Origin of the sequence: Mycobacterium sp. 852014-52144_SCH5372336 (genome assembly GCF_001665615.1) — a bacterium.
Classification (GTDB): Bacteria; Actinomycetota; Actinomycetes; order Mycobacteriales; family Mycobacteriaceae; genus Mycobacterium; species Mycobacterium neumannii_A.
Genome location: NZ_LZSW01000055.1, coordinates 115,343 through 172,426, shown reverse-complemented (window position 1 = coordinate 172,426; position 57,084 = coordinate 115,343). Strand labels below are relative to the sequence as shown.

The 57,084-nt window shown below is 66.9% G+C and carries 58 protein-coding genes (2 of these 58 only partly in view); 27 read left to right on the top strand and 31 right to left on the bottom strand.

All coding sequences use genetic code 11. From position 1 onward, the window contains the following. Positions 1–462, top strand: the 3' portion of a protein-coding gene (locus A5759_RS26585; protein WP_064425597.1) for a polyprenol monophosphomannose synthase. 315 nt of this gene lie to the left of the window's left edge; 462 of the gene's 777 nt are visible here — the last part of the coding sequence; the start codon falls outside the window, past its left edge; the stop codon is at positions 460–462. A 124-nt stretch (positions 463–586) separates the two neighbouring features. Here A5759_RS26585 and A5759_RS17835 read toward each other — a convergent pair whose 3' ends face one another. Continuing rightward, entirely contained in the window at positions 587–922 is a 336-nt protein-coding gene (locus A5759_RS17835; protein ID WP_064350208.1) for an RNA polymerase-binding protein RbpA, read from the bottom strand. A 125-nt stretch (positions 923–1,047) separates the two neighbouring features. Here A5759_RS17835 and A5759_RS17830 point away from each other — a divergent pair, with 125 nt between their 5' ends. From A5759_RS17830 to A5759_RS17805, 6 genes are all read left to right on the top strand, one after another. After that, a complete protein-coding gene (locus tag A5759_RS17830) occupies positions 1,048–1,389 on the top strand; it encodes a hypothetical protein (RefSeq protein WP_066808658.1) in 342 nt (113 codons plus the stop codon). Positions 1,390–1,487: 98 nt separating this feature from the next. Beyond that, a complete protein-coding gene (locus tag A5759_RS17825; protein WP_068199947.1) occupies positions 1,488–2,174 on the top strand; it encodes a hypothetical protein in 687 nt (228 codons plus the stop codon). 213 nt (positions 2,175–2,387) lie between these two features. Further along, positions 2,388–3,110, top strand: a complete 723-nt coding sequence (locus A5759_RS17820; protein ID WP_231984692.1) for an ABC transporter permease — start codon at positions 2,388–2,390, stop codon at positions 3,108–3,110. Then, positions 3,107–3,829, top strand: a complete 723-nt coding sequence (locus A5759_RS17815; protein ID WP_064393901.1) for an ABC transporter ATP-binding protein — start codon at positions 3,107–3,109, stop codon at positions 3,827–3,829. The genes A5759_RS17820 and A5759_RS17815 overlap by 4 nt, the downstream gene beginning before the upstream one ends. A 27-nt stretch (positions 3,830–3,856) precedes the next feature. Then, positions 3,857–4,870 (top strand): ABC transporter substrate-binding protein, encoded by a 1,014-nt coding sequence (locus tag A5759_RS17810; RefSeq protein ID WP_068199941.1) that lies wholly within the window; start codon positions 3,857–3,859, stop codon positions 4,868–4,870. A gap of 7 nt (positions 4,871–4,877) precedes the next feature. After that, a complete protein-coding gene (locus A5759_RS17805) occupies positions 4,878–5,972 on the top strand; it encodes an LLM class flavin-dependent oxidoreductase (RefSeq protein ID WP_068199940.1) in 1,095 nt (364 codons plus the stop codon). Positions 5,973–5,981: 9 nt separating this feature from the next. Here A5759_RS17805 and A5759_RS17800 read toward each other — a convergent pair whose 3' ends face one another. Further along, entirely contained in the window at positions 5,982–6,656 is a 675-nt protein-coding gene (locus A5759_RS17800; protein WP_064393898.1) for a hypothetical protein, read from the bottom strand. An 86-nt stretch (positions 6,657–6,742) separates the two neighbouring features. Here A5759_RS17800 and A5759_RS17795 point away from each other — a divergent pair, with 86 nt between their 5' ends. After that, positions 6,743–8,251: a carboxylesterase/lipase family protein gene (locus A5759_RS17795; RefSeq protein ID WP_068199939.1), complete on the top strand. Its 1,509-nt coding sequence runs from the start codon at positions 6,743–6,745 to the stop codon at positions 8,249–8,251. Positions 8,252–8,291: 40 nt separating this feature from the next. Beyond that, positions 8,292–10,247, top strand: a complete 1,956-nt coding sequence (locus A5759_RS17790; RefSeq protein WP_068199938.1) for a phosphotransferase — start codon at positions 8,292–8,294, stop codon at positions 10,245–10,247. A 94-nt stretch (positions 10,248–10,341) separates the two neighbouring features. On the opposite strand, the gene A5759_RS17785 is transcribed toward A5759_RS17790, so the two are convergent. The 3 genes from A5759_RS17785 to A5759_RS17775 all read right to left on the bottom strand — a co-directional run bounded on the left by A5759_RS17785 (position 10,342) and on the right by A5759_RS17775 (position 12,411). Continuing rightward, a complete protein-coding gene (locus tag A5759_RS17785; RefSeq protein ID WP_064393895.1) occupies positions 10,342–10,668 on the bottom strand; it encodes a YnfA family protein in 327 nt (108 codons plus the stop codon). Positions 10,669–10,757: 89 nt separating this feature from the next. Beyond that, entirely contained in the window at positions 10,758–11,642 is an 885-nt protein-coding gene (locus A5759_RS17780; protein WP_064393894.1) for a hypothetical protein, read from the bottom strand. 46 nt (positions 11,643–11,688) lie between these two features. After that, positions 11,689–12,411 carry a FadR/GntR family transcriptional regulator gene (locus tag A5759_RS17775; protein WP_068199931.1) on the bottom strand — a complete coding sequence of 241 codons (723 nt, stop codon included), beginning with the start codon at positions 12,409–12,411 and terminating at the stop codon, positions 11,689–11,691. A 124-nt stretch (positions 12,412–12,535) separates the two neighbouring features. Between A5759_RS17775 and A5759_RS17770 the strand changes: the two genes are divergently transcribed. Both A5759_RS17770 and A5759_RS17765 read left to right on the top strand, forming a co-directional pair. Beyond that, positions 12,536–13,039 (top strand): gluconokinase, encoded by a 504-nt coding sequence (locus A5759_RS17770; RefSeq protein WP_068199929.1) that lies wholly within the window; start codon positions 12,536–12,538, stop codon positions 13,037–13,039. A gap of 105 nt (positions 13,040–13,144) precedes the next feature. Continuing rightward, on the top strand, positions 13,145–14,590 hold the full coding sequence (locus A5759_RS17765; RefSeq protein ID WP_068199927.1) for a GntP family permease: 1,446 nt from the start codon (positions 13,145–13,147) through the stop codon (positions 14,588–14,590). 44 nt (positions 14,591–14,634) lie between these two features. On the opposite strand, the gene A5759_RS17760 is transcribed toward A5759_RS17765, so the two are convergent. The 3 genes from A5759_RS17760 to A5759_RS17750 form a co-directional block, all read right to left on the bottom strand. Beyond that, positions 14,635–15,117, bottom strand: coding sequence for an RDD family protein (locus tag A5759_RS17760; protein WP_068199925.1), 483 nt, complete (start codon positions 15,115–15,117; stop codon positions 14,635–14,637). A 62-nt stretch (positions 15,118–15,179) separates the two neighbouring features. Further along, complete coding sequence (locus A5759_RS17755) at positions 15,180–16,121, bottom strand: DoxX family protein (protein WP_068199923.1); 942 nt, start codon at positions 16,119–16,121, stop codon at positions 15,180–15,182. 39 nt (positions 16,122–16,160) lie between these two features. Further along, a complete protein-coding gene (locus tag A5759_RS17750; RefSeq protein ID WP_068199922.1) occupies positions 16,161–16,664 on the bottom strand; it encodes a DUF6328 family protein in 504 nt (167 codons plus the stop codon). Between the two features lie 93 nt (positions 16,665–16,757). Between A5759_RS17750 and A5759_RS17745 the strand changes: the two genes are divergently transcribed. Together A5759_RS17745 and A5759_RS17740 are read left to right on the top strand one after the other, a co-directional pair. Then, positions 16,758–18,155 carry a xylulokinase gene (locus tag A5759_RS17745; protein ID WP_068199920.1) on the top strand — a complete coding sequence of 466 codons (1,398 nt, stop codon included), beginning with the start codon at positions 16,758–16,760 and terminating at the stop codon, positions 18,153–18,155. Further along, positions 18,152–18,850, top strand: a complete 699-nt coding sequence (locus A5759_RS17740; protein WP_068199918.1) for an MBL fold metallo-hydrolase — start codon at positions 18,152–18,154, stop codon at positions 18,848–18,850. Before A5759_RS17745 ends, A5759_RS17740 begins: the two co-directional genes overlap by 4 nt. A gap of 29 nt (positions 18,851–18,879) precedes the next feature. Here A5759_RS17740 and A5759_RS17735 read toward each other — a convergent pair whose 3' ends face one another. Next, positions 18,880–19,476 carry a PaaI family thioesterase gene (locus A5759_RS17735; protein ID WP_068199916.1) on the bottom strand — a complete coding sequence of 199 codons (597 nt, stop codon included), beginning with the start codon at positions 19,474–19,476 and terminating at the stop codon, positions 18,880–18,882. Positions 19,477–19,575: 99 nt separating this feature from the next. Between A5759_RS17735 and A5759_RS17730 the strand changes: the two genes are divergently transcribed. Beyond that, positions 19,576–20,244, top strand: coding sequence for a PadR family transcriptional regulator (locus A5759_RS17730; RefSeq protein WP_064418233.1), 669 nt, complete (start codon positions 19,576–19,578; stop codon positions 20,242–20,244). Between the two features lie 4 nt (positions 20,245–20,248). On the opposite strand, the gene A5759_RS17725 is transcribed toward A5759_RS17730, so the two are convergent. Further along, a complete protein-coding gene (locus A5759_RS17725) occupies positions 20,249–21,952 on the bottom strand; it encodes a 3-ketosteroid-delta-1-dehydrogenase (protein WP_068199915.1) in 1,704 nt (567 codons plus the stop codon). 101 nt (positions 21,953–22,053) lie between these two features. On the opposite strand from A5759_RS17725, the gene A5759_RS17720 reads away from it, so the two are divergent. Next, entirely contained in the window at positions 22,054–23,193 is a 1,140-nt protein-coding gene (locus A5759_RS17720; protein WP_068199913.1) for a Rieske 2Fe-2S domain-containing protein, read from the top strand. After that, positions 23,190–23,465: a ferredoxin gene (locus A5759_RS17715; protein WP_068199911.1), complete on the top strand. Its 276-nt coding sequence runs from the start codon at positions 23,190–23,192 to the stop codon at positions 23,463–23,465. Before A5759_RS17720 ends, A5759_RS17715 begins: the two co-directional genes overlap by 4 nt. A 51-nt stretch (positions 23,466–23,516) precedes the next feature. Here the strand turns inward: A5759_RS17715 and A5759_RS17710 are convergent, their stop codons facing one another. From A5759_RS17710 to A5759_RS17660, 11 genes are all read right to left on the bottom strand, one after another. Beyond that, positions 23,517–24,593: a hypothetical protein gene (locus A5759_RS17710; RefSeq protein ID WP_068199909.1), complete on the bottom strand. Its 1,077-nt coding sequence runs from the start codon at positions 24,591–24,593 to the stop codon at positions 23,517–23,519. A gap of 64 nt (positions 24,594–24,657) precedes the next feature. Further along, positions 24,658–25,653, bottom strand: a complete 996-nt coding sequence (locus tag A5759_RS17705; protein ID WP_068199907.1) for an alpha/beta hydrolase — start codon at positions 25,651–25,653, stop codon at positions 24,658–24,660. After that, on the bottom strand, positions 25,650–27,269 hold the full coding sequence (locus tag A5759_RS17700) for an FAD-binding protein (protein WP_068200136.1): 1,620 nt from the start codon (positions 27,267–27,269) through the stop codon (positions 25,650–25,652). Before A5759_RS17700 ends, A5759_RS17705 begins: the two co-directional genes overlap by 4 nt. Before the next feature lie 8 nt (positions 27,270–27,277). After that, on the bottom strand, positions 27,278–28,069 hold the full coding sequence (locus tag A5759_RS17695) for an SDR family oxidoreductase (RefSeq protein ID WP_068199905.1): 792 nt from the start codon (positions 28,067–28,069) through the stop codon (positions 27,278–27,280). A 26-nt stretch (positions 28,070–28,095) separates the two neighbouring features. After that, complete coding sequence (locus A5759_RS17690; RefSeq protein WP_068199904.1) at positions 28,096–28,947, bottom strand: SDR family oxidoreductase; 852 nt, start codon at positions 28,945–28,947, stop codon at positions 28,096–28,098. A gap of 3 nt (positions 28,948–28,950) precedes the next feature. Then, entirely contained in the window at positions 28,951–29,442 is a 492-nt protein-coding gene (locus tag A5759_RS17685) for a nuclear transport factor 2 family protein (RefSeq protein ID WP_068199903.1), read from the bottom strand. A gap of 80 nt (positions 29,443–29,522) precedes the next feature. Continuing rightward, positions 29,523–30,554: an acyl-CoA dehydrogenase family protein gene (locus A5759_RS17680; protein WP_068199902.1), complete on the bottom strand. Its 1,032-nt coding sequence runs from the start codon at positions 30,552–30,554 to the stop codon at positions 29,523–29,525. Next, positions 30,551–31,696, bottom strand: a complete 1,146-nt coding sequence (locus tag A5759_RS17675) for an acyl-CoA dehydrogenase family protein (RefSeq protein WP_068199900.1) — start codon at positions 31,694–31,696, stop codon at positions 30,551–30,553. Before A5759_RS17675 ends, A5759_RS17680 begins: the two co-directional genes overlap by 4 nt. Beyond that, positions 31,693–32,472 (bottom strand): crotonase/enoyl-CoA hydratase family protein, encoded by a 780-nt coding sequence (locus A5759_RS17670; protein ID WP_068199899.1) that lies wholly within the window; start codon positions 32,470–32,472, stop codon positions 31,693–31,695. Before A5759_RS17670 ends, A5759_RS17675 begins: the two co-directional genes overlap by 4 nt. Before the next feature lie 58 nt (positions 32,473–32,530). Beyond that, on the bottom strand, positions 32,531–33,637 hold the full coding sequence (locus A5759_RS17665; RefSeq protein WP_068199893.1) for a zinc-binding dehydrogenase: 1,107 nt from the start codon (positions 33,635–33,637) through the stop codon (positions 32,531–32,533). Positions 33,638–33,658: 21 nt separating this feature from the next. Further along, the gene (locus A5759_RS17660; protein WP_068200134.1) at positions 33,659–35,236 is read right to left on the bottom strand and encodes an acyl-CoA synthetase; all 1,578 of its coding nucleotides are present in this window, start codon (positions 35,234–35,236) and stop codon (positions 33,659–33,661) included. Between the two features lie 102 nt (positions 35,237–35,338). On the opposite strand from A5759_RS17660, the gene A5759_RS17655 reads away from it, so the two are divergent. Together A5759_RS17655 and A5759_RS17650 are read left to right on the top strand one after the other, a co-directional pair. Further along, complete coding sequence (locus tag A5759_RS17655) at positions 35,339–37,267, top strand: NAD(P)/FAD-dependent oxidoreductase (protein WP_197506099.1); 1,929 nt, start codon at positions 35,339–35,341, stop codon at positions 37,265–37,267. Further along, the gene (locus A5759_RS17650; RefSeq protein ID WP_068199889.1) at positions 37,264–38,151 is read left to right on the top strand and encodes an SDR family NAD(P)-dependent oxidoreductase; all 888 of its coding nucleotides are present in this window, start codon (positions 37,264–37,266) and stop codon (positions 38,149–38,151) included. Before A5759_RS17655 ends, A5759_RS17650 begins: the two co-directional genes overlap by 4 nt. Before the next feature lie 76 nt (positions 38,152–38,227). On the opposite strand, the gene A5759_RS17645 is transcribed toward A5759_RS17650, so the two are convergent. Together A5759_RS17645 and A5759_RS17640 are read right to left on the bottom strand one after the other, a co-directional pair. Next, positions 38,228–38,842, bottom strand: a complete 615-nt coding sequence (locus A5759_RS17645; RefSeq protein ID WP_068199887.1) for a Dabb family protein — start codon at positions 38,840–38,842, stop codon at positions 38,228–38,230. Next, positions 38,835–39,182 carry a hypothetical protein gene (locus A5759_RS17640; RefSeq protein ID WP_068199885.1) on the bottom strand — a complete coding sequence of 116 codons (348 nt, stop codon included), beginning with the start codon at positions 39,180–39,182 and terminating at the stop codon, positions 38,835–38,837. The genes A5759_RS17645 and A5759_RS17640 overlap by 8 nt, the downstream gene beginning before the upstream one ends. Positions 39,183–39,282: 100 nt before the next feature. On the opposite strand from A5759_RS17640, the gene A5759_RS17635 reads away from it, so the two are divergent. Continuing rightward, the gene (locus A5759_RS17635) at positions 39,283–40,488 is read left to right on the top strand and encodes an NADH:flavin oxidoreductase (RefSeq protein ID WP_068200132.1); all 1,206 of its coding nucleotides are present in this window, start codon (positions 39,283–39,285) and stop codon (positions 40,486–40,488) included. A gap of 10 nt (positions 40,489–40,498) precedes the next feature. Here the strand turns inward: A5759_RS17635 and A5759_RS17630 are convergent, their stop codons facing one another. From A5759_RS17630 to A5759_RS17600, 7 genes are all read right to left on the bottom strand, one after another. Then, positions 40,499–41,416, bottom strand: coding sequence for an alpha/beta hydrolase (locus tag A5759_RS17630; RefSeq protein ID WP_068199881.1), 918 nt, complete (start codon positions 41,414–41,416; stop codon positions 40,499–40,501). Further along, on the bottom strand, positions 41,413–42,255 hold the full coding sequence (locus A5759_RS17625; RefSeq protein WP_068199880.1) for an IclR family transcriptional regulator: 843 nt from the start codon (positions 42,253–42,255) through the stop codon (positions 41,413–41,415). Before A5759_RS17625 ends, A5759_RS17630 begins: the two co-directional genes overlap by 4 nt. A 207-nt stretch (positions 42,256–42,462) precedes the next feature. Then, positions 42,463–43,620: a zinc-binding dehydrogenase gene (locus tag A5759_RS17620; RefSeq protein WP_068200130.1), complete on the bottom strand. Its 1,158-nt coding sequence runs from the start codon at positions 43,618–43,620 to the stop codon at positions 42,463–42,465. A gap of 54 nt (positions 43,621–43,674) precedes the next feature. Then, positions 43,675–45,135: an FAD-dependent oxidoreductase gene (locus A5759_RS17615; RefSeq protein WP_068199878.1), complete on the bottom strand. Its 1,461-nt coding sequence runs from the start codon at positions 45,133–45,135 to the stop codon at positions 43,675–43,677. Beyond that, positions 45,132–46,040 carry a biphenyl-2,3-diol 1,2-dioxygenase gene (gene bphC / locus A5759_RS17610; protein WP_068199876.1) on the bottom strand — a complete coding sequence of 303 codons (909 nt, stop codon included), beginning with the start codon at positions 46,038–46,040 and terminating at the stop codon, positions 45,132–45,134. Before bphC ends, A5759_RS17615 begins: the two co-directional genes overlap by 4 nt. After that, positions 46,040–47,221 (bottom strand): acyl-CoA dehydrogenase family protein, encoded by a 1,182-nt coding sequence (locus A5759_RS17605; protein ID WP_068200128.1) that lies wholly within the window; start codon positions 47,219–47,221, stop codon positions 46,040–46,042. The genes bphC and A5759_RS17605 overlap by 1 nt, the downstream gene beginning before the upstream one ends. Positions 47,222–47,314: 93 nt before the next feature. Beyond that, entirely contained in the window at positions 47,315–47,608 is a 294-nt protein-coding gene (locus A5759_RS17600; RefSeq protein WP_068199875.1) for a 2Fe-2S iron-sulfur cluster binding domain-containing protein, read from the bottom strand. A gap of 130 nt (positions 47,609–47,738) precedes the next feature. Here A5759_RS17600 and A5759_RS17595 point away from each other — a divergent pair, with 130 nt between their 5' ends. Continuing rightward, the gene (locus A5759_RS17595) at positions 47,739–49,355 is read left to right on the top strand and encodes an NAD(P)/FAD-dependent oxidoreductase (RefSeq protein WP_068199873.1); all 1,617 of its coding nucleotides are present in this window, start codon (positions 47,739–47,741) and stop codon (positions 49,353–49,355) included. On the opposite strand, the gene A5759_RS17590 is transcribed toward A5759_RS17595, so the two are convergent. Continuing rightward, the gene (locus tag A5759_RS17590; protein WP_231984685.1) at positions 49,352–50,227 is read right to left on the bottom strand and encodes an alpha/beta fold hydrolase; all 876 of its coding nucleotides are present in this window, start codon (positions 50,225–50,227) and stop codon (positions 49,352–49,354) included. The genes A5759_RS17595 and A5759_RS17590 overlap by 4 nt on opposite strands. A gap of 225 nt (positions 50,228–50,452) precedes the next feature. Between A5759_RS17590 and A5759_RS17585 the strand changes: the two genes are divergently transcribed. The 7 genes in view from A5759_RS17585 to A5759_RS17555 are tightly spaced (at most 7 nt apart) and all read left to right on the top strand, a layout consistent with a single transcriptional unit that may run on beyond the window. Then, the gene (locus A5759_RS17585; RefSeq protein WP_068199870.1) at positions 50,453–51,262 is read left to right on the top strand and encodes an ABC transporter permease; all 810 of its coding nucleotides are present in this window, start codon (positions 50,453–50,455) and stop codon (positions 51,260–51,262) included. A gap of 3 nt (positions 51,263–51,265) precedes the next feature. Continuing rightward, positions 51,266–52,123 (top strand): ABC transporter permease, encoded by an 858-nt coding sequence (locus tag A5759_RS17580; RefSeq protein ID WP_068199868.1) that lies wholly within the window; start codon positions 51,266–51,268, stop codon positions 52,121–52,123. 7 nt (positions 52,124–52,130) lie between these two features. Then, the gene (locus tag A5759_RS17575; protein WP_066840402.1) at positions 52,131–53,351 is read left to right on the top strand and encodes an MCE family protein; all 1,221 of its coding nucleotides are present in this window, start codon (positions 52,131–52,133) and stop codon (positions 53,349–53,351) included. Beyond that, the gene (locus A5759_RS17570; protein ID WP_068199866.1) at positions 53,348–54,370 is read left to right on the top strand and encodes an MCE family protein; all 1,023 of its coding nucleotides are present in this window, start codon (positions 53,348–53,350) and stop codon (positions 54,368–54,370) included. Before A5759_RS17575 ends, A5759_RS17570 begins: the two co-directional genes overlap by 4 nt. After that, positions 54,370–55,452: an MCE family protein gene (locus A5759_RS17565; RefSeq protein ID WP_068200123.1), complete on the top strand. Its 1,083-nt coding sequence runs from the start codon at positions 54,370–54,372 to the stop codon at positions 55,450–55,452. Before A5759_RS17570 ends, A5759_RS17565 begins: the two co-directional genes overlap by 1 nt. Further along, on the top strand, positions 55,449–56,897 hold the full coding sequence (locus A5759_RS17560) for an MCE family protein (protein WP_066840405.1): 1,449 nt from the start codon (positions 55,449–55,451) through the stop codon (positions 56,895–56,897). The genes A5759_RS17565 and A5759_RS17560 overlap by 4 nt, the downstream gene beginning before the upstream one ends. Beyond that, positions 56,894–57,084 carry the beginning of an MCE family protein gene (locus A5759_RS17555; protein ID WP_068199863.1) on the top strand. 1,048 nt of this gene lie beyond the right edge of the window, so only the first 191 of its 1,239 coding nucleotides appear in the window; its start codon is at positions 56,894–56,896; its stop codon lies off the right edge, out of view. Before A5759_RS17560 ends, A5759_RS17555 begins: the two co-directional genes overlap by 4 nt.

Below are 57,084 nucleotides of genomic sequence, written 5' to 3'. Positions count from 1 at the left end.
GACGGCAGTCACCCGCCCGAGCAGCTGTACCGGTTGCTCGACGCCATCGACGGAGGCGCCGACCTGGTCATCGGCTCGCGCTACGTGCCCGGAGGGGAGGTCCGCAACTGGCCCCGGCGGCGCCTGCTGCTGTCGCGTACCGCCAACGGTTACTCGCGCATCCTGCTCGGCGTCGACATCCACGACATCACCGCCGGCTACCGCGCCTACCGCCGCGAAGCGCTGGAGAAGATCGACCTGAGCGCGGTCGACTCGAAGGGTTACTGCTTCCAGATCGACCTGACCTGGCGCACGATCAACAACGGGTTCGTCGTCGTGGAGGTGCCGATCACCTTCACCGAACGCGAGTTCGGTCAGTCCAAGATGAGTGGATCCAACATCCGCGAGGCCCTGTTCAAGGTCGCGGAGTGGGGTCTGCGCGGCCGCATCGATCGCGGCCGTGGCGCCCGAGTCACGCGCTAACCCTCACCACCCGCGCTACCCCTCACATTCCGCGAGCGACCGCTCACATTCCGCGAGCGACCGCGTTTGCACCGCGACACGCCGTGCTTTCGTGGCACGGAGCGGTCGCTCGTCGAGGGCAGGGTCAGCCGCGGCGGCGGGCCTTGATGATGTCGAGGCGCTCCTTGAGCAGCTCTTCGAGCTCTTCGATCGACCGGCGCTCGAGCAGCATGTCCCAGTGCGTGCGCGGCGGCTTGGTCTTCTTCGGCTCGGGGGCGTCACCCTCGATCAGGGTGCCTTCCATGCCGTTGCGGCACAGCCAGGTGTGCGGGATCTCGGCGTCGTCGGCGAAGGGAACGTCGAACTCTTCACCGTTGTCGGTGCGGTACCGCGCGACCTGACGCGGCGCCAAGTCGTGGTTGCGGTCGGTCTCGTAGCTCACGGCTCCGAGGCGACTTCCCCTCAAGACGCGATCAGCCATCGTCAAACACTCCTCGATCAGCGCGTAATTGTCCGAATCATCAACGCCGCAGCATGCTGTGAAGTTCCCGACTCGACCCACCATGATACCGGGAAACCGATGACCGTCGGTTTACAGTCTGGCCTGTGACTTCCGGGATCAAAAGGCGCCTCCGCCCTGCGGCCTGCCGCTGGTGCGGTCGTGAGGTCGGCGACGCGGGGCTGGGCAGACGGCGACAGTACTGCAGGCAGTCGTGCCGCCAGCGCGCGTACGAGCAGCGCAGCGTGATCAAGGGCACGTCGCTGGCTCCCGACGCCGTCGTCCTCACCCCGGACGAGGCCGCCGAGCTGTCCGACCGCATCTACCAGGTCAGATGCGCGGCCGAGGACGTCGCCACCGCGGTCGAGGAAGGCGCCGACACCGTCGAACTGCGCCAACTGTGCGACGCGCTGATGACGGCGGCCAAGGCCGCCGACGGCTGGCGCTGACGCGCCCGGGCTTTCCGGTATTTCGCTGCGTCGTTGAACCAGAAGGGGTGCTGACTCGTCGTCTCGATGACCAGTCAGTTCCGCCCGATAGGACCACCATGACCAGGAAGAGATGGACCCGCGTTCTGTTCGTGGGTATCAGCGCGACGCTCGCGTTCGCCACCCTGACCGCATGCTCGGGCGGCTCGTCTTCGGAGTCGACGACCACGGCGCGGGCCCAGCCGTTTCCGCAGTCGGCGCGCTACGTCGCGGACATGAAATCGCCGGACGGCAAGCCGATGACCATCGGTATCTCCGTTGACGGCGGCGAGCTCGCCGCGTACGCCTGCAACGGCAGCGATGACGAAGCCTGGTTCTTCGGCAACCACGCCGACGGCAAGATCGATCTCACGTCGAGGTTCCGCGACACGCTGACCGCGCAGTTCGACGGCGCGGACGTCGAAGGAGACCTGACCATGAACGGGGTCACCTACGAATTCACCGCGGCACCGGTGTCCGGTGAGGCCGGCGTCTATACAGCCGACCTCGACGGCGTACGAGCGGCCTGGGTGGTCCGCGAGGACGGCTCGGCCGTCGGCGTGCAGCTCAACGGGTTCAGCGGCACGCTCGACCAAGCCGATATCCAACAGCTCAACGACGCCCAGTTCCGCGCCGAGGTCCGCAACAAACGCCAGCTGCAGCAGGCCCAGCAGATCACCCGCCTGTCGAACAGGGCGATGAGCTCCAGGATCAACGGCGCGGACGTGACCCCGACCCCCGTCACGGGTGCGTTCCGGTTGAGCTGACAACACGATTCCACGGCCCGTCGGTGTGCCCGATCACGCGGCGGTCTCGTGTATTTCGTTCACCCAGAATCAAAGCCTTCAGGCCCGGCTCTGCCGTCCGTAGCGTCAGACCACGTGACCGCCCCACCCGATCTCACCGCGCCCAACGCGCCGAGCACGGCCGTACCGGCCGCGAATCGCACTCGGCGCCAACACAAGTGGGCGGCTTTTCGGTTGGCGTCGCCGGCGGTCCTGCTGGTGCTGTGGCAGCTTCTCAGCGCGGTCGGCGTGATTTCCCAGGACGTGCTGCCCGCCCCGTCGCTGATCCTCGAGGCGGGCGTGGAGCTGGTCCGTAACGGCCAACTCGCCGACGCGCTGAGCGTTTCGGGAATCCGGGTGGTCGAGGGCCTGGTCCTCGGCGGCGTTCTCGGTGTCGCGGCCGGCACGGCCGTCGGCCTGTCGCGGTGGGTGGAGGCCGGTATTGATCCGCCCATGCAGATGGTCAGGGCGCTGCCCCATCTCGGCCTGATCCCGTTGTTCATCCTGTGGTTCGGCATCGGCGAACTGCCCAAGGTGCTGCTGGTCGCGTTGGGTGTCAGTTTTCCGCTGTACCTGAATACGTTCTCGGCTATCCGCCAGGTCGACCCGAAACTTTTCGAAACCGCTCAGGTGCTGGGCTTTTCATTCTGGCAACGGTTCTGGCGCATCATCGTGCCGAGCGCGGCGCCCCAGGTGCTCGTCGGGTTCCGGCAGTCGTTGGCGATCGCATGGCTGACGTTGATCGTCGCCGAGCAGATCAACGCCGACAGCGGGATCGGCTTCCTGATCAACAACGCGCGCGATTTCCTGCGCATCGACATCATCATCTTCGGCCTGATCGTGTACGCGTTGCTCGGTATCGGTACCGACGCGATCGTCCGCGGTCTCGAACGACGCGCATTGAGGTACCGCTCATGACATTGGCCACCGCACGGGAACTCCGCACCGCGGCCGAGCTGCGGCACGTCGACAAGTGGTACGGCGAGCACCACGTGCTCGTCGACGTGTCGATGAGGATCGGCAGCGGCGAGATCGTCGCGCTGATCGGCCGCAGCGGATCCGGTAAGTCGACCGTGCTGCGGGTGCTCGCCGGCCTGTCGACCGAACACAGCGGGCAGCGTGTCGTGTCTGGCCCGCCCGCACTGGCCTTTCAGGAGCCGCGGCTGTTTCCGTGGCGGGACGTGCGCACGAATGTCGAGTACGGGCTCACTCGCAGCGGGTTGCGCAAGGATCAGGCCCGGTTACGCGCCGAGCGGGCGCTTGCCGACGTCGGGCTCGCCGACCGTGCCGACGCATGGCCGCTGACGCTCTCCGGCGGTCAGGCACAGCGGGTTTCGCTCGCTCGTGCACTGGTGGCCGAACCCGATTTGCTACTGCTCGACGAGCCGTTCGGCGCGTTGGACGCGTTGACGCGGCTGAGCATGCGTGAACTGCTGCTCGACCTCTGGCGCGAGCACGGGTTCGGCGTGCTGTTGGTCACGCACGACGTCGACGAGGCCGTCGCGCTCGCCGATCGCGTGCTCGTGCTCGACGACGGCCGCGTCACCCACACGCTCGATATCGCCGACCCACGCACCTCGATCGGCGCGGAGAACCACCGTGCCGAACTGCTCGCCCAGCTCGGCGTACACAGCTGAAACCGTAAGCAACCGAAGGGATTCGTCATGTCCAGGGTCATCGCCGTACTCGCGCTCATCGGCCTGTTGGTGAGCGGATGCGTGTCACGGCAGGACAGCCCGAGCGCACAGGAGGCACCGGCCACCGTGGCGTTGTCCGACCTCGCCGGACTCACGCTCAACGTGGGCGACCAGAAGGGCGGCACCGAGGCGCTGCTGCGCGCATCGGGCGGCCTTGACGGCCTGCCGTACAAGATCAGCTTCTCCACGTTCACATCCGGTCCGCCCCAGATCGAGGCCGCCACCGCCGGAAAGATCGATTTCGCGATCACCGGCAACACACCGCCGATCTTCGGTGCCGCTTCCAACGCGAAGGTCAAGGTGGTGTCGGCATACGACGGCGGCGGATACGGGGATCAGATCCTGGTGCACGCCGACGCATCCATCCAACGCGTGGCGGATCTGCGGGCCAAGAGCATCGCGGTTGCCAAAGGCAGTTCGGCACATGGTCATACGCTGGTTCAACTCGACCGCGCCGGATTGAGCGTGGCCGACGTGAAACTGGTGTTCCTGCAACCCGCCGACGCGCTGTCGGCGTTCACCCAGCGTCGCGTCGACGTGTGGGCCGTATGGGATCCCTACACCGCGCAGGCCGAGACCGATCTCGCGGTGCGCAGCATCGCCACCGCGACCGGTGTCACCAACGGCGCAGGCTTCGGTGTTGCTTCCGACGCCGCACTGGCCGACCCGAAACGCAATACCGCACTGAGTGATCTGCTGCAGCGCTACGCCAACGCCGTCCGGTGGGCCGACGACAACCGCGAGCGGTGGGCGAAACGCTACGGCGAGGAAGTCGGTCTCGATCCCGCGGTCGCCGCACTCGCCCAGGGGCGCAGCCTGCGGTTGCCCACCGACCTGTCCGAAGAACTGATCGCGTCCGAGCAGGAGATGGCCGACCTGTTCGCCGAGTGCGAACAGATCGCGGCGGCACCGGATTTCGCGCGCTGGGTCGACCGCCGCTATACCGACGTGCTCAAACCTCTCTACCTCACTCGCGATTAGGAGCGACATGTCCACGGGAAGGTTCTTCTGGTTCCTGCCCACGAGCGGTGACGGCCGCTCCATCGTCGGTTCCTCGCACGCGTCGTCACAGCAGACCGTGCCCGCCAATTACCGTCCGCCGACGCGGCGCTACCTCGCCGAGGTGGCCCGCGCCGCCGACCGCCTGGGCTACGAAGGGGTGCTCACCCCGACCGGAACCTGGTGTGAGGACGCGTGGTTGAGCGCATCCGCCCTGTTGGCGGAGACCGAGCGGCTGAAGTTCCTCGTCGCGTTCCGGCCGGGGCTGACGCCGCCCACACTCGCCGCGCAGCAGGCCGCGACGCTGCAGCGGTTCTCCGAGGGGCGTGTGCTGCTCAACATCGTCAGTGGGGGTGACGATGTCGAACAGCGCCGGTTCGGGGATTGGCTCGACCACGACCAGCGCTACGCGCGGACGGGGGAGTTCCTCCACATCGTCGACGCCATCTGGCGTCAGGAATCGCTTGACTTCGAGGGCGATTACTACAAGGTCGCCGACGCCCGGGTGTCGGAGCCGCCGGATCCGCTGCCGCAGATCTACTTCGGCGGATCGTCACCGGCCGCGCTGCCGATCGCCGCGAAGTACGTCGACGTCTACCTAACGTGGGGCGAGCCCCCGCAGGACGCCGCCACGAAGATCGCGCGAGTCCGTGAACTCGCTGAACAACGCGGCCGCACCGTGCGGTTCGGCATCCGGCTGCACACCATCAGCCGCGACACCTCGGCGGCCGCCTGGGCGGTCGCGAACGACATGCTGTCAGGACTGCGCACCGACCAGATCGCCAAAGCCACTGCGCTGCACACTCGGTCGCAATCCGAAGGGCAGCGGCGGATGACCGCACTGCACGGCGGTCGGACCGACCAGCTCGAGATCTACCCGAACCTGTGGGCCGGTGTCGGCTTGGTGCGAGGCGGCGCGGGCACGGCGCTCGTCGGCAGCCATGAGGAGGTCGCCAATCTGATCTGTGAGTATTACTCACTCGGCTTCGACGAGTTCATCCTGTCGGGCTACCCGCACCTGGAAGAGGCCTACTGGTTCGCCGAAGGCGTGTTGCCGCTGCTGAAGCGCAAGGGCGTCGCCTAGCGCGGGTGGTCAGCAGCTGAACTTCTCGCCGGTTTGCGGGGGCGCGGCGACCGACTGCAGGCAGCCGAAGGGTTCGATGCCTGCATCGCTGAACTTGACCGCGGATTGGTAGGCGTGGTTGACACAGAAGAGTCCGACGGTGTCGGTGCGGCAGCGGTAGTCCCCGAACGACAGCACCAGGCCGTACGGAAGCTCGGGCCCCTCGCCGGCGGTGAACCGGCCGGGGTCTCCGTGCACGGAGCCGACGGTCACGCTGTTGCCGTCGTAGTCGACCCAGCCGCCCTTCCACTCGCCGTAGGCGTCATCCGGCCGCGGCGGCGGGTCGACCAGGTCCACCAGGCAGGCCAACGCACCGTCGGCGTACTGGCTGTCGGTCATACAGCTGGTCTTGCCCGACGGCGTGGTGAACGCGACGTCCTCCCCGAGGTCGGTCGTCTGGCCCTCACGCGTGGCCACGTGGTACTGGCCGGCGTCAGCGGGTTCACCGGCTTCGACCCAGGCGACCACGTCGCCGATCGGCGCGCCGGGGGCCGGTGGAGCGGTCGGCTTCGGTTTGGTCGTGGTCGTGGTGGGCGAACTCGCCGACGGCGCCGGCGGGATCGGTTCGATCCGTTCAGCCTGTCCGCCCGTCGTCGTCGAACACCCCGCTACCAGCACAGACGCGATCAGCACAGCCATTCGCATACCGGCCAGGCTAGCGGGCCGACACGCAATCCCTGGCCAGGCGCGGCGGGAGGCCCTGCTTGAAAGGTCATTGCTAACGTCGGGTGATGCACGAACACACCGTCCGCGCGACCATCGCCTCCGGCACCATCGAGGGGTTCACCCGCGACGGTGTGCACCGTTGGCGTGGCATCCCCTACGCGCGCCCGCCGGTGGGTCCGCTGCGCCTGCGCGCGCCCCAGCCGGTGCAGCCGTGGCGCGGCGTGCGCTATTGCCACGGATACGGCAACTGCGCCCCGCAGCAACGCATGTACACGATGCTGGCGCCGGGCAAGTACCAACCGATGAGCGAAGACTGCCTGACCCTGAACGTGGTGAGCCCGAAGAAGCAGTCGGACTCCGCGCTGCCGGTCATGGTCTTCATCCACGGCGGCGGCTACTTCATGGGGACGTCGGCCACGCCGATCTATGACGGTGCGGCGCTGGCCCGCAAGGGATGTGTGTACGTATCGGTCAACTACCGCCTGGGCGCGCTGGGGTGTCTGGACCTCTCGTCGCTGTCGAACCAGGACATCACGATCGACGACAACCTGTATCTGCGCGACCTGGTGATGGCCCTGCGCTGGGTACGCGAGAACATCGCGGTGTTCGGCGGCGATCCCGACAATGTGACGATCTTCGGTGAGAGCGCCGGAGCGCACGCCGTGGCCACGCTGCTCGCAGTGCCCGCGGCGAAAGGCCTTTTCGCCAAGGCGATCTCGGAGAGCCCGGCGGCAGGCATGGTGCGCACCCCGGAGGTGGCCGCACAGTACGCGACGCGGTTCGCCGCGATGCTGGGCGCGGGGGAGGACGACGGCGCCGACGCGGTGATGGCGGCGCGGCCGGCCGAACTGGTGGACGCGTTCGAAGAGCTGATCAAACAAGGCCAGCGCGAGATGCTCGGCGCCTTCGCGGCCGGTCCCACGAGCGGAACCGGTTACCTGCCAGAGGATCCGGTGGAGGCGATGCGCAGCGGTAAGGGACACCGGCTTCCGCTCATCGTCGGAACCAATGCCGAAGAGGCCAACCTCTTCGGTCGCTTCCTCAAGCTGCTGCCCATGTCCGAGCCGATGATCGAGCGGCTGCTCGCCGAGGCCGAACCCGAAGAGCGCGAACGCATCACCGCCGCGTACCCCGGCTATCCGAACCAGAAGGCATGCGTCCAATTCGGCAGCGATTTCGCCTTCGGTTCGGCCGCCTGGCAGATCGCCGAGGCTCACAGCCGCCATGCGCCGACCTACCTCTACCGCTACGATTACGCTCCGCGGCCGCTGCGCTGGTCGGGACTCGGCGCCACGCACGCCACCGAACTGTTGGCGGTGTTTGACGTCTACCGCACCGGGTTCGGTCGTCTGCTGACCGCCGTCGGTGACCGCCGAACAGCCTTGCGAGTCAGCGACGACGTCCAACGCCGCTGGCACGAGTTCGCCCGCACCGGCGTTCCCGGCCCCGACTGGCCCACCTACACCGGCGCGGACCGCGCCGTGCAAGTGTTCGATCAGCGCTCGCGCATCGAGTTCGACCCGCACGCCGCCCGCAGGGAGGCATGGGCGAACTTCTCGCTAGTCTCGCGTTAACGGCGGCCCCTAGCCGCCAGTGTTCACACAGAGGAGAAAAGTGCCCACCATCGATGTCGTCGAGCGCCCCGCGGAACTGAACGCCGAGTGGCTGACGTCGGCGATCGGTTCACCTGTTGCGGACTTTTCCTACGAGCGCATCGGGACCGGCCAGATGAGCGAGTGTTACCGCGTCGCGTTGACGTATGCGGGTGAGGACACCGGCCCCGCGACCGTGGTGCTCAAGGTGGCCGCGACCGACTCGGTCAGCAGGCAGACCGGTTTGGCGCTGGGCCTGTATGAACGCGAGGTGCGGTTCTACACCGACATCGCGCCGCGGATCGGGGGACCGGTGGCGCCGTGCTTCTCTTCGGCGTTCAACGCCGAAACCGGCGCCTTCCATCTGCTGCTCGGCGACGCGGGACCCGCGACCGTCGGCGACGAGATCCGCGGCGCCTCAGCTGAGCAGGCCATGCTGGCGCTGTCCGAGCTCGGCCGGTTGCACGGACCGCTGCTCTGCGATCCCGCCGTCGCGAGCGCCGAGTGGCTCAACCGAGAGGCGCCGGTCAACCAGGCGCTGATCGCCGGCTTGTACGCGGGCTTCGCCGAGCGGTACGCCGACCAGATCGCGCCCGCGCACCGCGACGTGTGCGAGCGACTGATCGCGAGCTTCGACGAGTATCTGGCCGCCGAATCCGCGCCCGATCGGGTCATGGGGCTCGTGCACGGCGACTACCGCCTCGACAACATGCTGTTCGGGCAGCCGGGCGCGGATCGTCCTTTGACGGTGGTGGATTGGCAGACGGTCACGTGGGGACCGGCGATGACGGACGTCGCGTACTTCATGGGCTGTGCGCTTCCTGTCGAGGTGCGCCGCGAGCACTACGACGCGCTGCTTTCCGCATACCACTCCGCGCTCGGTCCGAATCCTCCGATCACCCTCCACGACGTGCGCGACGGGGTGCGTAGGCAGACTTTCTTCGGCGTGATGATGGCGATCATTTCGTCGATGCTCGTCGAGCGGACCGAGCGCGGCGACTCGATGTTCATGACGATGCTGGCTCGCCATTGCGAGCATGTGCTCGACGTCGACGCGCTGAGTGCGCTGCCAGAACCGACTGCGCCAGAACCGCTTGCGCCCACCGCCGAGGATGATGGCGAACACCCGCCCGGTGACGAGCCGCTGTGGAATGAGAGCTGGTACTTCGACTTCGTCGACCCGCAGCAGGAGATCGGCGGGTGGGTGCGTCTCGGGCTGTACCCGAACATCGAGACGTCCTGGATCAACGGCCTGGTGTGTGGTCCGGACATCCCGACCTACGCGCTGCTCGACTTCGAGGGCACCGATGCGATCGAACTGACGCTGACCCCGACCGAACCGCTCAAGACCTTCCGCGTCACGATGCGTGGCCGCGGCCAGGCGTACGACGATCCGGCCGCACTGTTACGCAACGAATCCGGCCGCCCGGTCGACGTGTCGATGGAACTCGAGTGGACCACCACCGGCACTCCGTATCTGTACCGGGTGACACCGCGATACGAGATTCCGTGCTCGGTGTCGGGCACGGTGTCCGTCGACGGTCGCGAGTTCACGTTCACTGACGTGCCGGGCCAGCGCGACCACTCCTGGGGTGTGCGTGACTGGTGGGCGATGGACTGGGTGTGGAGCGCACTGCACCTCGACGACGGCACCCACCTGCACGGTGTCGACATCCGTATCCCCGGCGCCCCGCCGCTCGGAATCGGTTATGTGCAACCACCCGGCGAACCGCTCATCGAACTGCAGACCGTTTCGGCGCGAGAGACGTTCGCCGACAACGCGTTACCGGTGGAGACGACGCTGACCCTCGCGCCCGGCGACGTCACAGTCACAGCAAAGGTGCGCGCCCATGCTCCCGTGCTGCTGACCTCCCCCGACGGCCGGATCAGCCACTTCCCGCGCGCATGGGCGACGATCACGACCGCCGACGGCCGCAAGGGCGTTGGCTGGCTGGAGTGGAACCGCAACCAGCCGTAGCAACTCGCCTCTGTTGTGCGAGCGTGCGGGTCTGCACACGACACGCCGCGAAAATTCAGCGTGTCGTGCACGCTCGCACCGCAGCGAGCGTGCGCTACCGCGGGGCGTACATGATCAGGCCGACCCCGGCCAGACAGATCAGCGCACCCGTGACATCCCACCGGTCGGGACGGAAACCGTCGGCGACCATGCCCCACGCGAGTGAACCGGCGATGAAGACCCCGCCGTACGCCGCCAGAACCCGACCGAAATGGGCGTCGGGCTGAAACGCTGCGACGAAGCCGTAAGCGCCGAGCGCCATCACCCCCGCCCCGATCCACCACCAACCGCGATGCTCACGCACGCCCTGCCACACCAGCCACGCGCCGCCGATCTCCAGCAGCGCGGCGAGGACGAACAGCATCACCGATTTGAGCACCATCACGACACTCAGCGTGCCGTGAGCGTGCGCAAAATGCTGACGCACCGCGGCGTGTCGTGTGCAGACTCGCACGCTCGCGGCACAAGCGGCTAGGGGAGGTGGGCGCTGTCGTCGTCGAGGTCGTCGCGGTTCAGGCCCATCGGCGTCGCGGCGGGGAGGTCACCGCCTGCGACGACCTTGCGGGTGATCGGGGTCAGCGTGCGGAACAACATCTCGATCTCGTCGTCACTCAATGCGTCGAGCACCGGCAACGCCAACCGGTCGGTGCCGTCCTCGATCTGCTGCTTGAGATCGCGGCCGGCGTCGGTGAGCTCGTCACCGTCGATCAGCCCCCGCTCGGCGAGCCGGTCCCGGTACAGGGCCCACTGTTCGTCGTCGTAGTCACGGCTGCGCATGATCATCTCCTTGGGCACGCGCCCTGCAACGGCGTGCAGGATGTTGCTCTCGCGACCGGAGATCCCGTGACTGATGAGCAACGCGATGTGACCATCGCCGCGTTGTTCGCGCAGCAACGTGGCGGCGTGCCAGAGCTTGGCCAGCGGTTCGTCCGGCCACGGCAGGGCCGCGTTGGCGGCGAACAGGCATCGACCGTCGAGCGCGGCGTTGCGGGCGGCCTTGGCCAGCAAGTCGGCCGCTGTCGCCGCGTCGTCACCCTGTCCGACGCCGTAGCGCTCGAGCGCCTCCACCGCGGACTCCTGTCGCACGCGCAGCGCGTCGGCCGGGGCAGCGACTTCCCATGCCGCCGGAAGGGCCTTGGCCACCCGTTGCGGCGCGAAGTTGTAGAACGCCGCGGTCACCACCTCGGGCGCCACCACGCCCAGCGGTGCCGATCTGGCCGCGAAGTAGCCCATCCAGAATCCCTTGTAGCCAAGGCCGTCGAGGGCGGCACGAGCTTCCGGGGCGAAGTAGGTGACGGCGTGCACGGGTTCGAGTCGATCGAAGAATCGGCGCGCCAACGATGGTTGCCTGTCCACGTCGGCAGTTAACCACTGACCTCGATCCCGGCTGGCCGCGGCCCGATCAAGACGGGTCAATGCCCCGAGTCGTCCCGGCCACCGCCGAACTGGTCTCGTCGATGATCGCCCGCATGGCGTGTTCGGCTGCCGCCTCGTCGCGCATCCTGATCGCGCGCGCCACCTCGTCGTGCAGGTTGATCGCGGCCGGGTTCGGTGTCGAGGGCATCATCCCGTGGTGCGTCCGCCCGGCGAGCACCTCGGCGACCACGCCGTCGAGCGCGCGGAACATCTCGTTGCCGCTGGCTTCCAACATGGTCCGGTGGAACAGTTTGTCGGCCTCCAGATAAGCCTCGAGGTCACCCGCGCGGCCGTGTACGACCATGTCCGAAACGGCCGCCGCCATGATGCGGCACTGGTCCGGGTCGGCTCGACGCGCTGCGAGCGCCGCCGCCGCCGGCTCGAAACCGCGGCGTAGCTCGGAAAGCGAGAGGAGTTGGGCGGCGCGGTCGCCAGCATCCAGGCGCCAGCGAATCAGCCTGGGGTCGAAGACGTTCCACTTCTCTGCGGGCTGAACCGTGATGCCCACCCGTCGTCGCGACTCCACCATGCCCATCGATTCGAGCACCCGGATCGCCTCGCGCGCCACGCTGCGCGATACCCCGTGACGCGCGCTGACCCCGTCGAGGGTCAACACCTGCCCGGGGGGATACTCACCGGAGACGATCGCGGTGCCCAGCGCCTTGAGAAGATTGCCATGCAGTGCGCCGACGATTGATTGAGACGCCACGCATACATCTTTTCATAGGATCACCAAACCCACTTAAAGACATATCAATATGTGACGCTATTGCAATCGTATGCCTATTACGGCATGCTGTGTGATGCCAAACACAACTGGGTAGGTGGAGGGAATGACATCTCCGATCGTTGTCATGGGCGTCTCGGGCTCGGGCAAGTCGACGGTGGGTGCCGCGCTTGCGCAGCGTCTGCGCGTACCGTTCGCCGACGCGGACGACTTTCATCCGCCTGCCAATATCGCGAAGATGACGGCCGGTGAGGCGCTCAACGACGACGACCGCTATCCGTGGCTCGAAGCGATCGGGGAGTGGTTGGCCGAACGGTGCGAAACGGGCGGGGTGATGAGCTGCTCTGCGCTCAAGCGCAAGTACCGCGATCAATTGCGGCTTCACTGCCCTGAGATGGCACTGCTGCATCTGGTCGGAACCCCCGAGGTCATCGGCAGGCGGCAGGCCAGCCGTCCCGGTCACTTCATGCCGGCATCGCTGCTGGTTTCGCAATTCGAGACTCTCGAACCGCTGGGATCCGATGAGCACGGTGTTGACATCGACGTCGACCAGAGCATCGATGCCATCATCGACAGCTACGTTTCGACAACGGGTTCGACCGACCGGTAAGCGCGTGACCGACATCCCGGATGAGCCAAAGACGATGCCAGAAGGGCACTTTGAGCATCCACCGATCGGCCTGAAATCGCACGGCATCGACAGTTCGGAGGCCTGATGGAAGCAATCGATCCCGCCTACGGAGCCACGACGCTCCTGCTGATCGCTGCGGGCGCGGTGGCGCTACTGCTGTTCCTGATCATGAAGGTCAAGCTGCACGCCTTCGTGGCGCTGGTGCTCGTCAGCGTGCTCACGGCGTTGGCCGCGGGCATTCCGGTCGGCGACGTTCCCGACGCCATCAGCTACGGATTCTCCGACACCCTGGGCTCGGTGGCTCTGCTCGTCGGCTTCGGCGTGATGCTCGGTCGGTTGCTCGAAGTCACCGGCGGCGCCCAGGTTCTGGCCGATACGCTCATCGCCCGGTTCGGCGAGAAACGGGCGCCCTTCGCGCTCGGCGTCGCCGCGCTGCTGTTCGGATTCCCGATCTTCTTCGACGCCGGTCTCGTCGTGTTCCTCCCCATCATCATGACCGTCGCCCGGCGCTTCGGTGGCTCGCTGCTGCTCTACGGTCTGCCCGCCGCGGGTGCGTTCGCCGCCATGCACGCCCTGGTGCCGCCCCATCCGGGGCCGGTGGCAGCGGCCGAGGCGCTCGGCGCCAGTATCGGAGTGACGCTTCTGGTCGGCGCTCCGGTCGCCATTCTGTCCTGGTACATCGGCGTGCTGCTGGTGTCGCGGGTGATCGGGCGCCGGGTACACGTCGACATCCCGACGACGTTGTTCGGCGAGATAAACGGCGGGACAACGAATCCCGACCCCAACGGTGCCGACGACGCCCCCGACGGGGCCGGCGCCGGAGGAGTGGCAACCGCGGCCCGGACCGCTCCGTCCTTCGCCGCGGTGCTCGGCGTTCTGCTTCTGCCGTTCGTGTTGATCTCGTTCAACACCGTTCTCGACACTCTGGTGACCGCCAGGATTCTGGACGACGACACGTGGGTGCGCTACCTCATGCTGCTCGGCGACACCAGCGTCGCGCTGCTGATCACGGTGATCGTCGCGGCGGTGGTGTTGGGTCTGCGGCGGGGTCGGTCGATGGACGACGTCAGCGCCCTCTACGACAAGGCCCTCGGACCCATCTGCTCGGTCATCTTGATCACTGGGGCCGGCGGCATGTTCGGCGGGGTACTGCGATTGAGCGGCATCGGCAGCGCGCTGAGCGACTCCCTGTCGGGTCTGGGGATATCGCTGATCGTTCAGGCCTTCATCATCGCGACGCTGCTGCGGGTGGCCCAGGGATCGGCAACGGTCGCGCTGACGACGACGGCCGGTCTGATCAGCGCCGCAGCGGCCGAGGCGAGCCTGAGCAGTCTCCACCTCACCCTGCTGGTCATCGCGATCGCCGCGGGAGCCACCGTGCTCTCACACGTCAACGACTCGGGCTTCTGGTTGGTCAGCCGCTTCTTCGGGATGGACGTGAAGACCACGCTGAAGACGTGGACGGTCATGGAGACCACGCTCGGTCTCACCGCATTCGGCTTCAGCCTCGTTGTGTGGCTGGTGATCTGACCCCCGGACCAAGTCGGGGTCAACGGCGTCGACCGGTCCGGCGGTCAGCCCTTGACGACCTGCGTTCCGCCCGCGAGTTCGTCGTGCTTGCCCTGCTTGGTCGGGCTGCCGCTGATGGTCACGGCGATGACGATGATCGCGATGACGCCGAGCAGTCCGCCGACGAACGGGATGATCGGGAGCAGCGTCCACGAGTTGCGAATGGCCGCCTGCGCGGCGGTCGGCTTGGCTGCCCCGCCGGGGCCGCGAACCGTCAGGCCGAGCAACTTCTTGCCCGGAGTCGAGCCCGTACCCGCTTCGAAGGCGAGGAAGTAGACGAACATCAGGCCGCCGGTAAAGAAACCGGTGACCATGATGTTGGAGGCGGAATCGGTGGCGAAGGCCAACAGCCAACTCACGACTCCGACGAGGATGCCGTCGATGAACCGCGCGAGCCAACGCAGAAGCAGGCCGCCCGGCTGACCGCCGCCCGCGGGATAGCCGCCGCCGTACTGTCCAGGCTGGGGTCCGAGATTTCCGCTAGTCATCCGAGTCAATGTACCGGCGACCCCGACCGATCAGGGGCGCTTTCCGATCGCTCGGTGGAACCTCAGCGAAGCTTGCGCTGCTGGCGCTTGGCCTCTTTGCGTGCCTGTTTGCGGGCCGTCTCGGCCTGTTTGCGTGCCGTGTCGGCTTGCTTGCGGGCCGTCTCGGCCAACTCCGTCGCACGTTCGCGCGCCGTCTCGGCCAGTTCGGGCGCGCGGTCGCGGGCGACGTCGGCCCACTCCGAGCTGCGTTCCCGCGCGACGTCGGCGAGTACCGATCCGCGCTTGCGCGCCACCTCAGCGAGTTCGGGCGCGCGGTCGCGAGCGACGTCGGCCAGTTCGGCACCCCGTTTGCGGGCCCGTTCGGCGAGTTCGGGCGCGCGTTCGCGGGCGACGTCGGCCAGTTCGGCGCCGCGCTCGCGGGCGACGTGGGCGAACTCGCGGCCGCGTTCGGCGCCGACCTGCAGGCCGTGACCGACCTTGTCGGCCAACGCGCTGTCGGCGAGAGTGCCACCGGCCGCCGCCCCGACGGGCAGCGCCGTGCTGACCGCTTCGGACACCTTGTGGGCCGCCCGTCGACCGCGCCAACCGATCGAGGGTTTGCCCTCGGTGTCGACCGCGGCGATGATCAGCCCACCGATCAGGCTCACGTCGGTGATGAACGCACGCCGTTCTTCGGCCTTGCGCTCGGGGTCTGTCTCACTCCAGAACGTATGTCCGCCAAGGCTGCCCGGCACCACGCTCAGTGCGAGCGCGGCAGAGGCGAGCCGGGGGAGTTTGCCGGTGGCCAGCAGCAGGCCACCGCCGATCTGGACGGCGGCCGTGGCGCGGGCGACGGTCTCGGCGTTGGTCGGAACGTTGGTGCCGACCGGGTCCGGCAGTTTGCTCAGACCCTCCAGCGTCGGGCGTGCGGCATCGGCCGCGGGTTTCGGGCTGCGTAGGGCCTCGACGCCTCTGGCGATGAAGGCTGCTGACAGCATCGGGCGCGCGATACGTCGAATCAACATGCGCGAGGTGTTCCCAGGCGAACGGGGACGCAAACGTCGTTACGAGGCATCGTGGGGAGTGCGGTGTCGCAGCGGCACGAGATACCAGAACACGATGAGCGCGACCAGCACGCCGCCCCCGGCAATCCATGCCGCCACCCGGTCGGCGACGGCGTCGAAGATGATCGTCGCCACGCCGGCGAGCGCGACGCCGAGGAGCAGCGTGCCGGTGATGGCAAAGGAGTGCGCCGTCGACACCAACGTGCGCATGCGGTGCCGACGGAACAACAGCCGGTGCATGCTCACCGGAGCGATCAGCAGGACCGTCGCCCCGATCGAGCAGGCCACCGTCACCAGATAGACGGTCCGCATGACACCGTCGAGATCGGAGAAGTGGTCGGTGAACGGCAAGATCAGCAGGAACCCCGTGAGCAGCTGGACACCCGTCTGAGCCACCCGTAGCTCCTGCAGCAAGCTGGACCAATTGCGGTCCAGCCGTTGGGCTTCCGTCTCGTCGCGGTGGTAGCCGTCAGGCCCTGCCGGGTCGGGGCGCTCCGAGTTCACACCTGATTCTGGCAGGCGGCGCCGCGGCTGGTCGACCGATCCGCGGTTGTGGGCGGCACAAACGGGGCGCGACGCCGGAGTAGGTTGGCGAACGTGGCGCTCGTCGCGGGAATAGATTCATCCACTCAGTCCTGCAAGGTGATCGTCTGTGATGCCGACACCGGGTCGGTGCTCCGGTCGGGTTCGGCCCCGCACCCCGACGGCACCGAGGTCGACCCCCAGTCGTGGTGGTCGGCTCTGCAGGCCGCCGTCTCGGCGGCGGGCGGATTGGACGACGTGGCGGCGGTCTCGGTGGGGGCCCAGCAGCACGGAATGGTATGCCTGGACGACGGCGGGCGGGTCGTGCGAGATGCGCTGCTGTGGAACGACGTTCGGTCGAGCGCGGCCGCCGTCGACCTGATCGACGAGCTGGGCGGCCCGCAGGAGTGGGCCACCCGCGTGGGCGTGGTGCCGGTCGCGGCGATCACCGCGACGAAGTTGCGCTGGCTTGCCGATGACGAACCCGCACGCGCCGATGCGACCGCGGCGGTGTGTCTCCCACACGACTGGCTGACTTGGCGCCTCAGCGGGTCTTCCGACCTCGGCGACCTCCGCACGGACCGCAGCGACGCCAGCGGGACGGGGTACTTCTCGTCGGCGACCGGCCACTACGACATCGACTTACTCGAGATGGCCATGCGCGGGAGGAGACCCCTCGTTCCGCCGGTGATCGGACCGTCCGCACCCGCCGGGCACTCGACGACGGGCGCGTTGTTGGGCCCTGGCGCGGGCGACAACGCGGCAGCGGCGCTCGGGCTGAGCGCCGGGCAGGGTGATTGCGTGGTGTCGTTGGGAACTTCGGGGGTGGTCAGCGCCGTCGGAACGGTTGCACCTCGGGACCCGGAAGGCATCGTCGCCGGTTTCGCGGACGCGACCGGGAACCAGTTGCCGTTGGTGTGCACCCTCAACGGCGCTCCCGTGCTCGCGGCCGTTGCCAGGATGTTGGCCGTGGAGTTCGACGAACTGGACCGCCTGGCGCTGTCGGCGCGGCCCGGCGCAGAAGGGCTCACGCTGGTGCCGTACCTGGAGGGGGAGCGGTCGCCGAACCTGCCCGCCGCCGCCGGCGCCCTACACGGCGTGACCACGCGAAACCTCCTGCCCACCAATGTCGCCCGGGCGGCTGTCGAGGGCTTGTTGTGCTCGATGGCGTACTGCATCGACAAGATCAGGGCGCACGGTGTTCAAGTGCAGCGCATCATGTTGACCGGCGGAGGGGCGCGTTCGGAGGCGGTGCGACAGATCGCGCCCGCGATTCTCGGGACGGCCGTGCAGGTGCCCGTACCCGCGGAGTACGTGGCGCTGGGTGCGGCCAGGCAGGCCGCATGGACCTTGTCGCAGGCGGACGCAGCGCCGATGTGGAGGCTCGGTGGCACCGCGACCTACCGCGCGGATCCCACACCGTCGGTGCTCGACCAGTATCGAACCGCGCAGCCGCTTACGTTGGGGCAGTGAACTTTCGATGGGACCGGCTGGCTGACGGGGTGTTTCGCACCCGGCTGCCGTTCCTCGATGTCACCGTCGGGTTGGTCGTCGGGCGCGGCGGCACCATGCTGATCGATACGGGCAGCACCCTGACCGAGGCGCGTGCCCTCAGCGCCGACGTCGCCGAACTCGCCGAACATCAGGTGCGGCACGTACTGCTGACGCACAACCACTTCGACCACGTCCTCGGATCTGGCGTGTTCGTCGGAGCGCAGGTGTACTGCGCACCGCCGGTGGCCGACACCATGACGACCGGCAAAGACCATCTGCGTGCCGACGCGTTACGGCACGGCGCCGACGGTGACGAGGTGAACGCGGCGCTCGGCGCCCTGCGCGAGCCCGATCGACAGGTATGGGAGGCCGTCGTCGACCTCGGCGGACCGACGGTGTCGATCAGCTACCCCGGCCGCGGGCACACCGGCCACGACCTGGTCGCGGCGGTAACGGGTCTGAGCAGGCTGGTGGTGTTCTGCGGCGACCTCGTCGAGGAGTCCGGTGACCCGTGTGTCGGCGAGGATTCCGACCTCGACGCCTGGCCGGCGACGCTCGACCGGTTACTGAGGATCGGAGGCGAGGACGCGGTCTACGTCCCCGGTCACGGCGCCGTCGTCGACGCGTGTTTCCTCCGTCGACAACGCGAGTGGCTGGCCGATAGAAACCGGTGACGGCTCGAATGCCTGACTCAGGCGAGGTGTCACGGAACTCGCGGATGGATGAAGACACCCTCGGCTTCGACGGTCACGCCGTCGGCGTCGACGATATGCCCGACGGCGAACGTCTTCACGCCCTCAATCCGTTCGACCCAGGCCTGCGCGCGCAGCGGGTGCCCGAGCCGGGTACCGCGCCGGTAGCGCATGGTCAGCGTGCCCGTCACCGCCGGCTTGCCCGGTTTGTGCGCGGTGGCGCCGAGCACGTGGTCGAGCAACATCGCGCAGACTCCACCGTGGACATGTCCCGGGGGACCCTCGAATGCGGCGCCGAGCGTGAATTCGGCCCAGACTCGGCCGTCGGTGTCGTGATGGACGACCAGCGGCGGGGCGGCCGGGTTGCGCACCCCGATCACGACATTGCCCCAGACCATCGCCTCGCCGTCGCGGGTGTGTTGCACACCGAATGAGTCGCCAAGCAGCGATGCGCTGAGTTCGTCACTAGCGCAGTCGATCCGGTTCGTCACCGCTTCGACGGTCGCTGCATCCGCGCAGGTGCGGATCGTGACGTCGACGAGTCGGCGCACCGCTTGCGCCAAGGGTTCGTACACGGCGCGCAGATCGTCGAGTTCGGAGCCGGCCATGGGTTCAGGGTGCGTAAACCCCGCCGCCGCCGCAAGGCGCCGTCCCGGCCAGTGGTGCGTTAGACGAGCGGTTCGAGCTGTCGTTGTTAGGCTGACCGAATGGCGAAAAGCACGTCCGACGCGAAGCCGAATCTGGCTGCGACCAGTTGGGCGTTGCTGGGCATGCTGTCGTACGAACACGAATTGTCGGGCTATGACATCCGCAAGTGGATCGAATGGAGCATGCGGTTCTTCTACGGGAGTCCCGCCTACAGCCAGATCTACTCAGAGCTGAAAAAGCTGGAGCGGCTGGGACTGCTGTCATCGCGCGTCGAGAGCACCGGTGGCACCCGCAACCGTCGGCTGTACAGGATCACCCCGGCCGGTCTGGAGGCGGTGCGGAAGTGGGCCAACGAATCTCCGGTCGATCCGCCAGTGCTCAAGCACAACCCGTTGCTGCGCGTGACGTTCGGACATCTCACCGATCCGGCACGGCTCAAGGAGATTCTGCAGGAGCACGTCGCCTACGCCGATGACATGCAGCGCAAGGCCGCCAAGGACGCCAAGTGGGCAGGCGTGGAGCCGTCGTGGGCGTACGCGAAGGTCGCCTTGCAATGGGCCGAGAGGTACTACGCCGCCGAACGCGAACTCGCGTTGAAGATGCTCAAAGAACTGGACGAGGCCGAAGCCGCCTTCGCCGACGCCGGCATCGAACCCGGTACCCAGATTCCCTGGCCCGCAACCGAATACTGGTACGAGATCGAAAAGAAGGCCGAGGCTGACGACTGATCGGTCACCGGTCGGCGGCGTCCGCGGCGGCGATGTAGCCGTACACCAGACCCTGCGCGATCGTCGCGCCCGCTCCGGGATAGGTGGCACCGAACGCGTTGGCGGCGGTGTTACCGATCGCATACAACCCGTCGATCGTGCCGCCGTCCTCTCGTAGCACCCGGGCGCGGTCGTCGACGCGCAAGCCGCCACACGTGCCGAGATCGCTCAGCACCATCTTGACGGCGTAGAAGGGTCCGCGATCCAGTGGGCGCAAGTTGGGGTTCGGCGTGACCGTCGGGTCGCCGTAGTAGCGGTCGTAGGCGCTGGCCCCACGCAGGAAGTCCGGGTCGACACCCGCGCCTGCGTGTTCGTTGAAGCGCTGGACGGTTGAGTTGAGGGCTGACCCGTCGAGGTTTATCTTGGGTGCGAGGTCGACGATCGACTCGGCACGATGCGCGATGCCGGCGTCATACCAGCGCTTGGGTATAGCCATCCGTGGGAACAGTTCGGCGGCAAAGACATAGCTGTTGCGATAGCCCTGATCGAAGACGATCCACATCGACTCGACGGGGTTTCCCGCGCGTTCCCGCTCGAGGATCCGCTGTCCGAATGACATGTAGTCGGTCGCCTCGTTGACGAAGCGGTTCGCGCTTTGGTCGACGATGATCGATCCGGGAAGCGACCGCTCCGCCAGCATGACTTTCGGCTCCGCACCGGGCAGTGCGGCGACGGCGGGGAACCACCACGCTTGATCCATGAGATCGGTTGCAGCGCCGATGTCCTGGGCCAGGCGGATGGCATCGCCGGTGTTGGTGTCGGCGCCCAGGCTGGCATGCTCGCCGAGGAATTCCGATTGGAATTTCCACCGCATGTCCATCTGGTGGTCGAAACCGCCCGCCGCGAGCACGACACCGCGGCGCGCGGACACGGTGATGTCGGCGCCGCCGTGGCTCAGCACCACGCCGCTTACCCGATCACCGTCGGCGACCAGCCGAAGCAGCGTGGTGTCGGTCCAGACGGGGATGCCCGCGCGCAGGACACCGGCGAAAAGACCGGCGGCCAGCGCCTGGCCCCCGGCGACGTATCGCCGCTTGAGCAGCAGACCACCCACACCCTGGCCGAGGCGCTTGGCGACCACCGGCAGACCCTTGCGCGGCATCCGCGACATCAGGTTCAGCCATCGATAATCGGCGCCGGTGGTCGGTATCGGAACCTTGGCTTCCATCACGCCGGGTCGCAGTCGCGTTCGGTACGGGCCAAGAATCGCCGAATCGAGGGGACGGCATTCGCACGTGCGGCCGACGGCGGTGCCGCCGGGCGCCTCGGGGTGGTAGTCCGAGTACTCCTTCGCCCAGAACAGCCGCATCGGCGTTGTACGCCGCAGAAGCTCGACCGTCGCGCCGATGTGGGCCACGAATGCGTCCGAGCGCTGGGAGGTCGCGGTCCCGTCGACCACGGCGTCGAGGTACGTCTTCGCCCGCTCCGCGGTGTCGGCGCCGCCGTCGCCGTTGATCACAGTGCTGGCCGGCAGCCACAACGCCCCGCCGGACCTGGCGGTGGAACCTCCGACATAGGTCGATTTCTCGACGATGAGCACGGACAGGCCGCGCTCATGAGCGGCAAGGGCTGCCGCCATACCGGTCCCGGAACCGACCACCACCAGATCGACGGTCGTATCGGTTACGGGCAGGCCCTCCGGGATCGTTGCCGCGTGCGCGCTAGTCACAAGCCATCAACGTAGAGCGGATGGCAGCGGGCCGGTATCGATGTCCTGATGAGCGGAACAGAACCGTGAACAGGGCCGGTGAGGGCTGCTAGAACAGCGGTATGACGATGGACACCGACATCGAGGTCCGCCAGATCGAGGCCGAGGCCGCGCCGTCGCGGTTCGCCCGGGGCTGGCACTGCCTAGGTCTGGTCAGAGAGTTCGGTGACGGTAAGCCGCACCAGGTCTACGCATTCGGCAAGAAGCTGGTGGTGTTCCGCAGCGGCGACGGCCGCCTCAACGTCCTCGACGGGTATTGCCGCCACATGGGCGGCGACCTGAGCCAGGGCGAGGTCAAGGGCGACGAGATCGCGTGCCCGTTCCACGACTGGCGCTGGGGCGGTGACGGTCGGTGCAAGAAGGTGCCCTACAGCAAGCGAGTGCCGCGGCTGGCCCGCACCGCGACCTGGACCACGCTCGAACAGGACGGCATGCTGTTCATCTGGAACGACCCGGAGGGCAACCCCCCGCCGCCGGAGGTCACGATCCCGCGCATCGAGGGCGCCACAAGCGATGACTGGACCGACTGGCACTGGTACACGACCGTGGTCAACACGAACTGCCGCGAGATCATCGACAACGTCGTCGACATGGCCCACTTCTTCTACATCCACGGCTCGCTGCCGACGCACTTCAAAAATATCTTCGAAGGCCATGTCGCGACCCAGTACATGAACAGCGCGGGCCGGGCCGATCTCGGCGAGCCGGGGCCGACGCAGATGCTCGGAACCACCTCGGTGGCATCGTATTTCGGGCCGTCATTCATGATCGACGACCTGACGTATCACTACACCGACGTCGATCACAAGACGGTGCTGATCAACTGCCACTACCCGATCGACCAGGACTCCTTCGTGCTGCAGTACGGGATCATCGTCAAGAAGTCCGAGAATCTGCCCGACGACCTCGCGATGCAGACCGCGATCGGTCTCGGCGACTTCGTCAAGATGGGTTTCGAACAGGACGTCGCGATCTGGAAGAACAAGGCCCGCATCGACAATCCGCTCCTGTGCGAGGAGGACGGGCCGGTCTACCAACTGCGTCGCTGGTATGAGCAGTTCTATGTCGACGTCGCCGACGTGGCCCCCGACATGGTGGACCGCTTCGAGTACGAGATCGACACCACGCGACCGCGTGAGGAGTGGATGAAGATCGTCGAGGCCAACATCGCCGCGCGGGACGCCGTCACGAGCGCGGGATGACCGTCCGCCAGGACAACCGACTCGCCGACGCACCGATGACCTCGGTGACATGCCGGCTCTGCGCGGCAAGCGTTCTGGTGCGCAAGAGCACCTGGGAACAGACCAGCGTGCAGTGGGACAGCGAGTCGACCGCTAGATGTCATCAGCGCCGAGACGCTGACGCCATCCACGCGCACGACGGCAGGCCGTTCCTCGTCTGCTTCGAGCTGCGCGATTCGATCGAGGAGGCTGCCCGCTGCGGCGCGCTACCGATCGTCGACGAAACAGCGTGACTTCGGTGCACTAGTGATCGCCACGCGATCGCTAGCGCACCGAAATCCCGGTCAGGTCAGCTGAAAGGCCGACAGGGTCGCCTCTTTCGGGTACTCGGCCGGGCCGCCCAGGTCGTAGACGGCGTTCAGGGCCCCGATGAATTCGGGATCGTGCAGAGGCTCGCTCGGCACATCGAGCTTGACGCCCTTCTTGTGCACATCGTCGACGAGCATGTCGATCGCCTTCTCGACGGTCAGATCATCGCTGCCGTCCATGTTCTTCTTGAGCTCGGCGAAATCGGTGAACACCTCGGCCGACCAGTGCACCAGGAACCGCAGTTCATCGGTGTGGTGGCGGGCGATTACCTCATCGCCGTTCTTCAGCAGCCAGGAGTCGCGGTCCGACGGATCTCCGGTGAACACCGTGTCGAACGCCAACCCCGCGGGGGTCTGCTGGTCGAGCGGTCCGTTGGCCTCGCCGCGGTGCACCATCATCTCGTTCTGCACGAGCACACCGCGGTTGTACACCGGCGGCAGAAGGCGCTGCGGCGGCTTGAGGGGTCCGTCGGGCCAGTACGTGAAACCGCTTCCCTCGTCGAGGGAGAACCATGTAATGACCTGAGCCATCTTGACGAGATAGTCGCGGAACAGTCCTGATTTGCCCATCACGCTGGTCAGCCAGGTCGGGGCGTTCTCATGGCGGACACCGCGGAAGCTGGGCGAGTCCAGGTGACCCGGATCGCGGTTGGCGCAGGGCCCGTTGATGTTGAACAGCATCATCTCGGGCTTGGCGTACTCGGCGTTCCAGTAGCTCTTCGCGTACTCGACGAAGCGCTGGTTGTAGAAGCAGTCGTGCAACTCGGGGTAGAGCACCGTGCCGTAGTTGGCTAGATACCCGCGGAATGTCGCCGTCAGGAAAAGGTCCAGCGACGGGGTGAACCCCTCGGGGAACATGCCACTCATCGTGGCCATCAGTTCCTCGGCCGACGCGAAATGCTGGGCGATGATCAACTTCCACGGGCCCTGTGTCCGCACGATGTCGAGGAGGCGCTCACGCTGGTCGTCGGTGTAGACGTTGTCGATCTCGCGAGGCGGTGAAGCCGGCCGCAGAATGTCGGACAACTCCAAACGCTGCTCTTGGGTGAGCATGTTCTCTCCTACTCTCGAGGTCGGCGTATCACGCCGGTCGCGAAACCAATTCTGGTGTGGGGGCCTACCGGTGACTCGGCACATGTCCGGTCATCGGGACGTCAGTTTCCCGGCGGCCAAAGGGGAGTGGGTTTGCGAACTTGGCGCGCAGCAGCGCACCGATCTCGGCCACCGCGAGGCGCCCTCGCGCGGTCGCATCCGAGCGCATCAGGAACCCGTGGTAGATGCCGGGGTAGCGTGTCAGCGTCGTCTGTACTCCGGCCTCGCGCAGCCGATGCGCGTACTGCTCGCCCCAGTCGCGGATCGGATCGTATTCGGCGGTGACCACGATGGCCTCTGGGAGATGGGTCAGATCGGTTGCCATTGCGGGGAAACGGTATTGGTCCGGCGGTGTGGTGACTCCCTGATCCGCGAGCGCGTGCATGAAGTCGATGTCGTCGCGGTGCAGCATCGGCGCGTCGGGCATGGTCCGGATCGACTCGCAGGCCATATCGCGGTCCAGGCCCGGGTAGAGCAGCACCTGACAACGGATCGGCGGGCCGCCGCGGTCCCGCGCGGCGAGCGCGACCGCCGCCGCCAGCGAGCCGCCTGCACTGTCACCGACGACCGCCAAGCGCTGAGAATCGATCCCGAGCTCGTCGGCGTTGGCCGCGACGTACGAGGTGGCCGCGTAGGCGTCCTCGAACTGGGCCGGCGCCGGGGCTTCGGGTGCGAGCCGATAGTCCACCGAAACCACGGCGGCTTCGGTGTGCGCGGCCAGTGTCCGGGCGAGCGGCTCGAACGAATGATTGGAGCCCAACACCATTCCGCCGCCGTGGAAGTACACCAGAACGGGTGTGTCCCCGGCGGGGGACGGCCGGTAGATCCGGATCGGAACGGATCCACCCGTCCCCGGCACGAACCGGTCTTCGATGTCGGCCATCGCCGGCATGTTCTCGGGGTGCGGCGCCGATTCAATCGCGCGACGCACCTCGGACAGACCGCGCTGACGCATCGGAGGAATCGGTCCGAACGCCGCGACGCGCTCGGCTGCGTCTGAGTCCAGGTGATACTGCGTCACAGTGGATCCCGGTCGCTCGAGGCCGACCGCAGTGTGGCCGACGCGTGCGCTCCTGCGCGTCGTCCGCTGAAGATGCAGTCCGCGATGGACAGCCCGCTGACGTAGCTGTTGGAGCAGATACCGATCGCGTTGCGGCCCGCCGCATAGAGGCCGGGCACCGTCCCGCCGTCACGATGGGCGACTTCGCCGGTGCGTTCATCGACGACGAGGCCGCCGAGTGTCAGCCCGGGGATCGGATAGAACATCGACGAGTCCGCGGAGATGTTGATCGAGAAGAACGGCGGAGTCGCCAGCGGCGGACACAGGTCGCGCTCCTTGTGTGCGGGATCGCCTGCGCCGTCGGCGATACCGCGGTTGTAGTCCTCGACGGTGCGGCGCAGACCCGTGGGATCGATCCCGTTCTTGCCGGCGATGCCCTCGACCGTCGACGCCTTGCGGTGTCCGATCGTGAACAGATAGATCAGCTGCAGGCGTTGGAAGAGCTGTGTCTGCTCCCTGATCTGGGTCTTCACTTTCCGCCAGGTCGGGGCGTCGTAAATGGCCCAGCCGGCGCCGCCGAACTCGCGCATCATCACATTGCCGTGTGTTGCGCCGTAGAGGTCTTCGTTGGCGATGCGCCGGCCGTCCCGGCCCACGGTGAGGCCTTCGAGGAATGCGCTCGGCGGGGACAGGAAGCGCCAGGCCGTGATGTTGCCCATCTTGTCGGTTATGCCGCCGGCTTCGACGCCCAGGGCGATGCCCGAGCCGTCGTCACCGGGGGTGCCGAGCGGCGAGATCGTCATGAATTCCGGCGCATGTTCGGCCATCCACTCGCGGTTGTGGATGAAACCGCCGGCCGCCAGTATCACTGCGGGGGCGCATGCTTCGCCGTCGGTGGCGGCGTCGGACCACAGTGTCTCGGCGCGCTGGACCGCACCCTTGACCAGACCGGGCAGCCAGGTGCCGGTCTTTCCGGTGAGTTTGGTGAGCGCCCGGTGCTTGCGCGCGTCGGGATGGTTCGTCGGCATCGCGCGGTAGCGGACCCCGCGGACGCGCCCGTCGTCGTCCTGTATGAGTTCGTGCACTCGGCATAACGGAATGAACTCGACGCCTTTGGCTTTCGCCGAGCGGGCAAGGTGCTCGAACAACACCTTGCCCGAGCTCATACCCGGTGCCACCACGCGGTGCCCGCGCGGCACGGGTTGCGCGTGCCGCGCGTAGGGATGGGCCTTCTCGTTGCCGGAGTAGTACAGGTAGAAGTCGTCGGTCGGATACGACGTCTTATACGACGACACCGGACCACCGCGGAACCTAACGCCTTGGCTCTTGAGCCATTCGATCAGGTCCGGGCTCTGCTCGCAGAACCTCTGGAGGGTTTCGCCGCTGACGGCGTCGCCCACCTCTTGTTCGAGATAGGCCCGCATGTCGGCGACGCTGTCGTCGTATCCGCCGGCCCGCTGTTCAGCCGTACCCGCGCCGGCGTAGACGATCCCACCCGAGAACGCGGTCGCTCCGCCGCCGTACCCCCGATCGAGCACGAGGACGCGGGCCCCGCGGTCGGCAGCCTCGATGGCCGCGGCGGCACCGGCAGCGCCGAACCCGACAACGATGACGTCGTACTCAGATCCAGATGCCATCTTCACCCTTACAGAACCGACTTGATCTGCCTGGCGACCAACCGGGTGGCGCGCTTCGCCGACAGCCGGGCCAAGATGTCGAGCGCCAACGCGTCCGTGCCGATCAGGACGCGGAATTCATCACCGGCGATTCCGTCGACGATCTTCTGGCCCGCGGCTTCGACAGTGGTGGAACGGACCTTCCTGCCACCGGCGTCGAGCATGGCCACCCCGGAGTTGCCCGTCAGGTTAGTATCGATGTTTCCCGGAAATAGCGTCACCACGCGGACATTGGTCTCGCACAATTCGGCGTACAACGCCTCACTGAACTGTTTCACCGCGCCCTTACTTGCGCTGTACAGCGTTTGGCTGGCGAACGGCAACAACGCGGAAAGGCTCGACATGTTGGTGATGTTCGCCTCCGGGCGCGTAAGCAGAGTCGGCAGGAAGGCGCGGCACATCCGCACTGTGGCGTCGAAGTTGACGGCCATGATGCGGTCCGTCTCATCTGGGGACAGCTCGGAAAAGGGCGCGAACCGGTGGATGATGCCGGCGATGTTGACCAGCCCGTCGATCTGTCCGTGCGCCTCCGTCACCTGGTTAGGTAGTGCGGTGACCGCCTCGCCGTCGGTGACGTCGAGAACATGCGTGGACATCGGTACGCCGGTGGTGCTCGCGCGTTTCGCCGTACCGGCCAGGCCGACCGCATCGAGGTCAACTGCCGCAATTCGTGCGCCGCGGCGCGAAAGCCCGAGCGCGACCTGCCTGCCCATACCGTTGCCCGCGCCGGTCACCACGAACACCTTGTCGGCGATTTCCACCTCGACCTTCCTTCAATCGAATTCGGTCAATGTCGGGCAGGGTCGAATCGGCGTTTGGTGCGCAACACCGGAGCGCGGCGCTCGGCCAGGGTGGTGGCCCGCTCGGACATCGCATTGCCGACGTACTCGGGTTGGGTCAGCAAGTAGAAATCGCCCGAGGCAGCCTGTTCGAACACCACCCGTGCTGCCTCGACGGGATCCATTGCCTCGGCCTTGATGTCGAGCATCGCCGCCCGCTGCTCTTCGGCCGCCCCCACATCGCCGTCCTCGACTCCACCGGCGGCCTCGAAGATGTTCGACTTCACCGCGCCGGGCAGCACCGCCTGCACGTGGATCCGGTCGGCATGCCCGGCCAGCTCCACCTCCAGGCGCAGGCACTCGGTCAGCGCCAGCACCGCATGTTTGCTCATGATGTAAGGGGTCTGCAGCGGTACGGCGGCGACGCCGCCGATGGACGAGAGGTTCCACACCCACGACGGTTCATCGGCGGCGATCATGCGCGGTAAAAATGCCCGGATCCCGTAGAAGACACCGCTAACGTTGATGTCCACCAGTCGATCCCAGTTGGCGACGGGGGTGTCCCACAGGTAGCCGAACTGTTCGACACCGGCGTTGTTGACCAGCAACCGCACCGGCCCGATATCCGAGTACACCTGTGCGGCAACGCTTTCGAGGGCATCGGGGTCGCGTACGTCGCACACGAGATCCACCGAGCCCGCAAGCTCCTCGCGCAGCGCCGCGATGGCGGAGGCGTCGACGTCGACCAGCACGACGGTCATGCCCAACGCGGCCGCGTGGCGAGCCAGGCCCGCGCCTATCCCGTGGCCGGCACCGGTGATGACCGCGACACCGCCGTCGAAGGTCGCCCGCGCGTCCACCCGTTACGAACCTGTCGAGGCCGTCGCGGCGCTCTTGGCGGCGTGCTCGGCGAACGGGATCGAGTCCTCGGCATCGAGGATCACGGTCATCGACGTGAAGACCAGACCGCTGTCCGAGCGCCGGATGCCGACGTCGACCACTCCGCTGGAGACATCGAACGGGACGTTGTTGGTCACCTGGTTGACGTAGAGGTAGAAGCGAGCGGTGGTGACGTTCCCGTCGACGCCGGTGCGGAAGATGTTGGTCGCATGGTGCCGCAGCGGGTAGGGATTCTCGTTGCGGTGCTGGGTCAGCCACGCCAACGTCTGGTCTTTACCGTGCAGCTCGGCGGCCAGGAGATGCTCGAACGGGCAGTTGCCGGAATCGGATCGGCTCAGATATGCCATCTCCTCACCGAGCCGGGCACCGAGTTCGGCGAAGTGACCTTGGTCGTAGTGGTACCAGAAGGCGGCGATGAACTCCTGGACCTCAGACAGCGTGATCTCGTTGCTCATGACAGCGAGTCAACCGTCGGTGACGGGGAGTTGGCGCGCCGATGCCCGGTCAGTGGAACACCCGCGTGTCAGGAGCCGGATCAGTCGGCGATCAGGCTCCACATCTCCGCTCCGGCCGCGACGGTCGCGTCCAGGACCTGTTCATCCCAGTAGCGCACGGTTCCGAACTCGGATCGCCACGCGAGTGCGGCGCGGGTGAACTCGTGCAACCGGTGCTCGTAGGTGGTTCCGATGGCGCCATGGACCTGGTGCGCGTTGCGCACCACGACCGAAGTGGCATGACCGACACAGGACCGTGCCGCCGCGATGCGGAAGTGCAGGTTGTGCGCCGACCAGTTGCTGGTGACCGCCGTCGTCAGCGCGGCTTCGGTGGCCGCTCGGGCCAGCGCGGCTTCGGCGGCCAGGTCGGCGATCAGATGCTGGACCGCTTGGAAGCGGGACAAGGGGCGGCCGAACTGCACCCGCGACGCGGCGTGTTCGACCGACGACGCGACGATCGTGTCGAGCGCCGCACATACCTGGACCGCCCGCACCAGTGCCGATTTCAGCCACAGCTCGGCCACCAGGTCCGAAGACACCGCCACCCCGTCGAGCGTGGCGATGTCGGCAACGACGCAGTCGCGTGGCTCGCCGATCAGGTTGGTTCCGGGGGTGATCGCGAGTGTCGAGGCCTCGACGTCGGCGATGTGGTGCTCGTGGCCGTCGCGCCACACAACGACCAACCGGTCGCTGCGTGCGGCCCAGGGGACACCGAGGGCAGTTCCGTCGTCACCGAGCAGGCACGCTGTCCGCACCGCGCTGTCGCTGTCCATCCCATTGGCATCGAGCAGCCAGCAGGCCAGAAGGTCATGTTCGGCCAACGGGACTCGCACCGCGTTGCGGGCCGCGGCAGCAAGCAGCTCGGCGGCCTCGAACCACCCCGCCCCGCTGCCGCCGGACTCTTCGGCGCCGGTCAGTCGGATCAGCCCCAGGTCGTCGAGGCGACGCCACAACCCGGTGTCCCGCTCGACGGTCCGCGCCGGGTGAGCGTCGCCGTGCTCGGCGAAGACTGCCTCCATCATCTGCACCAGGGCGGGATCGACACCCGTCGGCGCGGTCTCAGAGGCGCTCATCGCAGCCCCAGCCCTCTCGCGATCACGCCGCGTAACACTTCGTTGGTTCCGCCGCGCAGGGTGAAGCCCGGCCGCTGGTCCACGGCTCTCGAAATCAACTGATCGAAAGTCGGATCCGTGGCCCCGTCGGCCAGTGTGTCCGCGAAGTCGGCGATGTCGCCTTCGGTGGTGGTGCCGAGCACCTTGACCACCGCCGCGGGCACGTCGGCAGGTTCGTGTCGCTCCAGCGCACCGGCGACCGCGGTCGACATCTGGTGCAGGCCGGCGATCCTGGCGATGAGGCGACCGACCCCGGCGTCGCGCGGAATCTCTTGGGCCGCCATCCTTTCGCCGCACGCCTTCAGTAGGACGAAGGTGGACAGGAACCGCTCGGGCCCGCTGCGCTCGAAGGCCAACTCCGAAGTGACCTGACGCCAGCCCGCGCCGATCTCGCCGAACACCATGTCGTCGGGCACGAAGGCGCCGTCGAGGATCACCTCGTTGAAGTGGTGCGCGCCGTTCATCGAGACGACCGGTCGGATGTCGACGCCGGGCCCGCGCAGATCGACGATGAACTGACTCAGTCCGGCGTGCCGGTTGTCCGGGTCGACGGGCGCGGTGCGGGCCAGCGCGATGAACGCGTGAGCGTGATGCGCTCCCGACGTCCACACCTTGGTTCCCGTCAGCGACCAACCTCCGTCGACCTGCACCGCTCTGGTGCGCACGCTGGCGAGGTCCGAGCCGGAATCGGGTTCGCTCATGCCGATACCGAAGTAGCACTCGCCACGCACGATCCGCGGTAGGAACTCGCTCTTCTGCAGTTCTGTGCCGTACTTGAGCAGCGACGGCACGATCTGCCGATCGGCGATCCAGTGGGCGGCGACCGGTGCACCCGCAGCGAGGAGTTCCTCGGTGACGGCGAAGCGTTCGACGAACGAGCGCCCGTGGCCGCCGTACTCGACGGGCACGGTCATTCCGAGATACCCCTTGGCGGCAAGTGCTTTCGTGAAGTCTTCGTCCCATCCGGTCAGCCAGGCGTCGACCGACGGTGTGAAGGCGCCCGCGGCGCGCTGCTCGGCGAGGAAAGCGCGGACCTCGGCTCGCAGGGCCGCGGTCCCGGCAGCGTCGATGGCCGCAGGCGGCACCAAGCGGGGGAGCGTCATGGCCCGGTCCGCCAACGGCTGATGCGTTGTTCGTGCTCCGGGTCGCGGTGAGCCAGCGGCTGCATGGCCGCGGCCATGGCCAGCGTGGAGTCGAGCGAGCCGGCTCGCGACTCCTGCAGCAGACGTTTTGCCATCCGCAAGGCGTGTGCCGGATTCGTCGTGATCCGCTCGGCCAGCGCGAACGCCTGCGGAAGCAGGTCCTCGTGCGGTACCACGCGACTGACCATGCCCCACTCCAGGGCGGTGGCCGCGTCGATGCGGTCGCCGGTGAAGGTCATCTCGGCGGCGCGTTCGTAGCCGACCGCCCTCGGCAGGAACCACGTGCCGCCGTCGCCCGGGATGATGCCGATCTGCACGAAGCTCTCGGCGAATGAGGCGCGTTCGGAGGCCACCCGGATGTCGCACATCATGGCCAGGTCGCAGCCCGCGCCGACAGCGGGGCCGTTGACCGCGGCGATCAACGGAATTTCCAGGCGGCCCAGCGCACGGGGGATCCGCTGGATCCCGTCGATGTAGGCACGCCGCTGATCGAGCGCGTCGAGACCGAACATTCCGGTGCGATCGGCCATCTCCTTGACGTTGCCACCGGCCGAGAAGATCTTGCCCGCGCCCGTCAGGATCACCGCGCGCACGTCGATGTCGGCGTTGGCGGCTTCGACCGCAGCCTCGAACGCCGCGATGAAACCCTTGTCGGTGATGGCGTTGCCCACCTCGGGAAGGTCGATGGTCCACGTCTGTGTCGCACCGTGAGCGGCGATGTTCAGCGGTGTGCTCATGACGGCAACTGTAGGGACTTGGTGTACCGGAGTTCCACGTGCATAAGTCTCCTTGAGTTCAGGGAACGATGCTGGCGCGGACGTCGCGCTTGTGCTCGGCGGCGGCGAAGGCCTCGTTGATGTCATCGAGCGGATACTGCGCTGCGGCCAGCCGGTGCAGGGGCAGGGTGTGCTGGTGCTGTTCGAGGAAGGTCAGCGCTCTGGAGAGCACCGACGGTTCGTAGAGCGACACGCCCACCATCGTCTTGTTGGCGAAGACGAAGCGTGACGGGTCGAACTCGAACGTCTTGCCGATGTTGATGTTGCCGATCTCGACGTAACGACCGAACTGACCCAGCATCTTGAGGCCCTCGTCGATGGCGGAGGGGTGACCGACCACCTCGACCACCACGTCGGCGCCGTGGCCGTCGGTCAGGTCACGGACCATCCTCATGCGGTCCTTGGCCGTCGCGGCCGCAGTGATGTCGATGATGGCGTCGGCGCCGAATGCCGTTGCCAACTCCAGTCGTTCGGGCACACCGTCGATGGCGATGACGCGGGCGGCACCGCGGGCTTTGGCGACCGCGACCGCGTACAGTCCGAGCGCGCCAGCGCCCTGCACGACGACGGTTTCGCCGAGTTGCTGGTCGACGCGCTCGAGGCCGTACATCACCTGCGACAGCGCGCAGTTGGCGCCCGAGGCGATGTCGTCGGTGACCGCGTCGGGCACGGTGTACACCAGCGCTCCGGCGGGCAGCAGGAAGTAGTCGCCGTAGCCGCCGACGAAGAAGGGCGGCGCATCGGCGCGTCCGAGCATGGCCATCGCGAGGTTCAGGCACGCGTTGCGCCTGCCCGCCAGGCAGTTTCGGCACCGGTGGCAGGGAAAGAAGTAGGGGAACACCACCCGGCTGCCCTTCTCCAGGGGCGCGCCGTTGGAGTCCGCCGTGACGCCGTCACCGAGTTCCTCGACCGCGCCCACCATCTCGTGACCGAGCACCGTGGGAAGCTGTCCTCCCAGCCCGCGGGTGGCGAAGGTGCCGTGCCATGCGTGCAGATCCGATCCGCAGATGTTGGTCCTGGTGACCTTGATCAGGATCTCGCCGGGGCCGACCTCTGCCAAGTCCACGGTTTCGATCTCGAATGGCCTTCCGGGCGCGTCGAAGCGTGCGATACGTCCTGTGAACAACAGACAGTCCCCTTCGGTGGCTCAGCGGCTCAGCGGTTTGGCCGCGAAGTGTTCGCGCAGTTGACGTTTCAGCAGCTTGCCGCTCGGGTTCTTCGGCAGTGCGTCGACAAAGTAGACGTGTTTGGGGGTCTTGAACCCCGCGAGATGCTGCCGGCAGTGCGCGATCAGGTCGTCCTCGGTCAGGTTGGCGCCCTCGCGGGAGACCACCGCGGCGACGACGGTCTCGACCCAGGTCGGATGCGGGAGACCGAAGACCGCGACCTCCTGAACCCCGTTGTGGCGGTAGATAACCTCCTCGACCTCGCGGCTGGCGACATTCTCGCCACCGGTCTTGATCATGTCCTTTTTGCGGTCGACCACGTGCAGCAGCCCGTGTTCGTCGTAGTAACCGAGGTCGCCGGAGTGGAACCAACCGCCGCGGAATGCCTCCGCCGTCTTCGCCGGGTCGTCGAGATAACCGAGCATCAAATGCGGGCTGCGGTGGGCGATCTCACCCACCACACCGGCGGCGACGGGCGTGTCGTTTTCGTCGAGGATCGTCGTCTCCACATTGACCACCGGACGTCCCGCCGAACCGGCGTGGTCATCCTGCTCGTCCGGCCCGAGCGCGGACGCCAGCGGCGCCAACTCGGTCTGGCCGTAGAAGTTCCACAGCCTCAGGTTGGGTAGCCGGTCGCGGATCTCGGTGAGGATTTCGGTCGGCATCGCCGAAGCGCCGTAGTAACCCTTGCGCAGGCTCGACAGATCGACCTCGTCGAACACCGGGCAACGCAACAGGCTGATCCATACCGTCGGAGGCGCGAAGTAGTTGGTCACGCGATAGCGGGCGACGGTCTTCAGCACCGTCTCGGGATCGGGCCCGGGCAGGATGATGCTGGTGGCACCGAGATAGATGTCGGTGGCCAGGAAGTTGTCCAGCTGCGCGCAGTGATACAGCGGCAGCGAGTGGATTTCGACGTCGTCACCGGCCATCGAGCCGGCGACGATGGTGCTGACGTACTGCCACATCAGGCTGCGGCTCGTGTGCATCGCGCCCTTCGGCCGCGACTCCGTACCGCTGGTGTACATCAACCGCAGCAGCTGGTCGTCCTCGATGCGCGGATTCGGCGCGGGGGTGGTGGTGGAAAGCCATTGAGCGAAGTCGTCCCAGCCTTGTGGAACGCTCTGTCCGGGCCGGACGATCGCGGCCCGGGTGCGCACCGCTTTGTCGATGCGCATCGCGTCCTCGGCGACGCCCGCCAGCTCGGCTTCGACGATGAAGCCGTCGGCCCTGCTGTGGCCCAGGACGTAGGCGATCTCTTCGGCCGTCAGCATGAAATTGATCGGCACGAGCACCACCGCGGCACGGGCGGTGGCGAACGCGAGCACCGCGTACTGCCAGCAGTTGTGGGCCAGCAGGGCCACCCGATCACCTGGCCGGAACCCGTTGTCCTGCAATGCGGCGGCGGCGCGATCCACGTGCCGTTCGAAGTCGGCGAACGTCAGCACCACATCGCCGTCGATGATCGCGGTCTTGTCGGGTTGCCTTCGGGCCGACCGACGCGGGATGTCGCCCAGCGTGTGGCTGCGTGCCTGGTCGACCACAGCGTCGAGATCCATGGCGCGCAGCGTATGCGCGGTCGGCGTGGCGAGAGCGACCGGTGTCCCGCTCAGTAGGCAGGGCGGTGCCCGGACTGCCGTGTCGCGCCGATACTCAGGGTCGTGACTGCTGATGCTCGTGCCCTTCCGCCACCGCATGTGGCGGTTGACGACCGCGACGAACTGCGGGCGAATCTCGTTCAGGCCGACGCCGGTGTCTTGGTCGCAGTGCTGGCGCAGCTGGTGGGTGATCCGTCGGTGATCGAGCGGTTCGGGCCGAGGATCACGCACATACCCGATCCGCCCGAGCGCGTCGGAGTCACCGATGCCGAGACCATGGCATCGCTCGTCGACGCGGTCGTCGAGGCGGTGACCTCACGGCAGCCCGAAGAGAGGGCGGCCGGCGACGACATCGATCTGTTCACCAGCGCGCTGCCGGTGGCGCTGGGCTCCGACGTCGACGACGAGTTCATCCCGCTTCTGCTCGAACAGGGCGGTTTTCATCTCTCCCAGCCCACGTTGCCGCGCACGGTGCCCATCCCGCCGACGACGACGGTCGCGATCGTCGGCGCGGGCATCGCCGGCATCATCACTGCGCTCGCCGCGGCCGACGCGGGGGTGAAGTACCAGATCTTCGACCGCAATGAGGAGGTCGGCGGCACCTGGCTGACGACGAGGTACCCCGGGATCGGTGTGGACACACCGTCGGCGTACTACTCGCTGTCGCGGGAGGTCAACCCGGACTGGTCGAGCTACTACCCGCAGGGCGCGGAGTACCAGAACTACCTGGTGTCCCTGGCGGACAAGTACGGACTGCGCGAGCACACCCGGTTCGGCACCGAGGTCGAAGCCCTGTGGTGGGACGACGAGCGCGGGCAGTGGCAGATCCACACGGTCGACCGCGACGGCAACCGCGACATCAGTCATGCCCGGGTGGTCATCACCGCGGCCGGCTACCTCAACCGGCCCCGGTGGCCGGACGTTGCAGGCCGGGACTCGTTCGAGGGCGTCAGCATTCACTCCGCGCAGTGGGACCCGTCGCTGGACCTCGCCGGTAAACGGGTCGCCGTCATCGGCGCGGGCTGCACCGCCGTACAGATCGTCGACGCGTGTGTGGACGAGGTCGACCACCTGACCGTCTTTCAACGTCAACCGCATTGGGTGGCGCCTCGCAAGCGGCTCTCCGATGACGTGCCCGACTACCGCCGGTATCTCGGTCGACACCTGCCGTATTACGCGAACTGGCACAGGGTGAAGTCCTACTGGGCGACGGCGGACAACAACTATCCGGTGATCCTGCGGGACCCCGAGTGGGCGAAGGACCACCTGTCGATCTCGCAGGCCAACGACGTCCTGCTGCAGATGTGTCTGGAGTACATCAACCGCACCTTCGGTGAGGGCTCGGAGCTGGCCAGGAAGGTCACACCCGACTTCGCGCCGTACGGCAAGCGCATCATCCGCGACCCGGGCGGCTACTACGCCGCGCTGACCCGCGAGCACGTCGACGTCGAAGCCAGCGAGCCCGCCGCTGTCAACGCCGCGGGCATCGTCACGCAGGACGGCCGGCAGATCGACCTCGACGTGATCGTCTATGCCACCGGATATCACCTCGACTTCCTGTCCACGGTCGACATCCGGGGGCGCGACGGCAGGACACTGCGCGAGGAATGGGGCGACAGCCCGCGCGCGTACCGCGGTGGCACGGTGCCGGGCTTTCCGAATCTGTTCATCACGTCGGCGCCGAACTACAGCCCGGGCCACGGTGCGGGCGCGAACTTTTCGATGGAGGTGCTCGCCCACTACATCATGGAGTGCCTGCAACTGCTCGCGCTGCGGGGCGCCACCACCATGGAGGTGACGCGGGAGGCCTACGACGATTACGTGGCGCGGATCGACGACGCGATGTCGCGCACGGTGTGGTGTCACACCCCGAACGCGCACACCTACTACCGCTCCGGTTCGGGTCGCGTGGTCGTGGCTACGCCGTACCGTCTGGTCGACATGTGGCATCAGCATCGCGCGCCCGTCGAAGAACACTTCGTCCTCCGATGACGGGGCTTCTCGCCGGTAAGACGGCCCTGGTCACCGGCAGCAGCCGCGGCATCGGACGCGCTGTGGCGCAACGTCTTTCCGCGGAGGGCGCGACGGTGGTGGTGACCGCTCGGTCGTTCGAGCCGTCGGCATCGGTACGTGGGGGTGCGGTCACGGCCCTGCCTGGGACGATCGCCGAGACGATCGAGCTCATCGAGGGCGCGGGCGGTACGGCGATCGGCATCGCGGCCGACCTCGAGGATTCCGATCAACGGGCCCGGCTCGTCGACGAGGTCGTCGAACGCACCGGCGGCCTCGACATCCTCGTCAACAACGCCGGTTTCGCGGACTATGCCCGCGTCGAGGAGATGAGCCTGGACACCTTCGACCGCACCGTCGAGCACTATCTGCGCACCCCGTTCGTGCTGACGCAGGCCGCCGTGCCGCATATGCGGGAGCGGGGGGCCGGCTGGATCGTCAACATCGGGTCGGTGACGGGCGTCGCCCCGGTGCGGCCGTACCGCGAGTACAACAAGACGTCGGGTGACGTCGTCTACGCCTCCTGCAAGGCCGCCCTGCACCGTTTCACTCAGGGGGTGGCCGCCGAACTGGTCGACGCGAACATCGCGGTGAACTGTGTCGGTCCTTCCACTGCCATCCGTACTCCCGGTGCGGCACAACTCATCCCGGACAGCTTTCCCACCGAACCAGTGGAGTACCTCGCCGAGACCGTACTCGCGATGTGTCACCTGCCTGCCGCCGAGCGCACCGGCCTGGTCGCATTCAGCCTGCACTATCCGTGGTCGCAGGGGCTGACCGTGCACTCTCTCGACGGCGTCACCGAGTTACCGCCCCTGGAGCCTCCCGCGACCGCCAACCCGAACATCCTGCCGGCCGGTCTTTAGCGCGAATTCTGCGGGAGGGTCGCGGATCGCGCGATTTCACAGCCCTGCTGCAGAATTCGACGCATAAGCCGCCAGATCACCCGATGGCGCAGAAGCTGTGGCAGACCCGGTCGCGGACGATCACCTCGGGACACTCGGGGTCGAACCACCGGTCCACGTACGCCCAGTGAATCGGATGCATGAGGTACGGACCGGTCAGACCGTCGAGATCGCGAAACTCCTGTTCGAACACGTGGGTCCACTCCGACACACCGACCGCCGACTCGACCCTGGCGAGCTGCCATGAGGCGATCGAATTGACATAGCGGGGGAGCAGCCGCAGATCGTCCTCGAACCGCGCCACTGCGGCGCCATCGGTGTCCGGTTGCACACGCAGCAGCAGTGTCCGGTAAACGGTGGCCGAGATATCCCTGGCGGCGACCACGTCGCCGGTGTAGGTGGCGCCGTTGACGCGGCCGACCTCGGGGCGATCGAGGATCGAATTGAAAGTCGTTGCCACCGAGGACCACTCGTCTTCGTCGCGAAAGCGCAGATGCATGAGGATGTCGCCACCGTTGCGCACGCCGGGCAGTGTCGGCTGCACCAGGGCGTGGGCCGCATTGCTGGCCGCCGCGGCTTCGCGCAGCTCGTACAACAAGCGGTCACGTCCGGTGGCCTCGGCGGCATCGATCAGCCGGATGAGGCTATACATCGCACAAGCCGTCGACATCACCTGCTGCGGCGGCGACGCTGCGGGTGCGCTCCACGACGAGGTCGGCGATGCCTTCCCACCACGGCCCCAGTGTGGCGTCGGGTCTGCCCTGCCATGTCATCTCCCACCACGCCTGAGGGCTCGGCAGGGACCACGTCACGGTGATCACGTTGGATTGGTCGTCGAACCATATCGGCGGGCTGACGAGGACCTCGCGAAGCGTCATCCCGCGATCTCGCGCCCCGGGCGCGTATTCGGCCAGGTACGTATCGACGAATTGTCGTGCGCATCCCGGCCGGGTGATGACGCGGTCGATGACGAACACCTCACCGTCGGCCATGGCCCGACACTATGGCCACCGGGACGGCGGCACAGACGGCGCTCCCAGCCATCGGGACGACACCGTTGACCGTGGCGATCGGGCGGAGCACCGTGGTCCGATGACCGTAGGGACGCCGGACCCGTTCGCGCCGGCCAGGCTCGGCCCGGTGAAGCTGCGCAACCGCGTCATCAAGGCCGCGACCTCCGAGGGACGCTCGCCCGACGGTACGGTGACCGACGACCTGATCGACTTTCACGTCGCGTTCGCCACGGGCGGCGTCGGAATGACGACGGTCGCGTACTGCTGCGTTTCGAAGGAGGGCGCCAGCGCACCCGGTCAGATCGTGATGAGCAAGGCGGCGCTGCCCGGCCTGCGTCGGCTCACCGATGCGGTCCACGGGGCGGGCGCAGCGATCTCGGCGCAGCTCGGCCATGCGGGCGTCGTGGCACCGAAGAAGCTCACCGGCGTCACCGCGATCTCACCGAGCCGGTTCCTCAATCCGACCTCATTCGCTTACTGTCGCGAGATCACACCCGCCGAGATCAATGTGGTCATCGAACAATTCGCCGCGGCCACTCGCGTGGCGATCGATGCGGGCTTCGACGCCGTCGAACTCCATTTCGGCCATCTGTACCTGCCGAGCTCGTTCCTGAGCCCGCGCATCAACCGGCGCAAGGATGCCTACGGCGGCTCCATCGACAACCGGTCGCGGTTCGTGCGGGAGATCGCCGGTCGCGTCCGGGAAGTCGTGGGAGATCAGATCGCGGTCATCGCCAAGCTGGACATGGACGACGGTCTGCCCGGCAGCATCTGGATCGACGAGGCGCTACGGACCGCGCAACTACTCGACGCCGACGAGACCCTGGATGCGATCGAGCTGACGCAGGGCTCGTCGGTGTACAAGCCGATGTACCTCTTCCGGGGCGACGTCCCGGTCAAGGAGTTCGCCGAGGTGATGCCGGCGGCGCTGCGGCCCGGCGTCCGGCTGGCCGGCAAGCGCGTCATGGGCAGTTACCCGTATCGGGATCTCTACATGCTGGATGCGGCGCGTCAGTTCGTGCCGGTGGTGCGTCACACCAAGCTTATTCTGTTGGGCGGCATCACGAATCACGACCATCTTCAGACGGGTCTGCGCGAGGGGTTCGACTTCATGGCGATGGGCCGGGCGTTGTTGCGTGAGCCCGATCTGGTCAACGCGATGATCGCCGATCACAGCACCCGCAGTCGATGCAACCACAACAACAAGTGCATGGTCACGGTGTTCGGCCGGACTCACTGTGTTCTCGACCCGCATCAGCGCTATGGGCCGGTGGCGAGGGCCTGAACGCGAAGCCTCACAACAACGCTGCGAGCTGTCGCGTAACCTGCCGCCGCGCCTCGTGGGCGATGTAGAGCATCGGCATCGTCATGAAACCGTGGATCCCACCGTCGAAAACGCACCGCGTCACGGAAACACCCGCGGCTTCCAACGCCTCGGCATACGCGACGCCCTCGTCTCGCAGCGGATCGTGACCCGCGATCACCACCACGGCCCGTGGTAGGCCGTCGAGGCGCGCCTGCAGCGGCGACGCATACGGGTGGGCGCGGTCAGCGGGGGAGGGCACATACTGGTCCCAGTACCACTGCAGCGCCGGGCGCGGATTGTAGAAACCCTTGCCGTACAGACGGTACGACTCGGTATCGAAATCCGCGGCGATCATCGGGTAGATCAGCATCTGGGCAGACAATGCCGGCCCGCCGCGGTCGCGCGCCATCAGAGCGGTCACAGCCGCGAGATTGCCGCCGGCGCTGTCGCCGGCCACCGTCAGACGGGTCGGGTCGCCACCGAAGTCCGCCCAGTGCTCGGCGGCCCAGCACGTCGCGGCGTACACATCCTCAGCCGCAGCGGGCCACCGATTCTCGGGTGCGAGCCGGTAACCCACCGAAACGACCACGGCGGGAAGCAGGTTGGCCAGATTGCGGCACAGACCGTCATGGCTGTCGAGGTCGCAGAACACGAATCCACCGCCGTGCGCATACACCACGACGGGCAACGGCGCCTCCGAAGCCGGCCGATAAACCCGCACGGTGATGGGCCCGTCGCCTCCGGGGATGCTGACATCACCGACGGATTCGACGGCTTCGGGCTCAGCGGGCGGCACGAACCGCGATCGGATCGTGGCACGTGCCTGTGAACCGCTCATCGTGTGCACCGGTGGAAAGCCCGAGTCCAGCGCCTCGATCAGGTCGGCGATCTGCGGATCGAGGCTCACGCGTACTGCAGCACCGGCTCGCGCGGCGATGTGGGCCGCGGCGCAGGCACATTCCGCAGCGGCCGAGCCTGCTGCAGCGTCGGCGCCACCCGGCGCGGGCCGTCCTCGGCGTTGCGCCAGATCGCCATGGCCGTCATCCGCACCGGTGCGACGAGACGCTGGTCGAACATCATGCGACTCATCGGACCGCAGACAGACACGGCCGCGACCGCCTCACCCTGACCACCGATCGGTGCTGCGACGCAACCGAATCCGCTCAGCGCCTCCTCGCGGTCGAACGCGATTCCGTGCTCGCGTGCCTTGGCGAGCTCGGTGTGCAGCTGTGCGGGTGATCCGATGGAGTACTTTGTGCGGCGGTTCGTCAGGTCGATCGTGCCGTAGTCGAGGTCAGTCACGGCGGCCAGCATCGCCTTGCCCAGCGCCGAACAATGCCCGGGGTGACGGCCACCGACTCGACTGGGGATGGCCGCGGCAAGCCCGTCGCCGATCTTCTCCAAATACAGGACATCGGTGCCGTCGAGGACCGCGAGGTGAACGACCAGACCGGTGGCGCGGTGCAGATCGTGCAGCAGAGGCACCGCCGCGCGGTGCAGGCGGTCCTGGTGCACCGCGAGCGAACCCAACTCGACCAGCCGCATGCCCAGCTCGTAGTCGCGGCCGTTGCGTCGCAGCCACCGCAGTTGGACGAGGCGCTCGAGCATGCGGTGCGCGGAGGAGCGGGGGAGTCCGGTGCGGCGCACGATCTGCGCGAGTGTCAGCCGGCCCGGCCCATCGAAGGCGTCAAGAACCAGCGATACGCGGTCAAGGACTGCGCTGGGTGTTTCGACGGGCGTTGTCATGTGGCCTCCGGAGCACGAGCTGCAACACGCAGACATATTTCTAATAGGAATATGCCTATTTGTAGCACGGAGATGTGCAGGGTGTCACACAATCCCCGCGATTGGGCGTCGGTCACGTCTGCGACCTGCGGTTGAGAGGTTTCGGCGCAGCGGCGTGTGTCGCCTAGCGGGGTGATTTCGTGCAGCCAGTCCGTGGGATCAACCCATTTACGGTTCGGTGGCGCCGCTGTGCGGGTCGATGAGGATCTTGGCGTGCGCTTCGGCGGTGCCCAGGATCTCGAAGGCGCGGTCTACCCCCGCCAAGCCCACCGTGCCCGTGATGAGCGCCGAGGCATCCACCTTGCCCTCGGCGAGCAGATGCAGGGTGTCGCGGAATTCCAGCGGCGTGTAACCGAAGACGAACCGCAGGTCGATGTCCTTGCCGTTGGCCACCGCCGGGCGGAAATGGTCGGTGCCCATGCACACACCCACGACGACAACCCGCGACTGCACAGGCGCCGCACGGATGATCCCGTCGATGATTCCGGGCACACCGACGCATTCAAAGACCACCGGTCGCTTGGGACCCGCGGCACCGAGCGTGTCGGCGAGCCGGTACAGATGCGACCAGCCCGGCAGGCGGCGCAACTTCTCCATCGACCCGACGGCGAGTTCGAACAACTGTTGCGCCTCGGAGATGGCCCCGGCCTGCCCGGCAGTCGTATACGGCGAATCGACGGCGGGGTCGATGACGACGTCGGCGCCGCACCGCGACGCCATCTCGCGCCGAGTCGTTGAGAAGTCGCTCGCGACGATCGTGTGTACGCCGAGCGACTTCAGATGGCAGATCACCGCGAGCCCGACCGGGCCGCAACCGATGACGATCGCCACGTCACGCCTGCGAATCTCGCTGCGGCGCACCGCATGCAGGGCCACTGCCATCGGCTCGGTCAACGCTGCGGTATCGAGGTCCAGCCCGTTCGGGACGACGAAACTCATCGCGGCTTCGGCGAGGACGTGCTCGGCGTACGCGCCCGGCGCCAGCGGCGACAGGCCGGTCATGTGCACTCCGCCTGCCGCACGCACCATGGGGAACGACACCACGGGAGACCCGACCTTGAACTCCTTGGCCGTCCCTCGGCCACGCTCGGCGACTTCACCGACGAACTCGTGGCCCAACACCACGGGAGTGTCCTGGCGCATGAAGTCCGGATAACCCACTTCGTCCATTACGTCGGTCAGTTCATCGGCGTGGTCCTTCGCGTGCAGGTCCGATCCGCAGATACCGCAGCGACGCACCTCGAGCAGGAGCTGTCCGCGCGCCGGGGTGGGCATCGGAAGATCGACGACGGACAGAGTGCCTCGTTCACAGCTGACGGCCTTCATGCGGTCCATCCTGTACCACCGGGCAGGGACGGCCCGCCACCAGGCAGGCCGGGGCTAAGCGCGCGCCGCGTTGCGTCCGGCGCGCCGGCCGTAGAAGCTCCCGTCGCCCAACGAGATACCGCTTGCGTACCCCCACGCCGCGAGACCCGCGGTGCAGCGCCCCGCGGCGAACAAGCCGGGGATGGGTTCGCCGCTGACGTGCAACACCTCGGCATCCAATGACGTCAACAGCCCGCCCAGGGTGAAACCGCCGGTGCTCTCGCGCAGATCGATGGCGCCTACCGGGGTGCCGATCGGCCGCAGCCACTGAGACTTCTTGTGTAGCAGCCGATCCTCTCCCACGGCGGCCCCGGCGTTGTACGCCGACACGGTCGCCTGAAGAGAGCCCTGCGCCAAGCCCATCTCGGATTCGAGTTCGGCGACCGTCTCACACACCCAGGTCGGCGGGCGCATCATCAACTGCGGCGACGGCGATGCCATCGCCTCGTCCTGCGCCTTCTCGTCGATGATCAGGAACGCCGTGTTGTCCTGGTGATACAGCGTCAACTGCCCGACCCTGCCCGGATAGGTGTCCTCGGCGACGTAGCGCTGGCCGCGGCCGTTGACCAGGATGCCCCGCACCAGTTGCTGCGGATCGATGAAGATGGCGACTTCGGTGGCGTCCATGTGGGCGAGGTCGGCGCCCAGCGCCTGCGCCATCCGGATCGCCTGACCGTCGTGCTGCTCGATGGCGGCGGCGGGCCGGCCCGCGATGCGGGGCGCGTACTGGGCCACCATCGCCTCGTTGTAGGCGAAGCTGCCCATCGCCAGCACCACACCGCGACGCGCACGCACGGCGATCTCCTCGCCGTACCGACGCGCATGCACACCGACCACCCGGCCGTCGGTATCGACGATCAACCGCTGCACCCGAACGTCGTAGATCGCGCGGGCTCCGGCCGCGGTAGCCGTCTCCACGAGCGGCTTCATCAGCATGTAGCCGGCGCTCGACTCGCCCTGCTTCTTGTCCGACATCTGCGGGACGTGCCCGCGGGGAGCGGGTGCGGCGATAGTGTTGAACGGATACGAGTTCTCCCCGCCGCTGAACATCAGTCCCTGATCGCCCATCGGCTCCCAGCCGGGTTCGCCGAAGAACTCCGGCTTGAAAACCACACCGCAGCCGACGAGCCAGTCGAAGTGCTCGAGGCTGCCGTCGCAGTAGTCGGCGATGCGCTTCTCGTCGGCACCGGGACCCATCGCGGCGTTCAGGTACACAGCCATGTTGGCGACGGAATCGTCGAAGCCGCAGGCCTTTTGGATCGGTGTGCCCCCACCGAGGTAGATGAAGCCGCCGGCCATGGACGCCGCACCGCCCCACGAGCCGGTGCGCTCCAGGACCAGGACGTCGGCGCCGGTGCGTGCGGCCTCCACGGCGGCGGCGGCGCCTGCGATGCCGAAACCGGCTATGACGACGTCGGCCTCCTCATCCCACCGCGCGACACCCGCCGCGGGAAGGGGAGTGACGTCACCACTCACGGGCGCATCGCCGCTGGAAGGTCGGAGACCCACTCGTGACCCCAGTAGCTGTCGGCGGTGATTTCCTCTGCGGTGTAGTAGGTTTCGTCGACCCGCATACCGTCGGTGCCGAACTCGATGTCCCAGTCGCCGGGCGCCCGAACGTAGAACGACACCATCTTGTCGTTGGTGTGCCTGCCAAGCGTCGAGGACAACTGGAAACCGTCCTTGTTGACCCGGTCGAGCGCCTGTCCGACGGCGTCGAGGCTGTCGACCTCCACCATCAAATGAATCAGGCCCGGGTCACGCAACGTCATCGCGGGGCAGATCGCCAGGCTGTGGTGGCGTGCGTTGATGCCGAGGAACCGGACGCGCAGCGGCCCGAACTCCGGCGGCGTCGGAACTCGAAACGCTCCGCGCGACTTGAATCCCAGTACCTCGGTGTAGAACTGAAACAGTCCGGGCACATCGAGGGCCGGCAGCACCACATGGCCCAGCCCCTGATCGCCGGTGACGAATCGGGCGCCGAACGGCGTCACCACCGGACTGTGGTCGAGCACTGCGCCGTGGAAGACTTCGGTCGAGGTGCCCGCCGGGTCGTCGAAGGCGATGACCTCCTCGACGCGGCGGGCGTCTGCCTCCTGGAGCGAGAGTTCCTTGACCGCCACGCCCGCACCGTCGAGGGCCGCCTTCACCCGCGTCAGCGCCGCATGGTCACGGACTTCCCAGCCGACGGTGACGATCTTGTCGACGTCGCCGGGCACCACGATGATGCGTGCGGCGCGCTCGTCCATGCGCAGATACAGCGTATCGCCATCGGGGCCGGAGCCTTCGGCGAAGCCGAGCACCCCGAACGCGAAGTGGCGCCACCGGTCGATGTCGGTGGCCTGGATCTTGACGTAGCCGAGGCTCTTCAGATCGCTCATCAGATCATCGCCCGCAGCGGACCCTGCGGGTCCACACCCAACGAGCTCAGCGCTGAGGCGTGAAACACCGTGCCCGGCACATGGATCGCGTGTAGCTGGCCGACATGCACGTCGCGCCAATACCGCTGCAGCGGCTTGTCCATGCGGGCGGCGTTACCGCCCGAGCGGGCGAAGATCTCGTCCACGGCGGACACGGCGCGCCACACCGCGCGGATCTGCGTGCGACGACCCGCGGCCCGGTCCTCGAAGCTGACCTCCTTGCCCGCGGCGACCATGTCGTAGATGCGATCGGCATTGGCCAGCAGTTCTTGACGCGCGGCGTTGATGTCGGCGGCCGCCTCGCCGATGGCGTACATGACGTACGGGTCGTCCTTGATCGCCGTCCCGGTAGCGCCCACCCGCTCGCGTTGGTAGTCGAGGTGTGCGGCCAGCGCGCCCTCGGCGATGCCGATTGTCGCTGCCGAGATGCCGAGCGGGAACATCGTCGACCACGGCATCAGGTAAAGCGGTTCGGTCATGCCGGCTTCGCGCTGGGCGGTTCCGTCCATCACCTTCGTCGCGTCCATCGTCCGGTACTCCGGGACGAACGCGTCTTTGACGATGACGTCCTTGGAACCGGTGCCGCGCAGCCCGACCACGTCCCAGGAGTCCTCCACGATCTCGTAGTCGGACCGCGGCAAGATCATGTGCAGCATCTGCGGTGGCATCAGCGGTTTGCCGTGGGCGTCCCCGAGCATCGCGCCGAGGATGATCCAGTCGCACGCGTCGGTACCGGAACTGAACTGCCACCGGCCGTTGAAGATGTAGCCGCCGTCGACCGGCTTGGCCACGCCTTGGGGCGCGTACGGCGACGCCATCCACGTGTCGATGTCGTCGCCCCATACTTCCTCGCCGACCCGCGGATCGGCGTAGGCGAGCTGGTACGGGTGCACGCCGACCACACCGTTGATCCAGCCCGCCGCGGGGTCCAGGGCCGCCGTGGCCATCACGGTCTCGGCGAACTCGCGCGGATGCGCCTCGTAGCCGCCGTGTCTCTTGGGCTGCAGCAGGCGAATGGAGCCGACGGCCTTCATCGACTTGACCGTCGCATCGGTCAATCGCCCGACCTTCTCGGCTTCGGCGCCCTGCTCCTTGAACTGCTCGGCCAGTTCCATCACCCGGTCGAGTACGCGCTCGCTCATGCTGGTGTCCTCACTATGTGGCTGCACTTGATGGTCTACCGCACCGAAGCCGCGAACGGGACGGAATCCCGGTCAGCGGGCGGCGTTTCCGGCTCAGTACTCGATGTGGAGCTCGTCGCTGATCGGTCGGGCCTGGCATCCCAGGATGAGGCCCTCAACCAGGTCGGCCGATTCGAGGATGTCGCAGGCAGCCATGTCGACCTCGCCGGACACCACGGTCGCGACGCAAGAACCGCAATGGCCTTCGCGGCACGAGTGGGGAGCATCGATCCCGGCGTCGAGCATCGCGTCGACCAGCGACTTGTCGCGAGGCCAGCGCAGGTTGTGCCGGGTTCCGCCCAGATCGACACAGACGGTGGCATCAACCCGGGCTTTTGTCGGTGGCATGCGCCGATCGTGACGGTTCGAACAGGCCGGGTCGAGCGACCCGTCCGATGGGCGGTACGGCGTTCGCTCGATTGCCCGGTCATCGGGAAACTCCGGGGGCACCGGGACCGCGACGCCCTACCGTGACGTCGTGGGGATCTCCGAGGAACGCTCAACGGTGGACGCGGTCGTCGTCGGCGCCGGCTTCGCGGGGCTGTACGCCTTGCACAAGCTGCGCTCGCAGGGCTTGTCGGTCCGCGTGTTCGAGGCGGCGCCCGAGATCGGGGGGACCTGGTACTACAACCGCTACCCAGGAGCGCGTTGCGACGTCGAGAGCGTCGACTACTGCTACTCGTTCGATCCGCAGCTCGAGCAGGAGTGGGACTGGTCGGAGAAGTACGCCACCCAGGCCGAGATTCTGCGCTACCTGAACTGGGTGGCCGACCGGCTCGACCTGCGTGACGGCATCACGTTCAACACCCGGGTCACCTCGGCGGTACTCGACGAGAGCGACCTGAAATGGACCGTGTCGACCGATGCGGGTGAAGTGGTGACCGCCCGCTTCTGCGTGATGGCGACCGGTCCGTTGTCGGCGGCCCTGACGCCCGACTTTCCCGGCCTGGACGGTTACGCGGGGGAGCTGTACCACACCGCGCACTGGCCGCACGAGTCTGTCGATTTCACCGGTAAGCGGGTCGCGGTGATCGGGACGGGTTCTTCGGGTATCCAGTCTATCCCGGTGATCGCCGACCAGGCCGATCGGCTCTACGTGTTCCAACGGACGCCGAATTACAGTGTGCCCGCTGGTAATCGGCCATTGACCGATGAGGACCGGGCCCAGATCAAGGCGACGTACGCCGAACGCCGCCGGTTGTCGTGGCGCAGCGGCGGCGGAACACCGCATATCGCGCATCCGAAGCTGACGATGGAGGCCACGGCCGAGGAGCGCCGGGAGGCGTTCGAGAAGCGCTGGGAGCTCGGGGGAGTCCTGTTCTCGAAAACGTTCCGCGATCAGATGATCGACATGGCCGCCAACGAGGAGGCGCGCAAGTTCTACGAGGAGAAGATCCGCGCGGTGATCGACGACCCCGAGATCGCCGAACTTCTCATCCCGAACGATCATCCCATCGGCACGAAGCGAATCTGCACCGACACCAATTACTTTCAGACGTTCAACAAACCGCATGTGAAGTTGGTGAGCGTGCGCAAGACGCCGATCGTGTCGGTCGACGCCGACGGCATCAACACCACCGACGCCCATTACGACGTCGACGCGATCGTGCTCGCCACCGGGTTCGACGCGATGACCGGTGCGCTGAGCAAGATCGACATCGTCGGCCGCGGCGGGCAGAAGCTGCGCGACGACTGGGCGCACGGACCGCGCACCTACCTCGGTCTCGGCGTGGACGGCTTTCCGAACCTGTTTCTGGTCTCGGGCCCCGGTGCGCCCGCGGTGCTCGCCAACATGGTGTTGCACGCCGAGGCGAACGTGAACTGGATCGCCGACGCGATCTCCCACCTCGACGAACACGGCTACACCGCAATCGAAGCCACCGGTGACGCCGTCGAGAACTGGATCGCGGAGTGCAATCGACGTGCAGACGCGACGTTGTTCCCGAAGGCCAACTCGTGGTACATGGGCGCCAACGTCCCGGGTAAACCGCGCGGATTCATGTTGTTCATCGGCGGTTTCGGCGTTTACCTGGATGTCTGTGCCGAGGTGGCCGCAGCCGGTTACAAGGGCTTCCGCCTACTCGCTGCGTCCTAGGCGTCGCGGGTGAGGAACGCCAACACGGTACTCTCGAACGCCGACTTAGCCTCGATCATCGCCCAGTGCCCGCAGTTCGGAAAGACGTGCAGCTCGGCATTGGGGATGGTGCGCATCGGGATCAGCGCCATGTCCAGCGGGCTGACCCGGTCGTCGCGCCCCCACGTCAACAGCGTGGGTGCGGCGACCTTGTGCATCTGCGCCCACGGCAGCGGCGCATCGCTGCCGCGCATGAACGCCATCATCTGCGTGAAGGCCTTCTTGCCGTACATGCGCCGGGCGGACTCCAGCGTCTCCGGATCGGTCGCCAACTGCCAGCGTTCCTCGATCAGTTGTTCGGTGACGAGCGACTGGTCGTACACCATCGAGTTGAGCCAGTCGACCAACCGCTGACGGGTGGGGTCCTCGGTGAACTCCTGGAGCAGCCGAATCCCCTCACTCGGGCCGGGACTGAAGATGTTGGTGCCGATGCCGCCGATCGTGACCAGCCGGCCGATGCGGTCCGGGTTGCTGATTGCGAAGTTGATCCCCACGCCGCCGCCCATCGAGTTGCCGACGATGTTGACGCGATCGATGCCCAGCGCGTCGATGAAGGGGACGACAGCGCCCTGCGCGGTGATCATCGGATGGCCGCCGAAGTCGTCGCTGACCCCGAAACCCGGGAATTCCAGGATCACGCAACGGAAATGCTCGGCGAAGGTGGGCAGCACACCGCGGAAGTTGCGCCAGCCCGTGACGCCGGGCCCGGAGCCGTGAAGAAAGAGCAGAACGGGACCGTCACCGACGTCGTAGTAGCGCAGCACACCGGAGGGGGTGGGTGTCTCACGGAGGTCGCTCTCGACGCGGGCGATGAAGGCTGCGGTATCGATCACGCCCACAGCCTGCCACGCGCTCGTCGCGCCGCGGGCGGGTGTTCCGTTCATCGGTCGTCCCGGTAAGCGGGACGCTCACTGTGCCGGTGCGCGTTTCACTGCGACGCTTTCCCGTCGAGACATGGCGCCCTTGCCGCCCGCTGTCAGATGACGCAATCAGGAGGCGTGATGTCCCGCGATGCCGATGGTGCTTCGCAGTGACGTCGACGAACGAGGTTGCTGGCCATGACGACTAAGGCGCCCGAGCGGTGGTCTGCGGGTCTGCCGCCGTTGCGGAATCTGGCTGGGCCGATGCAGGCGGTCGGGGCGTTGTTTGCGATGTCGGCTGATGCGGTGCGGTTTGTGTTTCGTCGGCCGTTTCAGTGGCGGGAGTTTTTGGAGCAGTGTTGGTTCATTGCTCGGGTGTCGTTGGCGCCGACGTTGTTGGTGGCGATTCCGTTCACGGTGTTGGTGTCGTTCACATTGAACATCTTGTTGCGGGAGTTGGGTGCGGCTGATCTGTCGGGTGCGGGTGCGGCGTTTGGTGCGGTGACCCAGGTGGGTCCGATCGTGACGGTGTTGATCGTGGCCGGTGCCGGTGCGACGGCGATGTGTGCTGATCTGGGGTCGCGCACGATCCGCGAGGAGATCGATGCGATGGAGGTGCTGGGCATCAACCCGGTCCAGCGTTTGGTGACCCCGCGCATGTTGGCCTCGGGGTTGGTGGCGCTGTTGCTCAACAGTCTGGTGGTGATCATCGGAATCCTCGGCGGCTACACGTTTTCGGTGTTCATCCAGGATGTGAACCCCGGCGCGTTCGCGGCGGGGATCACGCTGTTGACCGGGGTGCCCGAGGTGATCATCTCGTGTGTGAAGGCCTTGCTGTTCGGGTTGATAGCGGGATTGGTGGCCTGCTACCGCGGACTCAACGTTTCCGGTGGTGGCGCGAAAGCGGTGGGCAACGCCGTCAACGAGACTGTGGTGTATGCGTTCATGGCACTGTTCGTGATCAATGTGGTCGTGACGGCCATTGGTATCCAGATGACGCAGGACTGAGCGATGGGGACACGAACAGCACTTCAGAATAACTTCCCGCGACTGACCCGGGCGGCGCGCAAGCCGGTCGACTTTCTGGGTCGCATCGGCGATCACATGTTGTTTTATCTGCGTGCTCTGGCGGGGGTGCCGCACGCGTCGGTGCACTTCCGCAAGGAGATCGTGCGGTTGATCGCCGAGATCTCGATGGGTGCGGGGACGTTGGCGATGATCGGCGGCACGGTCGCGATCGTGGGCTTCTTGACGCTGGCGGCCGGTGGCACCTTGGCGGTGCAGGGGTATTCGTCGTTGGGCGACATCGGTATCGAGGCGCTGACCGGGTTTTTGGCGGCATTTATCAACGTGCGTATCGCGGCGCCGACGGTGGCCGGGATCGGGTTGGCGGCCACGTTTGGGGCGGGGGTGACCGCGCAGTTGGGCGCGATGCGCATCAACGAGGAGATCGATGCGTTGGAGTCGATGGCGATCCGGCCGATCGAGTATCTGGTGTCGACCCGGCTGATCGCGGGGATGGTGGCGATCACCCCGCTGTACTCGATCGCGGTGATCTTGTCGTTTGTTGCCAGCCAGTTCACCACCGTGGTGTTGTTCGGCCAGTCCGGCGGGCTGTATGACCATTACTTCGACACGTTTTTGAATCCGATCGACCTGTTGTGGTCATTTTTGCAGGCGGTGCTGATGGCCATCACGATCCTGTTGGTACACACCTATTTCGGCTACTTCGCCTCCGGTGGACCTTCGGGTGTGGGGGTTGCGGTCGGTAACGCGGTGCGCACCTCGCTGGTGATCGTCGTGTCGGTCACCCTGCTGGTATCCCTGGCCGTCTACGGTTCCAACGGCAACTTCAACCTGTCCGGGTAGTGGCACCTTGACGACCAACCAGCAGACGTCGGCGCCCGCGCAGCCACGTGAATACGCAAGACCGGCAGCGGGACTCATCGCTGTCCTCGCGGTCGTCGCGGTCGTCGCCATCGCCGTCGCGCTCTTCCGCGGCGACTTCACCAAAACCGAACCGGTCACCGTCGTCACCGACCGCGCCGGCCTGGTGATGAACCCCGACGCCAGGGTCAAGCTGCACGGCGCTCAAGTGGGCACCGTCGCGTCGGTAGAGCCTCTGCCCGACGGCCGTGCCGCGATCCACCTCGCCATGGACCCCTCCGCGATGGAGCTGATACCGGCCAACGTGCGTGTCGACATCTCGTCGTCGACGGTGTTCGGCGCGAAATCCGTTGCACTGGTGCCGCCCGCGGACCCGTCCCCGCAGGGGCTCCGTGCGGGTCAGGTGCTCGACGCCGACCACGTCACCGTCGAGATCAACACCATCTTCGAACAACTCGTCTCGGTGTTGAACCGCATCGAGCCCGCCAAGCTCAACGAGACGCTCGGGACGCTGGCCTCGGGTCTGAGCGGGCGGGGCGAGAAGTTCGGGCAGACGCTGTCCGATCTGGACGCAATGCTCGCGAAGATCGATCCCAGCCTGGGGAATCTGAGTCACGACATCGCGGTCATGCCACAGGTTCTCGAGGCCTACGCCGACGCCAGCCCCGACCTGCTGGCCATCGTCGACAACGCCACCAGCATCAGCGACACGATCGTCGACAAACAGCAGGACCTCGACACCCTGCTGCTCAGCACGATCGGGTTGGCCGACATCGGCGACGAAGTGCTCACCGGCAACCGCAAGGCGATCACCGACGTCGTCCACCTTCTGGTGCCCACGACCGACCTGACCAACCAGTACCACCCGGCACTGAATTGCGTTCTGGCAGGTATGGTCCCGCTGGCCACCGCTGCACCCTCGCCGGTCCCCGGAGTGCTGCTGCTCGACTCCTTCGTGTTGGGCTCCGAACGCTACCGCTATCCGCAGAACCTGCCCAAGGTCGCGGCCAAGGGAGGACCCCAGTGCGCGGGACTGCCCGACGTCGGCTACGAAACGCGGGCGCCCTATGTCGTCAGCGACATCGACGCCAGCCGCGCGCAGTACGGCAACCAGGGCATCCTACTGAACTCCGATGCGCTCAAGCAGGCGCTGTTCGGCCCGATCGACGGTCCGCCCCGCAACACCTCGCAGATCGGACAACCGGGATGAGCGGCGGCAGAACAGCCATCAAACTGAGCGTCTTCGGCGCGGTGATGCTGCTGTTGACCGGAGCGCTGTTCGCGATCTTCGGCCAGTACCGCACCGGGTCCGCACACGACTACTCCGCGGTGTTCACCGATGTCTCCGACCTCAAACCCGGGGATTCGGTGCGGGTTTCGGGTATCCGCATCGGCACCGTCCACGACGTCTCCCTGCAACCGGACAACACCGTCGTGGTCACCTTCGACGCCGCGTCCGACATCGTGCTCACCACCGGGACCAAAGCCGCGGTGCGCTACCTCAACCTGGTCGGCGATCGGTACCTCGAACTCCTCGACGGGCCCGGCTCTACGAGGGTCGCCGGCCCCGGCTCGCAGATCCCCGCCGACCGCACCGAGCCGGCCCTGGATCTGGACCTCCTTCTCGGCGGGCTGAAGCCCGTGATCCGCGGCCTGAACCCCGACGACGTCAACGCGTTGACCCGCTCGCTGATCCAGATCCTGCAGGGGCAGGGCGGAAACCTCGAATCGCTGTTCGCCAAGACCGCATCCTTCACGAACTCGATCGCCGACAACGGCCAGACCGTGCGGAACCTGATTGACAACCTCAACGCGGTACTGGCCACCATCGCCAAGGACGGAAACAAGTTCTCCGGCGCGGTGGACCGTCTCGAGAAGCTGATCACCGGCCTGGCCGCCGACCGCGACCCGATCGGGGAGGCGATCACCGCACTGGACAGCGGGACCGCATCGCTCGCCGATCTGATGAGCCAGGCCCGGCCACCACTTGCCGGCAGCGTCGATCAGCTCAACCGCGTCGCTCCGCTGCTCGAGAAGGACATACCGCTCCTGGATGTCTCCCTGCAGAAGACGCCGCAGAACTACAAGAAGCTCGTGCGTCTCGGCGCATACGGAAGCTTCCTGAACCAATACCTGTGCGGAATATCGGTAAGGGTCACCGACCTCCAGGGCCGCACCGCGCACTTCCCGTGGATCCTGCAGAACAACGGAAGATGCGGGGAGCCCTGATGCTGAAATACCGTGCCCCCTCGCTGATTCGAGCCGGATTCATCGGCGTTGTGCTTATCGTCCTGATCATCGCCGTGGGGCTGCAACCGGAGCGGCTGTGGTCGTGGGCCACCGCCGTCAGATATCAGGCGCTGTTCACCGAGGCCGGCGGTCTGACACCGGGCAACGACGTGAAGGTCTCCGGTATGACGGTCGGCTCGGTGTCCGATGTGTCCCTGGACAAGGGCAAGGCGCTCGTGACGTTCACCGTCGACGGAAAGATCCGCGTCGGATCCCAGACCACCGCGCACATCCGCACCGGCACTCTGCTGGGGGAGCGCACGCTGGCCCTGGAACCGGCGGGCGATGACCGGGTGAAGCCGCTGTACGTCATCCCGCTGTCGAGGACCTCTTCGCCGTACTCGCTGACCGAGGCGGTCAGCGAGTTCACCGCGAACACGACCGACACCGACACCGCGTCGGTGAACCAGGCCCTCGACACGCTGGCCGACACGATCGACCGGATCGCGCCGCAACTCGGACCAACCTTCGACGGGCTGAGCCGGCTGTCACGCTCACTGAACGGACGCGACGAGTCGCTGGGCCGGCTACTCAAGAGCGCCGCCGACGTCACGGCTGTGCTGTCCGAGCGCAGCGAGCAGCTGAACACCTTGATCCTCAACGCCAACGACCTGATGGGTGTTCTCGAGAACCGTCGGTACGCGATCGTCAGCCTGCTCGCCAACACCTCGGCCGTCGCCCAGCAGTTGACCGGTCTGGTGCACGACAACGAGCAGGAACTGGCGCCGACGTTGGAGAAGCTCAACGCGGTCTATGACATGCTCGAGCGCAACCGCGACAACATCGCCAAAGCCCTGTCCGGCTTGGCCAAGTACCAGGTGACTCAGGGTGAGGCCGTCAACAACGGGTTCTACTACAACGCGTTTGTCGGCAACCTCCTGCCCGCGCAGTCGCTGCAACCGTTCCTCGACTATGCGCTCGGCTATCGCCGCGGGGTGAACGCCGGTCAGCCGCCGGACAATGCGGGGCCACGAGCCGAATTCCCGTTCCCGTACAACGGTATTCCGGGAGGGTCGCGATGATCGGTCGCAAACCCCTGACCACTACGCTGCTGGTGGTCCTGGTCGGCCTGCTCGTCGCCGGAACCGGTGTGGTGGTTCGGCAGTCGTATTTCGGTCCCAGGACCATCACCGCGTACTTCGCCTCCGCGACCGCGATCTATCCGGGTGACGAGGTACGCGTCGCGGGGGTGCGGGTGGGCACCATCGAGTCGATCGAGCCCGACGGAGCACAAGCCCGTATGCGGCTGTCCGTCGACCGTGACGTGCCGATCCCGGCCGAGGCCAAGGCGGTGATAGTCGCGCAGAACCTGGTGTCGGCGCGCTACGTTCAGCTCGCCCCCGCCTACGAGACCAGCGGCCCGACGCTCCCCGATGACGCCGTCATCGGCGTCGACCGGACCGCGGTGCCCGTCGAGTGGGACGAGGTCAAGGAGCAACTGACGCGGCTTGCAACGGATCTCGGCCCCAGCGGCGACATCTCGACGACCTCGGTCAGCCGCTTCATCGACAGCGCGGCCAACGCTATGGACGGCAACGGCGACAAGCTCCGCGAGACCATCACCCAGCTGGCACAGGTCGGCCGGATCCTCGCCGATGGCAGCGGCGACATCGTCGATGTGATCGTGAACCTCCAGACCTTCGTCAACGCACTGCGCGACAGCAACGCGCAGATCGTGCAGTTCCAGGACCGCCTCGCCACGGTGAGCAGCGTCGTCGATTCGAGCAGGTCCGATCTCGACGCCGCTCTCACCTATCTCGCCGAAGCCGTCGGCGAGGTGCAGCGGTTCATCGCGGGCAGCAGAGATCAGACCGCCGAACAGATCCAGCGCCTCGGCGCCGTCACACAGAATCTCGCCGACAATCGGCTGGCCCTGGAGAACGTGCTCCATGTCGCGCCCAACGCGATCGGCAACGGATACAACATCTACAACCCCGACACCGGCACCATGATCGGCGGCTTCGCGTTGGCGAACTTCGCCAACCCGGTGCAACTGGTGTGCTCGGCGATCGGGGCGGTCAAGAACGCCACGGCGCCCGAGGCGTCGAAGGCATGCGCGGAATACCTCGGGCCCGCACTGCGATTGCTCAATTTCAACTATCTGCCGATGCCCTTCAACGCCTACCTGCAGAAGTCGCCGAGCCCGGACAACCTGATCTATTCGGATCCCGCGCTGGCACCCGGGGGAGCCGGCGGCGCTCCGGTACCCCCAGAAGCCGCGCCGGCGGTATCGGCGTACACCGGTGCCGGTGACGTGCCGCCGCCGGCGGGGTGGGCCACTCCGCCGGGCCTGCCCGGCGCCTACGCACCGCACGGACTGCCGGCCGCGCCGCAACCCGCCCTGTTCCCGGGTGCGCCGGTTCCTCCGGGCCCACCGACGACGGCCTCGCAGCCGACGACTCTCGAGGAGATGTTGATGCCCGCCGAGGCACCGGCGCCGCCGGCGACCCCGATGGGGCCGTCATGACGCGCCGCTCGATCCGTCGCCTCGTCGTGGCGTGTTGCGTCGCCCTCGCGATGACCGGATGCACGTTCGAAGGCGTGAACTCGCTGCCGCTCCCGGGCACGGTGGGACGGGGTGAGGGCGCCGCCGTGTATCACGTCCAGATCGCCAATGTCGGATCCCTGGAACCCAATTCACCGGTCATGCTCGG

Coding starts and splice junctions, on each gene's coding strand:
- A5759_RS17585 (WP_068199870.1), top strand. CDS start 50,453: ATGACGACTAAGGCGCCCGAGCGGTGGTCTGCGGGTCTGCCGCCGTTG.
- A5759_RS17720 (WP_068199913.1), top strand. CDS start 22,054: ATGACGATGGACACCGACATCGAGGTCCGCCAGATCGAGGCCGAGGCC.
- A5759_RS17700 (WP_068200136.1), bottom strand. CDS start 27,269: ATGGCATCTGGATCTGAGTACGACGTCATCGTTGTCGGGTTCGGCGCT.
- A5759_RS17660 (WP_068200134.1), bottom strand. CDS start 35,236: ATGGATCTCGACGCTGTGGTCGACCAGGCACGCAGCCACACGCTGGGC.
- A5759_RS17560 (WP_066840405.1), top strand. CDS start 55,449: ATGATCGGTCGCAAACCCCTGACCACTACGCTGCTGGTGGTCCTGGTC.
- A5759_RS17785 (WP_064393895.1), bottom strand. CDS start 10,668: ATGGTGCTCAAATCGGTGATGCTGTTCGTCCTCGCCGCGCTGCTGGAG.
- A5759_RS17710 (WP_068199909.1), bottom strand. CDS start 24,593: ATGCTCACCCAAGAGCAGCGTTTGGAGTTGTCCGACATTCTGCGGCCG.
- A5759_RS17570 (WP_068199866.1), top strand. CDS start 53,348: ATGAGCGGCGGCAGAACAGCCATCAAACTGAGCGTCTTCGGCGCGGTG.
- A5759_RS17760 (WP_068199925.1), bottom strand. CDS start 15,117: ATGACTAGCGGAAATCTCGGACCCCAGCCTGGACAGTACGGCGGCGGC.
- A5759_RS17600 (WP_068199875.1), bottom strand. CDS start 47,608: ATGCCACCGACAAAAGCCCGGGTTGATGCCACCGTCTGTGTCGATCTG.
- A5759_RS17635 (WP_068200132.1), top strand. CDS start 39,283: ATGACCGTAGGGACGCCGGACCCGTTCGCGCCGGCCAGGCTCGGCCCG.
- bphC (WP_068199876.1), bottom strand. CDS start 46,040: ATGAGCGATCTGAAGAGCCTCGGCTACGTCAAGATCCAGGCCACCGAC.
- A5759_RS17755 (WP_068199923.1), bottom strand. CDS start 16,121: ATGTTGATTCGACGTATCGCGCGCCCGATGCTGTCAGCAGCCTTCATC.
- A5759_RS17675 (WP_068199900.1), bottom strand. CDS start 31,696: ATGACGCTCCCCCGCTTGGTGCCGCCTGCGGCCATCGACGCTGCCGGG.
- A5759_RS17645 (WP_068199887.1), bottom strand. CDS start 38,842: ATGTATAGCCTCATCCGGCTGATCGATGCCGCCGAGGCCACCGGACGT.
- A5759_RS17580 (WP_068199868.1), top strand. CDS start 51,266: ATGGGGACACGAACAGCACTTCAGAATAACTTCCCGCGACTGACCCGG.
- A5759_RS17770 (WP_068199929.1), top strand. CDS start 12,536: ATGACATCTCCGATCGTTGTCATGGGCGTCTCGGGCTCGGGCAAGTCG.
- A5759_RS17815 (WP_064393901.1), top strand. CDS start 3,107: ATGACATTGGCCACCGCACGGGAACTCCGCACCGCGGCCGAGCTGCGG.
- A5759_RS17810 (WP_068199941.1), top strand. CDS start 3,857: ATGTCCAGGGTCATCGCCGTACTCGCGCTCATCGGCCTGTTGGTGAGC.
- A5759_RS17685 (WP_068199903.1), bottom strand. CDS start 29,442: ATGAGCAACGAGATCACGCTGTCTGAGGTCCAGGAGTTCATCGCCGCC.
- A5759_RS17625 (WP_068199880.1), bottom strand. CDS start 42,255: ATGACAACGCCCGTCGAAACACCCAGCGCAGTCCTTGACCGCGTATCG.
- A5759_RS17735 (WP_068199916.1), bottom strand. CDS start 19,476: ATGGCCGGCTCCGAACTCGACGATCTGCGCGCCGTGTACGAACCCTTG.
- A5759_RS17640 (WP_068199885.1), bottom strand. CDS start 39,182: ATGGCCGACGGTGAGGTGTTCGTCATCGACCGCGTCATCACCCGGCCG.
- A5759_RS17795 (WP_068199939.1), top strand. CDS start 6,743: ATGCACGAACACACCGTCCGCGCGACCATCGCCTCCGGCACCATCGAG.
- A5759_RS17765 (WP_068199927.1), top strand. CDS start 13,145: ATGGAAGCAATCGATCCCGCCTACGGAGCCACGACGCTCCTGCTGATC.
- A5759_RS17670 (WP_068199899.1), bottom strand. CDS start 32,472: ATGAGCACACCGCTGAACATCGCCGCTCACGGTGCGACACAGACGTGG.
- A5759_RS17650 (WP_068199889.1), top strand. CDS start 37,264: ATGACGGGGCTTCTCGCCGGTAAGACGGCCCTGGTCACCGGCAGCAGC.
- A5759_RS17605 (WP_068200128.1), bottom strand. CDS start 47,221: ATGAGCGAGCGCGTACTCGACCGGGTGATGGAACTGGCCGAGCAGTTC.
- A5759_RS17730 (WP_064418233.1), top strand. CDS start 19,576: ATGGCGAAAAGCACGTCCGACGCGAAGCCGAATCTGGCTGCGACCAGT.
- A5759_RS17825 (WP_068199947.1), top strand. CDS start 1,488: ATGACCAGGAAGAGATGGACCCGCGTTCTGTTCGTGGGTATCAGCGCG.
- A5759_RS17835 (WP_064350208.1), bottom strand. CDS start 922: ATGGCTGATCGCGTCTTGAGGGGAAGTCGCCTCGGAGCCGTGAGCTAC.
- A5759_RS17565 (WP_068200123.1), top strand. CDS start 54,370: ATGCTGAAATACCGTGCCCCCTCGCTGATTCGAGCCGGATTCATCGGC.
- A5759_RS17805 (WP_068199940.1), top strand. CDS start 4,878: ATGTCCACGGGAAGGTTCTTCTGGTTCCTGCCCACGAGCGGTGACGGC.
- A5759_RS17680 (WP_068199902.1), bottom strand. CDS start 30,554: ATGAGCGCCTCTGAGACCGCGCCGACGGGTGTCGATCCCGCCCTGGTG.
- A5759_RS17715 (WP_068199911.1), top strand. CDS start 23,190: ATGACCGTCCGCCAGGACAACCGACTCGCCGACGCACCGATGACCTCG.
- A5759_RS17620 (WP_068200130.1), bottom strand. CDS start 43,620: ATGAAGGCCGTCAGCTGTGAACGAGGCACTCTGTCCGTCGTCGATCTT.
- A5759_RS17800 (WP_064393898.1), bottom strand. CDS start 6,656: ATGCGAATGGCTGTGCTGATCGCGTCTGTGCTGGTAGCGGGGTGTTCG.